Source organism: Streptomyces sp. NPDC013187 (assembly GCF_042899705.1).
Classification (GTDB): Bacteria; Actinomycetota; Actinomycetes; order Streptomycetales; family Streptomycetaceae; genus Streptomyces; species Streptomyces hawaiiensis_A.
The window spans coordinates 188,584-245,696 of record NZ_JBIBAF010000001.1 but is presented as its reverse complement, the minus strand read 5'-3'; the positions used below and the strand labels follow the sequence as shown (position 1 = coordinate 245,696).

Genomic DNA, 57,113 nt, shown 5'->3' with positions numbered 1-57,113 from the left:
TCGACGTCGCCGATGCGTTCCTTGAGGAGGTAACCCGTTCCGACGCCGTCGCGGCGGTCGTCGATCAGCTCGTCGGCGAAGGTCTGCTCGACGTACTGGCTGAGCACGAGGACCGCCAGCCCGGGCTGCTCGGTCTGCAGCAGCCGGGCCGCCCGCAGGCCTTCGTCGGTCTGGCCGGGCGGCATGCGGACGTCGGTGATCACCAGGTCCGGCCGGTGCTCCCGGGCCGCGGCGAGCAGGGCGGGGCCGTCGCCGACGGAGGCGAGGACCCGGTGGCCGAAGCGCTCCAGCAGATGGACGAGGCCCTCGCGCAGGAGGACGGCGTCCTCCGCGATCACGGTGCGGAGGGATGGCCGCATCGGTTCTCCGTTCCCGGGCACGTGGTCCCGCCGCGCCGGATCTCCCCGTTCACGAGGCCGGACCTCCGCACGGGATCTCCGCTCTCAGCACCGTGGGTCCGCCGGGCGGGCTGGACAGCAGCATTCTGCCGTCGGCGGCGGCGATCCGGTCGGCCAGGCCGGTGAGCCCCGTCCCACGCTCGGGGTCGGCGTCGCCGGAGCCGTTGTCCTCGATGTCGAGGCGGAGCACTCCGTCACGGCAGCGGGCGGTGACACGGCAGCGGTCCGCCCCGCTGTGCCGGGCGATGTTGGTGAGCGCCTCGGCGGTCACGTAGTACGCGGTCTGCTCGACAGCGGCCGGGAGGCGGCCGGGCAGGTCGAGGTCCAGGTCCGTGGGGACGGGGCAGCGTCCGGCGATGTCCCGGGCGGCGGCGGGCAGTCCGCGTTCGGTCAGGATCTGCGGGTGGATGCCGCGGATCAGTTCGCGCAGCTCGGTGAGCGCCTCCTTGGCGAGGGCGTGGGCCTCGCACACCTCCTTGGCCGCCGCGCTGCCGGGCGGCAGGTCGAGGCCGGCGAGGCCCAGTTTCACCGTGAGGGCGACCAGCCGCTGCTGAGCCCCGTCGTGCAGGTCCCGTTCGATGCGGCGACGCTCCGTCTCGAAGGCGTCGACGAGGCGGGCCCGGGACCGTACGACCTCGCGCAGCTCGCGGTCCTTCGGGAAGAGCACCGCACGGGCCACGGCGCCCCGGACCCCCGCCCACGCGGCCACCGGGTACACGGCGACGGGCAGCAGCAGGGCGCCCGCGACGGGGCCGGCCACAGACTGCCAGGTGGTGGCGGTGGGCTGGAGGGGAGTGATCAGGAGGAAGCCCGGTATGCCGAGCGAGACGAGGACCACGGCGAGGTCCATCCAGCCGACCGCCAGCACGGACACGGCCCCGTAGCCGGCGGCCCGTGGGCCGTTGTGCTGCTCGGCCCGGTCGCCGGCACCGCTCCGGTCGACGAGGGCGAGGCGGCGGCGTTCCAGGGGACCGGTGAGGGCGGCGGCGAAGAGCACCACCGCCGCCGCGCAGAGCACCTTGGTGAACGTGCCGATGGGCGCGCTGAACAGCCCGCCCACAGCGAGGTACACCACGATCGCGAACAGCCCGCCCGACAGCAGGTACAGCAGCGCGCGCCACGGCCAGGCCGTGGCGAGGAAACCCAACGGGGCCCGGGCGACGGCCTCCAGGACGGTTCGGGGAGCGGTCACCCGCCCGACCGTAGCGGCGCCGGGCGGCCAGGACAGTAGTGCCAGGTGGAGTATCGGACCTAGCCCGGGCGGCAATGCGCCGGACGGTGCCGCCGTCGTTGTCTTGTGGGTATGACAGCAACCAACACCTCGCCCCGGCAGGGGACTTCGACCGCGTCACCCGTCCGGCTCCGTGACGTCACCAAGCACTACGGCACCGGCGAGCGCACCGTCACCGCCCTCCACCGGCTGAGCCTGGACTTCGCGGCCGGCACGATGACCGCCGTCATGGGCCCCTCCGGATCCGGCAAGTCCACCTTGCTGCACTGCGCGGCCGGCATCGACCGGACCAGCTCCGGCGAGGTACTGATCGACGGCACGGACCTGTCCGGCCTGGACGAGAACGCGCTGACCGTGCTGCGCCGGGAACGCGTCGGATTCGTCTTCCAGGCGTTCAACCTGGTCTCGGCCCTGACCGCCGCACAGAACGTCGAACTGCCCCTGAGGCTGGCCGGAACACGCCCCGCCGCTGACGACGTGCACGAGGCACTCGCCGCCGTCGGACTCGCGGACCGTCACGCGCACCGGCCCGGCGAACTGTCCGGAGGCCAGCAGCAGCGCGTCGCGATCGCACGCGCGATGATCGCCCGGCCCGCCGTGCTGTTCGCGGACGAGCCGACCGGGGCGCTGGACAGCACGGCTTCCCGGGTCGTGCTGCGGCTGCTGCGGGACCTGGTCGACAGCCGCGGCCAGACCGTCGTGATGGTGACGCACGACCCGGCCGCCGCGGCCTTCGCGGACCGCGTGGTGCTGCTGGCCGACGGCCGCCTCGCGGACGAACTCCCGGGCGGCGAGGGCGCCGAGGCGATCGCGGCGCGCACGGCCGCCCTGGAGGTGGGGCCGTGATCAGCCTGGCGACGGCGAGGGAGCGCTGGACCTCCTTCCTGGGGTCGTTCGTGGCCGTGGTGCTGGGCGTCGCAGTCCTCACCATGAGCGCGCTGCTGCTGCTGTCGGACGGCCCTCAGGTGCCGCGGCGGCTGGCGGGGGCGCCGGTGCTGGTGCAGAGCCCGGCGGGGGAGCCGACCGGCGGGGTGTTCACGCAGAACCCGCCGTGGGCGCCGGAGCGCGCGGAGCGGCTGCGGCGCGAACTCGGCCGGCTGCCCGGAGTGGAAGCGGCGGTGGCCGACCGGTCCTTCTACGCGCAGGCGGCGGGCACCGACCAGCGCGTGGGGGAGCGGCAGGGGCACCCCTGGTCCACGGCGGTGCTCGCCGCGTACGGACTGGACGCGGGCCGGGCGCCGGCCACCGCCGGTGAGATCGTCCTGGACGAATCCTTCGGCCACGGGCCGGGTGAGCGCGTCACCGTGCTGACGGCTCGCGGGCCGCAGCGCTTCACGGTGTCCGGCACGACCGACGGCCCCGGCTACTACGTCACCGACCGGCGGGCCGCCGAACTCGTGGGCGGCATACGGGCCATCGGGCTCGTTCTCGGCCCGGATGCCGACCCCGAGCGGGTCGCCGACGCCGCGCGGCGCGTCGTGGGCGGCGACGGCACGGTCCTCACCGGGGACGCCCGTGACGCGCTCGCCCCGAAGCAGGACGAGATGACCCGCTGGATCGGCGGCCAGGTGCTCACCGCCATGGCGCTGCTCTCCGCCTTCGTCACCGTCTTCAACGTGTCCTCGACGTTCGCCTTCGCCGTCGCCCAGAGGCGCCGCGAGTTCGGTCTGCTGCGCACGATCGGCGCCACACCGCGACAGGTGAAGCGGCTCGTGTACGGAGAGGCCCTGCTGGTCGGAGTCGTCGGCGCCGCGGCGGGGGCGGTCGCGGGAGTGACCCTCGCGCCCGCGATGACCGGGCTGCTGATCGACTCGGGCTTCCAGCCGACGGGCTTCGAGGTGAGCATCCGGTGGTGGGTGCCGGCCGCCGCCTGGGCCCTGGGCGTGGCGACGGCACTCGCCGGGGCGGGGGCCGCCTCGCGGCGGGCGTCCCGGGTGAAGCCGCTGGAGGCGATGCGGGAGGCCGCGGTCGACACCCGGCCGATGACCCGCCGCAGGTGGGGCGCGGGTCTGGTGACGACGGGCCTGGGCGCGCTCTGCTCGGTGGGCACCGCCTTCGCGGGCGCCGACGCCATGGTGCTGCTGGCCCTGGGCGCCGCGATGAGCCTGACGGCCGGGCTCACCCTCCTGCTGCCCGCGTTGACCGGGCCCGTCATCGGGACGCTGACCCGGCCGCTCGCCCGGCGGTCCGGGGCGACGGGCGTCCTCGTGCGCGAGAACATGATCACCGCGGTGCGCCGTACGTCCGCCACGATCGCCCCCGTCCTTGCGACCGTCGCCTTCGCCGTGCTGATCACCAGCGCCGTCCAGACCACCCAGAGCGCCGACACCACCCGGCAGGCCGCCGCCGTGCGGGCCGAGGCCGCGGTCGTCCCCCACGGCACGCCCGGCCTGTCGGACACCGCGGTCGCCGAGGTGGAGGGCACGGCCCTGCTGTCGACGACCGTCTACGGCGGTGAGGGCGCGGTCGCGCTGTCGGCGGCCGGAGTGGCGCCCGGTTTCGAGCAGGTGTACGGGACGCGGGCGCCGCGCGGTAACACGGTCGTGGTCACCCGGTCCGTCGCGGCCGCGCACGGTTGGGGGAAGGGCCGTACCGTCCCCCTCACCTTCGAGGACGGCCGCAGCGGGCGCCTGCGGGTGACCGCCGTGGTGGACGACACGATGCCGTACCAGGTCCTCCTGCCTCGTGAAGCGGTGCGTGCCCACGACCCGTCGGCCCTCGCGGACGTCGCCTACCGCACCGGCGCGGGCACCGCCCCGCTGCCCGCCCGGCTCGGCGCGCGGGAGGTCTCGGTGGCGGCGCACGCGGCCTCGGCCGATGCCGAGGACGACCGGCTGGTGCGGTTGTTCACCCTGATCCTCGTCGCCGTCACGGCGGGTTACACGATGATCGCCGTCGCGTCCCTCGTGCTGACGGCCACCGCGGGCCGGGTGCGGGACCTGCGCGTCCTGCGCCTGTCCGGGGCGACACAGCGTCAGGTGCTGCTGACGCTCGTGACCGAGACGTGCTGCGTCGTCGCCCTGGGCGCCGCTCTGGGACTGGCGGTGGCCGCCCCCGCCCTGTTCGGCATCGCCCACGGGCTGCGCCGGGAACTGGGCCTGCCGGTCGAGCTGTCGGTGGCCTGGCCCTGGGTCGCGGGGGTGGTGGCCGGCTGTCTGCTGCTCGCCACGACCGCCACCGCGCTCCCGGCCCGGGCCGTCCTCAACCGCATGGGACGGACCTGACCTGTCATGCGGGCTTCCCGGTCCAACCGCTCGGCGGGAACCGGCCGTTGGGGAACACACCGCGTCGAATCCGCTGGCGTGACATCGACCGTCGGGGTTTTCAGGAGGTTAATATTCCGCGAATGAGTATTCGAACCGACTTTGTTTCTCCTTCCCTTCCGTCCCTGGCGGAACATCCGTTCCAGTCAGGGGCGGAAGGGCCTGTCGAATTCCGCCCGGCGGTGCGATCGTTTATTTCAGGTCGTTGTTCTCCGGGGTATCCGGGAAATCGTTCCGGCATATCTACGATCGCTGGCTATGACCGACTTACCCCGGGACGACTCCGCCGCCCGTGCCCGCTGGCAGACCTGCCTCGAGCTCGCCCGCGAACTCCTCCTCGTCGGGCCGGACGGGGATGACCTCAAGCTTGACTACCTGCACACTCTGATCGACACCGGCCGCCTCGGCCACACCCGCCACCCGCACAAGAAGATCCTCGTCGTCGGTGCCGGAATCACCGGACTCGTCGCCGGGCGACTGCTCAAGGACGCCGGCCACGACGTCACGATTCTGGAGGCCAATGCCAGCCGCGTCGGCGGGCGCATCAAAACCTTTCGTGCCACCAAACACCATCAGCCTTTCGGCGATCCCGCCCAGTACGCCGAAGCCGGTGCCATGCGGCTTCCCGACTTCCACCCGCTCGTCCTCGCCCTGGTCGACAAACTCGGGCTCGGCCGCCGCCAGTTCTACAACGTGGACATCGATCCGGAGACCGGCAGCGGCCCCGACATCGCGCCGGCACACCTCCCTCAAGCACGCCTGGATCGAGGGCGCCCTGGAGAGCGCCGTGCGCGCCGCCCTGGCCGTCCATCAGGCCCCGCCGGTCACCACCCCGGGGCCGGGCCGGGAGGGGGAGCGCTCGTGATCGCGATCAGCCCGCCGTGCACGGTCGCCCGCTATCTCGCCCTGCGGCTGGCCGAGCTGGGCATCACCCACCTGTTCCGCGTGCCCGGCAACCACCTCGGCCCGTTCCTGACGACCCTGCGGGCCGAGGGCGACGTCGAGTGGGTCGGCACTCCCACGGAGGGCGGCGCGGGCCAGGCCGCCGACGCCTACGCCCGTCTCCACGGCGTGGGGGCGGCGGCCGTCACCTACAGCGTCGGGGCGTTCAACCTCCTCAACGCCTGCGGAGGCGCCTATGTCGAGCAGGTCCCACTGATCGCCGTCAACGCCTCACCGCCCTACGAGCAGTGGCAGAACTATCGCGCCCTCGGCCTGCTCACCTCGCACATGAGCCCCCGCGCCGAGAGCAACCTGGAGGCCTACCGGCAGGTCACCGTCGACGCGCAGGCCATCTCCAACCCCGGTCTCGCCCCCGGCCAGATCGACGCGGCGCTCACCGCGTGTCTCTCCGAGCGCAGGCCGGTCTACCTGGAGGTCATGGAGGACCTCTGGGACGAGCCCTGCCCCGAACCCGAGGCGCCGCTGGTGCGCCGCGACCGGCCGTTCGGCGCCCGCAACCAGCCCATGCTGGACAGCGCCGTCCAGGCGGTGCTCACCCTGATCGAGGAGCACCCCGGCCCGGACGGCAGGCCCCGCCCGATCGTCTGGGCCGGCGAGGAGATCGACCGCTACCGCCTCGCCGGTCAGCTCACCGACCTGGTCGAGGCCACGGGCGTGCCGTTCTGCACCACCGTCGGCGCCAAGGCCGTCGTCGACGAGGACGTGCAGCAGTTCCACGGCGTCTACAACGGCCACGCCAGCCACCCGGAGTCACGCACGCCGCGGACCTGGACGACCTCCTGGACCGCCTGAGCGACCCGGCCGACCCGCTCAACGCCGGACCCCTGCTGGTCCGCGTCCGTCTGCACCGGCACGACTACCCGAGGGCCATGGCCTACAAGGTTTCCCACGAGAAGGAGCAGTCGCATGGCTGATCTCAACGTCCTGATCGCGTTCGACGCGGCCACGATCGTCGAGCGGAACCCGGGCGCCTCCCGGAACCCCGACGCGCCGACCCAGGTCGAGCAGAGCCTGATCTACATGACGACCCGCCACGACCACATCGTCGGCACGTCCGGCGCCGAGTTGAACCTGCGGGCCGAGCCCGGCGACAGCATCCGGTGGCGCGAGACGACCCTCTCCCTCGGCAGCGACTACAAGGCCCTGCTCTACCGGTACGTCAGCAGCGACCCCCAGCACCAGCTCATCCGCACCCCGGAGATCGAGGTCGTCGACGGCGTCTACCCGCTGCCGAAGGAGGGCACGGAAGGCAGGCCGGAGTTCGAGACCCAGCGCTACGCCGACCACTACTGGCGCACGACCGTCAAGAAGCCCGGCAAGGTCGTGTACCACTTCTCCTTTCAGATCCTCGACCGGCACCGGCAGTTGAAGGGCTATTTCCAGTGGGACCCCTTCATCACGATCGAAGAGGTCTGACGTCGGCTGCCCGACGTCTCCGGCTGCGGCGAGGGGGCGGGGGCGCAGCGGCTAGGCTTGATCCCGTGGAGCTCCTGCACCTGCGCTATTTCCTCGCCGTCGCCCAAGAGCTGAACTTCTCCACCGCCGCCCGCAAACTGCACATGGCGGCCTCCCCGTTGAGCCGGCGGATCAAGGACCTCGAGAACGAGGTCGGGCACCGGCTGTTCGACCGGGACACCCACCACGTACGGCTCACCGCGGCCGGAAACGCGCTGCTGCCGATCGCCCGCGGAGTGCTGGAGCAGGTCGACTCCATCAGATGGCGGCTGGACGAGACGGCCCGGCCGCGGCGCACCACCCTGCTGCTCGGCGTGCCCACCGGCGTCCATCCCGACCTGCGGGAACGGATGGACGCCCTGGCCGAGCGGGTCAGCGACCGGTTCGAGATCAAACGCTGGCCCGGCGGCACCGACCGGCTCGTCGACGCCGTGTGCGACGGCAGGCTGGCGCTGACCCTGGCCCGGCTCCCGGCCGGTGGCGACCCGGCGCTGGAGCAGATGCCGGTGATGTCGGAGCGGCTCGGCGCGGTCGTGCCCCGGGACCGGTTCGCGGGGCGCGAATCCGTCGCCCTCGCGGAACTGGCGGAACTCGCCTACGCGGGCTCCCCGACGGCGGTGACGAACGCCTATTTCCGCGGCCTCGACCAGCAGCTGGCCGAACTCGGCATCAAGAAGCGCATCGAACTGGGCAGCGCCACATTCGAGGGAATCTCCGAAATAGTCTCCAGCGGTCTGGCATTCTCCATTTCCATGCTGGACTCCAGAAGTCCGGTCCAGAATTACCGGCTCGACAATGTCACCGTCCTTCCCTTCTCCGACTTCCACCCTCGTCTGGAGACCGGGCTGATCTGGCGCAAGGACCGGGCCGACGGCGGTGACCTGCGGGAAGTTGTGGCAGCAGCCCGGGAGATCTTCGCCGAGCCGCTCCACTCGTAACCACGCCCATAAGCACACTCATAACCACCTTTAACCTCCACAAAAAGCGGTATGACCACTGCGGTCATACCGCTTTTCGTTATTCGGTCACACCATTGGTTTCCATTCTCCGGCTCACCGCGCTAACTTAGTTTCCAGATACACACACATGGCGAGCGAAGGAGTGAAGAAACCGATGACGGACAGCACCGACACCGTCGCCGGCCCGCTGCAGGGCGTCCGCGTGATCGACCTCTCGACCGTGGTGATGGGCCCCTACGCCGCCCAGATCCTCGGCGACCTGGGCGCCGACGTGATCAAGATCGAGTCGCCGGCCGACACCGTCCGCGTGGGTCACTACAAGACCACCCCGGGCATGACCCCGCTGAACCTCAACGTCAACCGCAACAAGCGCAGCGTCGCCCTCAACCTCAAGGACGACACCGACCGCGAGCGCGCACTGCGGCTGATCGACACCGCGGACGTACTGATCACCAACATGCGCCCCGGCGCCCTGCACCGCCTCGGCCTGTCCTACGACGACATCGCCGCCCGCAACCCCGGCCTCGTCTACGCGCACGCCCAGGGCTTCCGCAGCGACTCGGACCGGGCCGGGAACGCCGCGTACGACGAGACCGTGCAGGCCGCCTCCGGCCTCGTCGACATCGCCGACCGGGCCCTCGGCGAGCCCGTCTACCTGCCGACCATCATCGGCGACAAGGTCTCGTCGCTGACCATCGCCTACAGCGTGCTGGCCGCCCTGCTGCACCGGAACAACACCGGCCAGGGCCAGCTCATCGAGATCCCGATGACCGACACGCTGATCGCGTTCAACCTGGTCGAGCACCTCGCGGGACACACCCACGTCCCCGAGACCGGCCCCACCGGCTTCGCGCTGTCGATGCTGAAGGGCCACAAGGCCGTGCGCACCAAGGACGGCCTGGCGTGTGTCATGCCGTACAACCCGCACAACTACCGGGACTTCTTCACCGCCGCCGGACGCCCCGACCTCGCCGAGGACCCGCGTGTGAACGGCGACGCCATCGACAGCGCCGACCACGAGGACCTGGCCGAGCTGCTGGCGGCCTGCGCCCCGGCGCTGACCACCGACGAGTGGGCCGAGGTGTGCGCGAAGCACAGCATCCCGATGGCCCCGGTGCTGGAACTCGACCGCGCCCACGACGACCCCTACGTCCGTGACGGCCACCTGCTCGACACCGCCGAGCACCCGACCGAGGGCACGGTCCGCACCATCGGTATCCCGCTGCGCTTCTCCGCCACCCCCGGCTCGATCCGCCGGCTCGCACCGGTCGCGGGCCAGGACACCGAGGACGTCTTCGCAGAACTCGACGCCACCACCCGCTGACTGCCACAGGAGGACCGTCATGAGCACCCCCACCCCTCCCGTCGTGCGCACCGAACGCATCGGCTCCACCCTGCTGATCACCCTGGACCGTCCCGAGGCCCGCAACGCCGTGAACGCGGCGACCGCCACCGCGCTGGCCGCCGCACTCGACGAGCTGGAGGCCGACCCCGCCCTGCGGGTCGGCGTCCTGACCGGCGAGGGCGGCACGTTCAGCGCCGGCATGGACCTCAAGGCCGCCCTGCGCGGCGAGTCGCCCGAGATCGAGGGCCGCGGCTTCGGCGGCCTGACCGAGTCCCGGCCGGACAAGCCCCTCATCGCCGCCGTGGAGGGCTTCGCCATGGGCGGCGGCTTCGAACTGGCCCTGGCCTGCGACCTGATCGTCGCCGCCGAGGACGCCCGGTTCGGCCTGCCCGAGGTCAAGCGCGGCCTGATCGCCGCGGGCGGCGGCGTGATCCGGCTGCCCGGGCGCATCCCGCACCACCTCGCGATGGAGTTCCTGCTGACCGGTGAGGCCGTCGACGGCCGCCGGGCCGGCGAACTGGGCCTGGCCAACCGGGTCACGAGCAAGGGGCAGGCCGTCGCCGAGGCGCTCCGGCTGGCCGAACGGGTCGCGGAGAACGCCCCGCTCGCCCTCGCGGCCGTCAAGCGCGTCGTGCGGGCCGCCGACGGAGCGTCCGACGAGGAGGCCTTCGCCTTCCAGCGCACCCAGATGAAGTCCCTGATGGCCTCGGACGACGTCCGCGAAGGCATGACCGCCTTCGCCGAGCGCCGCCCCGCGCGGTGGACCGGGCGGTGAGCCGGACATGAAGGCCGCAGACGTACGACAGCACGTCACCACCCCCCTCACCGGCCCGGCCTACGCGCCGATGGTGCCGCGGTTCACCGACCGCGAGTACCTCAACGTCGTCTACCGCACCGACCCCGACGCGCTGCGGGCCGTCGTCCCCGAACCCCTGCGGATCGACGAGCCGCTGGTCCGGTTCGAGGTCATGAAGATGGGCGACGTCAGCGGCTACGGCCCCTACACCGAGGCCGGCCAGGCGATCCCGGTCTCCTTCGAGGGCGAGCGGGGCGAGTACCTGCACACGATGCACCTGGACAACTTCCCGGCGACCGCCTCCGGCCGCGAGGTCTCCGCCTACCCGAAGATCATCGGCTCCCCGGCGCTCTTCGTCGACTCCGGCGCGCTCGTCGGCACCCTCGACCACGGCAGCCTGCGGGTCGCCACCGCGACGATGGGCTACAAGCACCACGAACTGGACCGGGCCGAGGCCGAGGCACAGATCACCGTGCCGACCTTCATGCTCAAGACGATCCCCGGCTACGACGGGCTGCCGCGCGTGCAGGAACTCGTCCGCACCCGCATCACCGACGTCACCGTCAAGGGCGCCTGGACCGGCCCCGCCCGGCTCCAGCTGTTCCAGCACGTGCTCGCCCCGCTGGCCGACCTGCCGGTGCTGGAGGTCGTCTCCGCCAGCCACATCCTCACCGACCTGACGCTGTCCGGTGTCGAGCCGGTCCACGACTACCTGAAGGGAGCCGCGTCATGACCCGCGCCTTCCGCACCGCCGCGGTGATCGGCGCCGGGACCATCGGACTGTCCTGGGCGACGCTGTTCGCCGCGCACGGCCTGACCGTCCGGGTGAGCGACCCGCGCCCCGACCTCGCCGAGGCCGTGGACGAGGCCCTGGCGACGCACGCCCCGCATCTGGCCGCCCGCGGCCTGGACGTCACCGGCCTCGCCGACCGCGTGCACATCGCCGCCGACGTCACCGAGGCCGTCCGGGACGCCGACGTCGTCCAGGAGAACGGCCCCGAGCGGGTGGAGTTCAAGAAGGACCTGTTCGCCACCCTCGCCCGCGAGGCCCCGGCCCACGCCCTGCTGCTCAGCTCCTCGTCCGCGATTCCGTCGACCGCGTTCACAGGGGAGCTGTCCGACGAGGACGCCGCCCGGGTGCTGATCGGCCACCCCTTCAACCCGCCGCACCTGGTCCCGCTCGTCGAGGTCGTCCCCGGGATACGCACCGGCGAGGACGCCGTACTGGACGCGGTGGACTTCTACACCTCGGTCGGCCGCACCCCGGTCGTCGAGCGCAAGGAGATCCCCGGCTTCGTCGGCAACCGCCTGCAGAACGCCCTCAGCCGCGAGGCGGCGTACCTCGTCCAGGAGGGTGTGGTGACCCCCGAGGACCTCGACCGGGTCGTGATCAACTCGCTGGGCCTGCGCTGGGCCACCGTCGGGCCGTTCCTCGGCGCGCACCTGGGCGGCGGCCCCGGCGGCTACCGGCACCTGGTCGAGCACATCGGCAAGTCGATGCAGCGGACGGGCGCGGGACTCGGCACCCCGTCGCAGAACAAGGAAGAAGAGCAAGCACAGGAACGGCTCATCGAAGCCGTGGAAAAGGCCTACGGCTCCTCCACGTACTCGGAACTCACCGGGACGCGCGACCGCAGGCAACTCGCTGTCCTGGCAGCCCTGGACAGCGCGGACAAGGAGGAGAACTGAGATGACCACCACCATGGAACCGCTTCAGGACCAGCTGACCGCCGACTTCTACAACTACGAGTCCCTGCTGCCGGACGACGAGCGCAAGCTCCTCCTCAAGGCCCGCGCCCTCATGCGCGACCAGGTCAAGCCGCTGGTCAACGAGAACTGGGGCAAGGGCGAGTTCCCGACGGAGCTCATCGGCCTGTTCCGCGACAGCGGCCTCGCCGGCCTGCCCTACGAGGGCTACGGAGAGCACCGTGCCGCCGTCAGCAACCTGCTCAGCGGCACGATGGCCATGGAGATGGCCCGCACCGACGCCTCGGTGTCCACGTTCTTCGGCGTCCACAACGGCCTGGCGATGTACTCCATCGAGTCCGGCGGCGACCAGGAGCAGCGCGACCGCTGGCTCCCGGCCATGGCCGCCATGGACAAGATCGGCGCGTTCGCCATGACCGAGCCGCTCGGCGGCTCCGACGTCGCGGGCGGCATGCGCACCACCGCCGAGCGCGAGGGTGACACCTGGGTGCTGAACGGCGCCAAGAAGTGGATCGGCAACGCCACCTTCGCCGACTACGTCGTGGTGTGGGCGCGGGACGTCGACGACAACCACGTCAAGGGCTTCGTCGTCGAGAAGGGCACGCCCGGCTTCGACCCCGTGAAGATCGAGAACAAGATCGCCTTCCGGATCGTGGAGAACGCCGAGATCACCCTGACCGACGTCCGGGTGCCGGAGGCCAACCGCCTGCAGAACATCAACTCCTTCCGCGACGTCGCCGAGATCCTGCGCGCGACCCGTGCGGGTGTGGCCTGGCAGGCGCTCGGTGTCATGATCGGCGCCTACGAACTGGCCCTGGACTACGCCCGGGAGCGCCGCCAGTTCGGCCGCCCGATCGGCGGCTTCCAGCTGGTGCAGGACCTGCTGGTCAAGAGCCTCGGCAACATCACCGCCTCCTGGGCCATGATGGTGCAGCTCGCCCGGCTGCAGGACGCCGGGATCTTCCGCGACGAACACTCCTCCCTGGCCAAGGCGTTCGTCACCTCCCGGATGCGGGAGGTCGTGGCCTGGAGCCGTGAGATCTTCGGCGGCAACGGCATCCTGCTGGACCACGACATCGCCCGCTTCTTCGCCGACGCCGAGGCGATCTACTCCTTCGAGGGCACCCGCGAGATGAACACCCTGATCGTCGGCAAGTCGATCACGGGCCAGAGCGCCTTCGTCTGATCACCGGCATACGGCGGAACGAACCCACCCCGGGTCCCCACCCGGGGTTTCGTTCTGTCCGCGGGCATATCGCGTGGCCGCCCCCGGGGCCCCGTACGGTCGGGGCGGTGAGCAGGAGACGCTACGTGGTCGGCGATCGGCGAGGGCCTGCGCATCGGCGAGGGCCTCGACACATGGCTGCGCGACCCGAAGGCCACCGCCGAAGCCCGTTCCGGCGGCCGGCCGCACTGACGTCACAGACGTCACTGACGCACGAGCTTCTCGAAGAAGAACTCGTGCTTGAGGAACGACGTCGCGTGCTCCGCCCCCGGATACGGCGGCACGAGCTGCGCCGCCTGGAAGAGCCGCCAGCCGTCCTCCAGGGCGCCGACCCCCGTCTCGTACGGGGGTTCGTCGCTGTCGCCGGTCGTCGGCCGGGTCGAGCCCGTGCCGTCGTAGCGGGCCCAGCCGACGACCCGGGAGTCGAGGGCGGAGTTGTCGAGGTAGAGGACGAGGACCTGCTGCCGGGTGGCGGTCATGCGGTGCTCCTCTGTGCGGCGGGTGCGGCGGGTGCGGCGGGCCGGTTGGAGATGCGGGTGGCCCAGTGCTCGATATCGAAGCCCGGGTCGGCGGTCAGGGAGCGCCACAGGAGGATCCGGTTGTGGATCTCCAGCCGGGCGGTGGCCTGCTCGTACCAGGGGAAGGTGCGTCGCAACTCCTCGCGGACGGCGGGGGAGTTCACGTCCCGCGTGTCCCACAGCCGCACCTGCGGCACCGTCGGGTTGAAGCGGATCTTGTACATGTGGCGGACGGTGTCGCTGTCGTTGCGCCGGCCGCCGTGCCAGATGCCGTGGTGCAGCAGGAGCACGGTCCCGGCCGGGCAGGTCAGCCGGGTCTGGCCGCGCAGGTTCTGGTAGCGGCCGGTGTCGGACTCGTTGATGCGGCGCAGATGGCTGCCCGGGACGACGAGCGTGCCGCCCATGCCGGCGGTCACCTCCTGCGGGTAGTACATGAGTTGCACGTCGAACGCGTCGGGCCGCACGTCGATGAGGGCGTCGGCGTGCAACGGCTGCGCACTGCCCTCCCGGGGCATGCGGGTGTGGACGAAGTGGTGGTCGATGTCCGGATCCGGCCCCACCAGGCTCTCCAAGGCGCCCGCCACCACCGGCAGTCGGAGGAGCCGGCGGGTGAAGGAACCCTCGGGAAACGCCGTCGGCACCGCAGTGCCGTAGGGCACGGCGGGCAGCGTCCCGGCGGCGAAGAGTGTGAGCGCCTCCTCGTTCATCTCCCGGGGCACGACGCCGTCGAGGCGCAGGAAACCGTGGGCCGTGAACCGCGCCACCTCGACGGAGCTCAGCAGCTGTTCAGTGGTTGACATGACGCAACCGTAGAAGCGTGAAACCCGGCCGTCGTGGGGTGTAATCGACAGCCACTGGTAATTTTCCACCATGCCGACCTTCGTGGAACTGCCCCTCGACCTGCCGCCCGACCTGGTCCACGCGGGCGTGGGTGTGCACGGCTCGGCCGGCCCGCACGAGGTCTTCCGCCTCCCGCACCTGTGGCAGCTCCACCTCTACGGCTACTCCGGCACCCTGGAGTTCGACGACGCCCGGCACCCGATCCGCCCCGGCCACCTCAGCCTCGTACCACCCGGCACGGAGGTGCACTTCCACTACGACGCCCCGCGCTGCGAGCACCTGTACGCCCACTTCCGGCTGCCGGGCGACGGGGAGCGGCGCCGGCTCCCGGCGATGCAGGACGCCGGCGCGGAAGCGGGGGTGCTGAGCGCCCTGCTGCGCCACACGATCGCGGCGAGCGCCCAGTCCCCGGCCCGGGCCTCCGCCGAACTGTGGACGGTGCTGTGGCGCACGACCGGCCTGGCCGAGGCCGCCGCCTCGCCCTCCGCGACCCGGCACCCGGCGCTGCGGGCGGCCATGGCCCATATCGAGGAGCACCTGGCCGACCCGCTGAGCGTTCCCGGGATCGCCCGGGCGGCGGGGGTGTCGCACACGCACCTGACCCGCCTGTTCCGCAAGGACACCGGGCACACGGTCGTCGGCTACGTCCGGCGCCGCCGCATGGAGCGCGCCCGCCACCTGCTCGTCGCGTCGACGCTGGCGATCCCGGCCGTCGCGGCGACGGTCGGCATCCCCGACCTCCAGGCCTTCAACAAGACCTGCCGCAAGGAACTCGGAGCGTCACCGCGGGCCGTGCGACGGACCGCGGGGGCGTGAGGACGCGGCGCCCTGCCGGTGGTGCCCGTCCGCGTCCACAACGCCGCCCGCGACGGCGTCCCTGATACCGGCCGCACCGCATAGCGGTTTCCCTTCGCGTGGCCCGCGCTCGCCCTGGCCACCGTCACCACCCTGACGAACATCGCCACCGGCTGGTGGGCCGCCCGCCCTTGAGCCGGGAGCGGCTGTCCGGATTGGCTGTTCTCCGGAGGAAGGCTTGCTGGCACTCTGACGAGCACCCCGGGAGCCGGCAGCGGCAGGGGAGAATTCCGTCCAGGAGGACCGGAAGGAAGCACCAGCATGATCGAGTGGAAGCCCCTGGGCACCGGAGCCAGACCCGTACCCCAGCCCGTGGCCACACCGCTGGTCTGGGCCGGGGCCGGGGGCGGCGCACTGATGCTGGTGGCGCTCCTCAACACCGTGGTGGGGCCGGACCGGCCCGAACTGGCCCTGTCGGCCCTGTCCGTGCTGGCCGCCCTGCTGGGCCTGTGCGCACGCTTCACAGCCGCTCCAGGCACGGCCGTGCTGTGCTGGCTGTTCCTCAACGGCTTCGCCATACCACCCGCGGGCGTCCTCACCTGGGCAGGCCAGCGCGACACCACCTGGCTGGCCTGCCTGTTCACCGCCGCCCTCGTCGGCACGGGCCTGGCCCGTCTCGTCCACGCCCGCGCCGCCTACCGCCGCCTGGTTCCCGGACGCGCCCGCTGCGACGGCGCGGCGGGCGACGGACCGTACGACTCCTGACGCCGGGCCGGCAACCGACGGGGGATCGGACCGGCAGCTGGAGCGGGGCCGGTCGCTGACCGACGCGCGCTGAGACGGGGGGGGGATCAGACGGCGACGGCCGAGACGGTGAGCGGGATGTTGCCGCGCGTGGCCCCGGAGTACGGGCAGATCCGATGGGCCGCTTGACCCAGTTCCGCGGCGGTCTCCCGGTCGACGCCGCCGAGTTCGAGGGGCAGCGCGGCGGCCAGGCCGAACTCGCCGTCCTCACCGTGGTGGAGGGTGATCTCGGCGCTGACGGCGGTGCTCGCCAACCTGACCTCGCGCTCGGCGGCGGCGCGGCGTACGGCCCCCAGGAAGCAGGCCGCCCAGCCCGCCGCGATCAAACACGACGGCGGTGTAGCCGACTGCCATGACTGCTCTCCTGTTCGTCACCGGTTCAAGCGGTGACGAGATGTTTGCAGCTCGCCGCAACTGCCGTCAATAGGCAGCGAGATGCTTGCCGGTTCAATCGAGTGTCACCGCTTTGACAGGTGATGGACTGCATGCCACAGTCAGTCGACGCATCAGCCCGTGCACGTCGTCACACCACGGAGGTCCATGTGATCGGCAGGCGTAGTTTCGGCAAGGCTCTGGGAGTGGGCGCGGGCGCGGCGGCCGCGGGACTGGCCGGGCCGTGGAGCGTCCCCGCGGCGGCTGCCCACGCCACCGCTCCCGCCCCCGGCGCACACCGCGCGTTTGCGCGGACCAAGCAGATCAGGGCCGGTGTGCTGGACGTCGGCTACGCCGAACTGGGCCCGGCCCACGGCCCTGTGGTCATCTGCCTGCACGGCTGGCCGTACGACATCCACAGCTACGTCGACGTCGCCCCGCTGCTGGCCGGGCAGGGGTACCGGGTGATCGTCCCGTACCTGCGCGGCCACGGCACGACGCGCTTCCTGTCCGCCCGGACCTTCCGCAACGCCCAGCAGTCGGCGATCGCCATGGACGTCATCGCGCTGATGGACGCCCTGAAGACCGAGCGGGCGGTGCTGGCCGGATTCGACTGGGGCTCACGCACCGCCGACATCGTCGCCGCGCTCCGGCCCGAACGCTGCAAGGCCCTGGTGTCGGTGAGCGGCTACCTCGTCACCAACCTGGAGGCCAACCTCAAGCCGCTGGCGCCCAAGGCCGAACTCGCCTGGTGGTACCAGTACTACTTCTCCACCGAGCGGGGCCGGCTCGCCCTGGAGGACAAGACGCTGCGCCACGACCTGACCCGGCTCGTCTGGGACACGGTCTCCCCGACGTGGGACTTCGACGACGCCACCTTCGAGCGCACCGCCGCGGCCTTCGACAACCCCGACTACGCGGCCATCGTGGTCCACAACTACCGCTGGCGGCTGAGCCTCGCCGACGGGGAGCGCCGCTACGACGGACCGGAGAAGCGGCTCGCCGCCCGCCCCACGATCTCGGTCCCCACCGTCACCCTCGACGCCGAGCGGGATCCCTTCACCGCTCCGGGCGGCGGCGCCTCGTACCGCGACAGGTTCACCGGCCCCTACGAGCACCGCACGCTGCCCGGCATCGGCCACAACGTGCCCCAGGAGGCGCCCGCGGCCTTCGCGCGGGCCGTCATGGACGCCGACCACCTCTGAGGCTTGCCGCGCGATGGGTCACCGGTCAGAATGGTGACGTGAACCTCGACCATGTCTTCGTCTGCGGGAACCCGGCGCTCGACTTCGCCGCCACGCTCCGAGCACGCCGTTCGGCGCGCTTCGAGATGTTCGTGACGCCGGACCGCCTGACCGCGTGGTACGTGGAGTCCGGCCTGGTCGACGCGGTCTCGCCCGGCCAGGAGGCCGACGTCGAGCGGGCGAGGGCCGTGCGGGAAGCGGTCTACCGGTTGGTCACCGCCCGCCGGCTCGGGGAGGAGTACGACGGGGCGGCGCTGACCGTGGTGAACAACGCCGCCCGTACACCGCCCGCCGTGCCCCAGCTCACCCCGTCGGGGCGCTGGACGCAGGCGACTCCGGACGAGGCCCTCTCCATGGTGGCGCGGCACGCCGTCGAGCTCCTGAGCGGCCCGGACGTGCCCCTGCTCAAGGAGTGCGGAAACCCGGAGTGCACGCGGACCTACATCGACCGCTCGCGGGGCATGCGACGGCAGTGGTGCGGGATGGACTCCTGCGGCAACAAGATCAAGGCAGCCGCGTACCGCGCCCGCAAGAAGACCACTGCGGCCCACTGACCCGGCGGCCCGGCGCCGACCGGTCCGCCGCACGCCCCACGTCGGTCCGGACGGCCGTCAGCCGCCCACGTACCAGCTGAAGCCGCCGTTGCTGCTGGCCACGGCCAGGAGGACGAGCCACAGGACCACGTCGACGATGCCGAGGATGATGCCGGCCTTCGCCATGCCGGCGCCGTTCTTGACCGATGCCTGGCGGCGGGCGACCGCACCGAAGACGATGGCCAGCGGGCCGAGGATGATGTTCAGGAAGAACAGGCCGATGATGCCGCAGCACAGGCTCGCGATCGCCAGGCCGTTGGTGCGCGAACCGGAGGACGCGGCAGAGGAACCGCCGTAACTCGCCATGGAAAACTCCCAGTTGTCGATGGCACGGACCGAACGGGCCGCGCTCTCCTCACTTTCGACTTGTTTTGTTCGAATGCCCCTCTGTGGCGTTCCCATGACAACCAATTCGGGAGTCGCTCCCGTCAGTTCTCGTGCACCAGCCCGGCGACGTGCGCGGTGACCGTGTCGAGGATGCCGGCCCAGGCCGAGTCGTCGCCCAGTACGAGGTAGTTGAGCGTCAGGCCGTCGGTCATGGCGGCCAGGTAGCGGGCCAGGACCGGCACGGGCACCCGAAGGCGCAGCCCCATGGCCTGCCGCAGCTGATCGATGAGTTCGGTGTACGCCTCGGCGTACAACTCGTACTGACGGCGCGCCAGGTGTTCGAAACCGGGCCGGCGCAGGGCGTACTGCGTGAGCTCGTAGCTGAGCATGTGCTCGTCGGGGTGGGCACGGACGTGCTCCCAGTACGCCTGGAAACCGGCCCGGACGGTCTCCTCCAGGGTGGCTCTGGGCCGTATGGCCTCCTTCACCACCGTCACGTAGTGCCCGGTGATGGTGGTGATGACGGACTCGATCAGCTGCTGCTTGGAGTCGAAGCAGTAGTGGAAGACGCTCAGCGAGACGCCCGCCTCGGCGGCGATGGACCGGGTCGTCGTCCTGGGGACGCCGTCCCGGGCCATCGCCCTGATCGCCGCTTCGGTGAGCTGTCGCCGCCGCTCGGCGGACGGCAACCGTGCCATGGAGCCCCTCTCGTGGCCGTCAGCCGCTGTGGACGCCGACCTCGCGGAGGGAGTAGCCCCAGCCGGTGCCGCGCTCCAGGCCGTGGACGCGGACGTACCGGGCCGGTGCGCCGTCGAACCGCGCGGTGTCCAGACCCCCGTCACCGGCGGTCGTGGACCATGCGGCCCGCCAGGTCGTGCCGTCGCCGGAGAGCTCGATCCGGTAGGACTTCGCGTACGCGCGCTCCCAGTCGAGGGTGACCCGCCCCACGGTCCGGGCGGAGCCGAGGTCGACCTGCAGCCACTGGTCGTCGCTCCAGTCGCTGGCCCAGCGGGTGCCGCGGTCGCCGTCGACCGCCCGGTGCGGCTGGTAGCCCGTGAACATGCTCCACTCCGAGGAACTGGCCGACGCGGCGGCACCGGCCGCGAGGTTGACTGCGGGCTCGTGCTTCTCGGAGGCCGCCCAGGTGTCGAGGTAGGACTCGGCGCCCCGGAACAGGTCGTCGACCGTGTCCTGGCCGCCGACCCGGCGGATGTCCTCGATCCAGTCCGGGACGAGGCCGTAGTGGGCGGCGCCGTCGGTGTTCAGGTCCCAGGTGCGCTCACCGGTGGTCTGCCGGTCGATGACCGAGCCGCCGTCGACGCTCTTGAACGGGTAGGTGACCTTGTTCGGCCCGTCCGCCCCGCGCGGTCCCGGCCAGCCGCCGACGCCGTTCATGTCGGTGCCGTAGCCGTAGCCCACGCCGTACTTGTCGCGCAGGGCCTCGGTCCGCTTCGCCTCCGCGACGAAGCCCTCGGAGCCGTGCATGTACTGGGCGATGAAGCCGCCGAGGCCGTAGACCCGCTCGGTCCAGTCCATGTCCATCCAGCTGTGCGAGGAGAGCACGCCCGGGTAGGACTCGGCCTCGAAGATGTCGAGCACCCGGCCGGTGGCCTTGACGCTCATGTGGTCGATCTCCAGCATCATGCCGCGCTTCATCATGCCGCGGACGGCGTACTCGCCGAGGTCGGTGAGCCCCCGCACGTTGCACTGCGCGTCGGCGCTGTAGGACGGGACCTCCTCACCCGCCGGGAGCTTCTTCTCGGCCGCCGGCGCCGCCGCGTTGCCGATGGGGTTGTCGTGCTGCGGGCCTTTGCACGTCTCGGTCTTCCAGTACGTGCCGGTCGACAGGAACTGCCCGACGTTGATGGCCGTCCCGAGCGTGCCCGAGTCGAACCGCACCCCGCACAGGGCGTTGTCGAACTTGTGGCACAGGAACATGCTGCGCACACCCAGTGCGTGCAGCTCGTCGAGCCCCTTGTCGATGTCCGCCTTGCTGCACTGCGCGATGTCGAGGACCTGCTTGCAGCCGAACGGCTCGGAGGTCTCGACCCCCATGACGACGGCCAGCTTGCCCTGCTCGATGACCTCGCGGGCCTGCGCGCTGTCGGTGACGACCCGGAACCAGCCCTTGCCGGGCCCGCCGTACATCTTGTCGACGTAGGCCTGCATGTCGTACGTCAGCTTGGCCTGCAGCCGGATGGACGTCATCTCGTCGCAGGAGCGGTCCTTGAAGAAGTACACCGAGCAGATCACGCCGTTGGTGACGAGGTCGTTGACCAGCACCCGCTGGCCGCCGCGCCAGGCCCGCTCGACCCAGGCGTAGTAGTTCTGCTGGTGGGTCAGCGAGTCGTGCCGCGGCCAGTCCTTGAAGGTGGGCCAGCCGTTCGGGTCGTGCTTGCCGTCGCCGCCGTTGGTGATGAAGTCGAAGATCGCGAGCGAGCCGTCGGGGTAGTGCTCGGGGCAGTCCTTGAGCGCGTCGGCCACGCCCTGCTCGGAGAACGCCTTTCCGCAGATCAGACGGCCGCCGAAGGCCTCGTTGGAGAAGATGTGGTCGTGCGCGTCGACGAACCCGCGCACCTCGCCCTCGGCGTTCGTGCCGGTGAAGGGCTCACCCGTGACGTCGATCCGGGAGTCCGGCGCGGGTCGTGCGGTGGGCTCCCACCAGTCGTTGCCGGCCGCCGCACTCGGGGTGGGGCCGAGCGCGATCGACAGCACGAGCAGGAGGAGCGACACCACGGTGACGTTCTTGCGTCTGCGGTACGGGCGTCCGGAACCGGTCACAGCCCACGTCCCTCGGTCGGCGGATCAGCGAGGCCCTCTTGTCATGACCTCGCAAAGCGTGCGACGAGAATCGCCACTCCCGCTTGACGAGTCAAGAGTCCGGGACGGTTGACCTGATGAGGGCACGGGTTCACACCCGGGCGGGGCCCCGGGCCGGACGGGCTCCGCGTCGGGCGGCGTCACAACAAACCCCAGGTCGTCGACCTGGGGTGCAGGGAGCGGGTGAGGGCCCCCTCGGGGCGTGGGGTGATCAGCTCGGACCGGCGTCGGAACCGCCGGACGCCTTCTGCGCCGCACGGCGGTACTCGGCGTTGATGCGCTGGGCCTCTTCGAGCTGGTCCTCGAGGATGACGATGCGGCAGGCGGCCTCGATCGGCGTACCCCGGTCGACGAGCTCACGGGCGCGCGCGGCGATCCGCAGCTGATAGCGGGAGTACCGCCGGTGCCCGCCCTCCGAGCGCAGCGGAGTGATGAGACGTGCCTCACCGATGGCCCGGAGGAAACCCGGTGTGGTGCCGAGCATCTCGGCGGCCCTGCCCATGGTGTAGGCGGGGTAGTCGTCGTCGTCCAGCCGGTCGCTGAGCGGGGTATCTGCTGCCATGTCACCTCGTAGTACAACGCGTCGAGGGGCCCTGGTGCCGTACGGCACCAGGGCCCCGAAGGAAATTCAACACCATCTGTCGGCCCTCATGCGGTGCCGACCTTCTGTTTCCGCTACCCGGCCCGGCTGCGGGAGGGGTGCGGGGATCGCGGCTGCGTGACCGGGGACCACCATCCAATCCGGGGTCTTGCGGTACCCGGACCGAGAGCTTCCCGGCCGGGCGATCCTGATGGCGTCTGCTCCTCCGTCCTTCCTCGGTTCTGTCTGACCATGTCTACGAGAAGAAGGTTAACCACGGCGAGGAGCAATGTCTACTCTGACAAAGACAGATTTTGGAGGCCGGTCGGTGCAGGCATGCTGTGGCGCCCGATGGCGTCGCGACATGACAGTGAGGGCCCTGCCGACGCGCGTCGGCAGGGCCCTCACTGGGTCTGCGGTGGCGGTGACCCGCCTGTGTCTCAGCTCGCCGGGAGATCCCGGAGCCGGACCCGGTCCGTATAGGTGGGGGCGTCCCGGAGGACGGTGAGCCGGGCCAGCGTGACCAGGCCCGTGCTCTGGTCGTCCCCGTCGCAGAGGACGAGGTGATCGACCTGTGCACCGGCCATGAGGGACAGCGCCACCTCGACCGTCATGTCGTCACGGATCCGGGGTGCGTGGGCCAGAGAGTGGTGCTGCGCCAGAACCGGCGTCATGGGTGTCTCCTGCCGAGAGGGGGTGGCGGGTGGGAGCAGGGCTCTACGCGGCCGAGCCGAAGCCGGTCCGCCGCTGCCCCCTGGAGCGCGCCGCTTCACCGGCGGGGCGGCTCTGCCCGGCGGGACGGCGTCCCCGGCGGCCCCGGGACCCGGCGGACGCGCCGCGCGGGCGTTCCGCGCGCGGCGCGGGGATGACGACCGGGATGCCGGACGGGGCCTGGGCGCCCGTGATGCGGGTCAGCTCCGCCTCGCCGGAACGCACCTGGGCGACCTGCGGGGTGATGCCCGCCGACGACATCAGCCGGGTCATGCCCCGACGCTGGCCCGGGGTCACCAGGGTGACCACGCTGCCGGACTCGCCGGCGCGTGCCGTACGGCCGCCGCGGTGCAGGTAGTCCTTGTGGTCACTGGGCGGGTCCACGTTGACGACCAGGTCGAGGTTGTCGACGTGGATGCCACGGGCCGCCACGTTCGTCGCCACCAGGACCGTCACGTCCCCGCTCTTGAACTGGGCGAGGGTCCGGGTCCGCTGCGGCTGGGACTTGCCGCCGTGCAGGGCCGCTGCGCGGACACCGCTGCTCAGCAGGTGCTGGGTGAGCCGGTCCACCGCGTGCTTGGTGTCCAGGAACATGATCACTCGGCCGTCGCGCGCCGCGATCTCGGTGGTCGTCCGGTGCTTGTCGGTGTCGTGCACATGGAGGACGTGGTGCTCCATGGTGGTGACGGCACCCGCGGAAGGATCGACGGAGTGCACCACCGGGTCGTGCAGGTAGGTGCGGACCAGCCGGTCGACGTTGCGGTCCAGGGTGGCCGAGAAGAGCATCCGCTGCCCGCCGGGGCGCGCCTGGTCGAGCAGGGCCGTCACCTGCGGCATGAAGCCCATGTCGGCCATCTGGTCGGCCTCGTCGAGGACGGTGATGTCGACCTGGTCCAGGCGGCAGTCGCCCCGGTCGATGAGGTCCTTGAGCCGGCCCGGCGTGGCGACGACCACCTCGGCCCCGCCGCGCAGGGCACTGGCCTGCCGGCCGATCGGCATGCCGCCGACCACCGTGGCGAGCCGCAGGCTCACGGCGCGGGCGTACGGGGTGAGGGCGTCGGTGACCTGCTGGGCCAGCTCGCGGGTGGGCACCAGGACGAGGGCGAGCGGCTGCCGCGGCTCGGCGCGCCGCCCGGCCGTCCGGGCCAGTACGGCGAGGCCGAACGCGAGCGTCTTGCCGGAGCCGGTGCGGCCGCGGCCCAGGACGTCCCGGCCGGCCACGGAGTTCGGCAGGGTCGCCGCCTGGATCGGGAAGGGCGCGGTCACGCCCTCGTGGCCGAGGGTGGCCAACAGCCGTGCGGGCAGGTCGAGATCGGCGAACGACTCGACGGCCGGCAGCGGGGGAGTGATCGTCTCCGGCAGGGCGAACTCGCCCTGGGGAGCCCTGCGGGGGCCCTGGTTCCTGGGGCGGCGCGGGCCGCCGGAGCGGCGGTCGGCGCCGTCGCTCCTCTGGAATCGGTCACGGGTACGGGATGTGTGGGCGCGCTTCATGCGGGACCTTCCTTGACGGGCGCGTAGCAAGGAAATCCGCAGCAGAGGAGCGGCGCAGAAAATCTCGAGACGAGCCGGAGTGGGTGCGGCCGGGTCGGACCGGCGGGGAAAAAACAGCGAGCTGGGGCCCGCACCCCTTCAGGTGCGGGCCCCAGCTGCGAAATATGCGCGAGCGCCGATGTCAGGCGGGCACGATGTTCTCGGCCGTCGGGCCCTTCTGGCCCTGCGCGATGTCGAACGACACCTTCTGGCCTTCGAGCAGCTCGCGGAAGCCCTGGGCGGCGATGTTCGAGTAGTGGGCGAAGACGTCGGCGCCGCCGCCGTCCTGCTCGATGAAGCCGAAGCCCTTTTCAGAGTTGAACCACTTCACGGTACCGGTAGCCATTTTGTTCTCCTTCGGAGGCGGTTTCGGGAATTCACCCTGTGTGAAATCCGTGTCGCCGTGATGATTACCCCGTAGGAAATGAACCTTCTGGCAACCACACCTGCAACTGAGATCGACAGTAGCACGGTGGGTTCGGACCCGTGTCGACCGAAAATTGCGATCGGGCGGGTGATCGAGGAATATTCGGTGGGCCCTGCTTCTATTTCTCATTTTGCGGGCACAGATATTGCCTTCCGCGCGCACGGGCCTTCCTGGCGCGCCCTCGCGTGCCGGCCCTGTGACCTCCGCCGACGGGTGATGAGCCGCTGCGGCCGCGATCGGCGGGCGGCATGGCGGCGGACGCGCCGCCGCGCCACTCCGGCGACGAAGGTCACATTCCCCGAACGGCCGTACCCGGCGACAACTACGTGGACATGTCACCGATCGGTGACGGCGTGGTGCGGGAACGGAGACGACGGGATCCGCGCGGCTCCCAGCCCCCTCATAGTGATCAAGAAGCACCGCGAGGCCGAACCGACCACGGCCTCAACCGATCGATGCATCAGGGGATTTCATGTACGGCAACCGTCGCAAGGCCTTCCTCGTCTCCGCGGTCCTCGTGGGCGGCGCCCTGCTGATGACCGCGTGCCAGGACACGGACGAGGCCGCGGGCACCGGAGCGTCGCAGGGTTCCTCGTCCGCGTCAGGCGACGCGGCCACCCCGTCCGGCTCCTCGGCCGCGGGCAGCGGCAAGGACTCCGGCGCGGCCGGCAAGGACTCCGGCGCGGCCGGCAAGGCCTCCGGGGCGACGGGCGGAACCGAGGACGGGGCCGGCTCCGGCGCGGACACCGGCAACGGCAAGCGGGAGCCGGTCGGGCAGAGCTGCGGCGCCAACGACATCTCCTGGAACACCAGGTCCGAGACCCAGGCCGGCGGCTACATCCTGATCTCCGCGAAGGCGAAGCCGGGGATCACCTGCATGCTGCCCGCCGCGTTGCCGACCGTGGCGTTCGGATCCGACGGCACCGAGGCGGGCCCCGCGGAGCAGGCCGCCGGGAAGCAGATCACGCTGAGCGGGAACACCACCGCCTACGCCGGCGTCAACCCCAAGAGCACCGACAGCGACGGCGGCAAGGAACTGGACAGCATCATCGTCGCCGTCGGCAGCGACGACCCCGACCCGGTCTCCCTGAAGGTCGGCACCATCACGGTCGACAAGCCGGTCGTCACCAACTGGCACACCTCCGCGACCGACGCCGTCCCCTTCAGCTGAACGGCCCCGCGCCCCTCGCGTGGACTCCGCTAGCATGTTCGAACTCGCGGTGGTCCCCCCATCGCTCTCCATCTACCCAGCCATTCGGATGAATCGGCCAAAAGATTGATAGCCAGGGCATCGCGGGTGTTTTCGCGAATCAGCGGCATGACGTCGTGGGCTGTGTGGCGCCATCGGCGCGCGGTGCTGTGGGGTGCGGCAGCCGTCGTGGCTCTCGCGTTCCTCGTCGTGCTGGAGATCGCCACCCGCCGCTACGGTGAGCCCGGCCCGATCACCACCCAGGTCGAGGCCCTGGTCTTCGCCCCCAAGCCGGGCCCGCTGTACGGCGGTCTGGCGCTGATGATGGTGGTGCTCACCCGGCGGCAACGGTTCATCGCGGCCGGCGCCGCGCTCGGTATCGACGCCGTGCTGCTGCTGGTGCGCCGGGCGGCCGGTGCCGAGACGATCGAGGGCCACTCCCTGGGCACCGGTGCGCTGTGGGTGATGCTGGGCTTCGCGGTCGTCGCCGTCACGCGCCGCACCGGCGGTGAACGCGTCCTGCTGCTGAAGGGCGTCGGGCTGGGCCTGTTGCTGGTGGCCGCCCGCAAGACCGGCGACGCCTGGCTGTTCATCACGGCGAAGACCCGCCCGACGGTGCTCGACCAGTACGTGGCGACGGCCGATCACGCGCTCGGCAACCCGTCCTGGGCGGCGGGCCGTCTCGTCGAGGCCACCGCCCCGTTCAGCACCCACCTCCTCCAGCTGGTCTACGGCCAGCTCGCGGTGGCCGCCGTCGTCGTCGCCCTCTACCAACTGCGCAACGTGACGGCCGAGCGCCGCTTCCCGCGCCATCACCTGGTGCGCACCTTCCTGGTGATCGGCCTCCTCGGGCCGGGCATCTACATGCTCTTCCCGGTGGTCGGACCGGTCTTCGCCTACGGCCCGGGCGCCTCCGGCACCGGCGGTGTGGAGTGGGCGACGGCCAACCTGTGGCCGCACACGCCGCTGCCGATCAGCACCCCGGTCCCGATGACGTACGACGGCATCACGCCCCGCAACTGCATGCCCAGCCTGCACACGGCATGGGCCGTCGCGATCTTCGTCCACACCCGCCGGGCCCCGCGGCTGCTGCGGTTCGCGGGCACGTTCTGGCTGGTCGTCACACTCGCCGCGACGCTGGGATTCGGCTACCACTACGGCGTGGATCTGGTCGCAGGCGTGGTGTTCGCCCTGACCATCGAGGCGGCCCTGCGCGCACAGGAGCGAGGCTGGGACCGGCCGGGTATCCGGCTGGTCGCCTACGGCACGGCGGTCTTCGCAGCCCTCCTGGTGTCGTACCGCTGCCTGCCGGTGGAGATGGCCGCCCTTCCCGAAGTGGCCGGGCCCCTCCTCGTCCTGGCGATGACCTCGGTGATCTACGGCTACGTACGGGTCACCAGGCTGTGGGCGACCCGTACGGTCGCATCCGTCCCGACCCCCACCGCGGTGCCGGCCGCCCGCGAGACCCCGGAAGCGGACACCGCGCGCAGGGACGCCGTCGCGGGGTGACCCCACCGGCGTCCCGCCGTCGGCTCGCCGGGGTGGTCAGGAGGTGGGCTGGAAGGTCCACAGCAGGTTGGTGCTGTTCACCCAGGTCCACTGCTTGGTCACGGAGCCGGAGGGAACCTGTCCGCCGCCGTCGAGGACCAGTCCGGTGGTGCGGTTGGCGATCGAGTACTGGCCGTTGCCGCGGTCGGTGATCTGCCACTGCTGGTCGGTACTGCCGTTCCAGGCCGCTTGGCGGGCCGGATCTCCGTCGCCGGTTGAGCCCCAGCCGTCGGCGACCATGCCGTTGGTGCGGTTGACCAGCCTGTAGTAGCCGGTGCCGAGATCGACGGCCTGCCACTGGAGGTTGGTGCTGTCGACCGGCGTCCACTGCTTGAGGTTCGAGCCACTGGCGACGTTGCCGCCGCTGTCCAGGGCCAGCCCGTCCGTGACGTTGATCAGCCGGAAGTACGAGGCCGGATCGAACGTGACCTTCAACGAGACGATGGCGTCGTTGTTGCCGGTCACCCGCAGGTCGGGGGTGTCCGCGGTGAACGTCCAGGCCGTGCCGGTGAAGTTGTCGCCGGAGTAGCCCGTCACCCGGTACCCCCGGGGCACCCTCAGCGAGGAGATGGTCGCGCGCCGCACCCCGGCGGCCGACAGCTGGGAGGAGGTGTAGCCGCCCAGCTTCAGGACGGCGCTCGCCGAGGAGTACCCCACGTCCTGGAACACCGTCACCCGGCCTCCGCCGGCGGACTCGGGGACGCCGCTGACCTCGACGCAGACCACGGAGTCACCGGCGTCCGGGGCGGTGGCCGGCACGGTGACGCTGATCTGGCCGCCGCTGACGGTGTAAGCGAGCGAGGCGGAGGGGTTGTTCATCAGGTAGACGCGGTTGATCGTGTTGGTGAGCGCCGGGATCTGCAGCACACCGCCCGTGGGCCAGGTGAAGACGTGGGCGAACAGCTTGCCGTCCTTCTTGGTGGCCCTTCCCCAGGAGGGGTCGGTGGCGAAGGGGCTCGCCGTGGCTCCGTGCACGCTGTCGCCGTACGTCGCCATCCACGAGGCCAGGCCGCGCAGGATGGTCACGGATCCGGCGGTGACCGAGCCGTCGCCCTTGGGTCCGATGTTCAGCAGGAAGTTGCCGTCCCGCGAGACGCAGGTGACGAGTTCCTGGACGAAGTCCTTGACGGGCAGGTAGGAGTTCTCCCGGCCCGCGTTGTAACCCCAGGCGCCGTTCATCGTGTCGCAGCGTTCCCACTGGCGGTCCAGCGGGGCGCCGGGGACACCGAACTCCGCGACGGTGTAGTCGCCCAGACCGAGGTCCCGCTTGACCCGTTCGTTGACGACGAGCCCGGGCTTGCGTGCGATCAGCCAGTTGTAGAGGTCGACACCGTCCGACTTGAGCCACCAGTCCTGGAGGGTGGGGCCGGCGGGTTCGCCGAACCAGTCGCCGTCGAACCACAGCAGCGCCGGGTCGTAGCGGTCCAGCAGCTCCTGCAGCTGGGCCTTCATGTCCGCGATGTAACCCGTGCGGGCGGCCGTCGAGGCCATGGTGGTGAGACCGCCGCCGCGGATGGTCTGGGAGGGGTGGCTCCAGTCCAGGATCGAGTAGTAGAGCCCGAACTTGACGCCCCGCGCCTCGCACTCGGTCTTGAGCGCCGCCAGCAGATCGCCCTGGACACCCGCGTAGTCGTGCAGGTTGTACGGCTTGGTGCCGGTGGTGTCGGTGAATCCGGGGACGCCCGAGTCCCACATGGCGAAGCCCTCGTGGTGCTTGGCGGTGATCACCAGGTACTTCATGCCGGCGTCCGCCGCCAGTTTGGCGATGGCCGCCGCGTCGAACGCGGTGGGGTTGAAGTGCGCGGACACCTGGGTCTGGTAGTCGGCCTTGGTCCAGCTCTCGTTGGAGAACGCCCATTCACCGTGGCCGAGGTGGGAGTACGACCCGAAGTGGATGAACATCCCGAACCGGGCCTGGTACCACCAGTCCATCTTGGCGGGGACGGAATAGGCCTCGGCGGTGGCAGGCAGCAGGGCCTGCGGCAGCCCGAAGGCCACGACGCCTCCGGCGAGCGCCGCCTTGATCAGGGAACGTCTGCTCAGGGGTGCAGAGGACATGGTGCGGCTCCTGGATCGCCGGTCGGCTACATCGGATGAATTTATAGATGCTGCGCAACTGTGACGTCCAGGGGTGAGACGGTAATTCGTCAACTTGGCTGTTCAATAAGGCCTATGGTCAAGCTCGATCCGGTGGTCAGACGGTAATCCCGACTTGATCTTCCTGGATTGGTCGGATCTATCGACCCCTCGGGGTGCCGTAACTGGAGGGAGGAACCGGCCGGTGCCGTGTGCCGGACACGGGACCGTGTATCCCGACGCCCGCGAGGACGACGGCCAGGCCCAGCACCACCGGGATGCTCAGGTCACTTCTCTGCGCCGGTCTCGCCGGTCTCCTCACCGTGGTTCACGCATGCCGGACCGCCTCGGTCAGTGCCCGGATGGTGGGTGTGCGGAACAGGTCGCGCAGCGGTACGGCGGGCATCCCGCGGCCGCGCAGTGCGGCGCTGATCCGCACGGCGAGCAGGGAGTTGCCCCCGAGTTCGAAGAAGTCGTCGTCGACTCCCACCGGGATGCCGAGGACGTCGGACCAGATCTCCTGCAGGACCGCCGCCGCACCGTCCGTCCCCTCGGGCGCCGGAGACGGTGCGACGGGGGCGGTCCGGACCGGTTCCGGCAGCCGCTGCGCGTCGAGCTTGCCGTTCGTGGTCAGCGGCAGGGCGTCGAGCGCCGTGACGGTGGCCGGGAGCATGTACGCGGGCAGTACGGTCGCGGCCCGCTTGCGGACCCCGGCCGTGTCCAGGTCCGCCGGAACGACGTACGCGTCGAGACGGGCGGTGGCGGGGTCGGCCGGGTCGTCCCGGCGGACCACCACGGCCGCCGCGTGCACCTCGGGGTCCTCCAGGAGCACCGAACGGATTTCGTCGAGTTCGATCCGGAAGCCGCGGATCTTGACCTGGCTGTCGATGCGCCCCAGGTGTTCGAGGGTGCCGTCCGGCCGCAGCCTTCCCAGGTCGCCGCTGTGGTACTGGCGGCCCTCGGCGTACGGGTCGGGGCTGAAACGGGCGGCCGTGAGGTCGGGCTGTCCGAGGTAGCCGAGGGCGACGCCCGCGCCGCCGACGCGGATCTCACCGGTGACGCCGGGCGGGACGAGCCGGCCTCGCGCGTCCGTGACGTACAGGTGCCAGCCGGGCAGCGCGGGACCGACGGACTTGGAGCCGGCCAGGGCCAGTTCCCGGGTCAGTGTCTGGGCGGTGACGTGCACGGTCGTCTCGGTGATGCCGAACATGTTGACCATGCGGCACTCGTCCTCCGGATGCCGGTCGAACCAGCGGAGCAGCATGCGGGCGTCGAGCGGCTCGCCACCGAAGACGACCAGCCGCACCGCGAGCGGCGCATGGTCGGTCTCCAGGAGCTGGGAGAAGGCGGAGGGCGTCTGGCTCAGGACGGTGACGTGCTCGCGGAGCAGCAGATCCCGGAACTCCCCGGGTTCGCGGGAGACGAGGTAGGGCACGACCACGAGCCGTCCGCCGGTGAGCAGGCAGCCCCATGTCTCCCAGACGGAGAAGTCGAACGCGCCGGAGTGGAAGAGGCTCCAGACGTCGTCCGGGCCGAGGCGGTAGTCCTCGCGGGTGGCGTCGATGAGCGCGACGACGTTGCGGTGCGGTACGACGACGCCCTTCGGACGGCCGGTGGAGCCCGACGTGTAGATGACGTAGGCCGCATCGTCCGGGGAGCCGCCCGTGGGGAGTTCACCGGACGGGCCCGCCGCCGCGGTCAGCTCGTCGGGGGTGACGGGGGTGCCGGCGTCGGCCGGGTACTCCGCCAGCCGGGTGACCACCAGGTCCAGTCCGGCGTCCCGCGCGGTGTGGGCGAGCCGGTCGGCGGGATAGGCGGGGTCGGTGGGCACGTAGGCCGCACCCGCCTTGAGGACCGCGAGCATGGTCACCACGAGCTCGGTGGTCCGCTCCAGGCAGATCCCGACCCGGTCGCCGGGCACGATCCCCCGTGCGACCAGACCGCGTGCCACCTGTTCGGCCCGCTCGTCGAGCTCGCGGTAGGTGAGGACGCAGGTGCCGTCGCCGACCGCCGGGGCGTTCGGTGTCGCGGCGGTGATCCGCGCGAGAGCGTCGGTGATCCGCTCCGGTGTGCCGGGCGGTGTTCCGGCCGGCCGCCCGAGCAGCGCGACCCGCTCGCGCTCGGCCGCGTCGAGGAGTTCGATGTCGTCGACGGGCGTGTCCGGTGCCGCGTCCGTGAACTGTCCGAGGACGTGCGCCAGGTGCCGCAGGAAGGTCTCGACGGTCCCGGCCGAGAAGTGGCTGTGCCGGTACGCGGCCCACAGCCGGGTCCCCCCGGCGGGCCGCGGCAGCAGGGCCAGCGTCAGGGGGAAGGGCGGCGCGAGACACGGCAGATACTCCGTCGGGGCGCCGGCGCGGAACGACGAGTCGCCGGCGGCCGGTTCGACGAACCCGGCGAGCACCGGGTTGTCGGCCGGCGCCGGGCTGCCGGCCGGCACGGGGCTGCCGGCCGGCATCGGCTGTGCCGGCCGGAGGGCCGGGAGCGGGGCATCGGCGGGAACCTCGATCCGCAGGGCACCGCGCCGGTCGGTGGCCACACAGACGTCACCGCTCGCCCCGTGGCCCGCGTAGCGGTGGAGGGTGAGGGCGAGCGCGGCGAGGAGACCGGAGACGTCGGGAACGTCGGGCAGGTCGATCGCCCGGGTGCCCCACGAGGTGTCGCCCCGGCGGCCGCCACCCCAGTCGGGGGCGGGAGCCGCGGGGGGCGGTGCGACGGGCGTGGCGGACGGCACCGGCAGCGGTCCCGCCGCCCCGGAGACCAGCACCTCGGTCAGCCGGTCGAGCCCCTCCCGGTCGAGCACCGCGCGGTGCGCGACGACCACCAGGTCGGCGACGTCGTCCCGGTGGCGCAACAGCACACAACGGACCGAGTCCGTGGGCCGGTTCAGTTCCGCGTCTCCCAGCCGCCGGGCCACCGGTTCGCCGGAGCCGGCCGCTGTCTCTTCCACCCACAGCCGCCAGGGCCCCACCGCGGCAAGCCGGGCGGTCAGCTCCGCCGCGGCCACCGGGCCGCTCAGCCGGACCCGTACGGCATGACAGTGGTCCCCCACCATGTGTTCCCCCACCATGGGGCGTCCTTCCTCTCTCACAACTCTCACCACGGGTCAGCGTCTTCGGCCCGCCCGTCAGCGCGCGGTGAACCCGCCGTCCACGGTCAGTACGGAGCCGGTCACCTGCCGGGAGTCGTCCGAGACCAGATAGACCACCGCGGCGGCGACGTCCTCCGGCTCGATCAGCGCGTTCATCGGCTGCGCCTCGGTGAACGTCTGCTCGTGCTCGCCCACCTGCACGTCCAGGGCGCGGGCGATCTCGGCGAGCATCCGGCCCTCGGCGGTCGCGTCGTCCCGCACCGAGCCGGGACAGACGGCGTTGACCCGCACCTTGGTGGGTGCGTAGTCGAGGGCGGCGGCCTTGGTCAGACCGATCAGGCCGTGCTTGGCGGCGACGTACCCGGCGAAGTGCCGGTAGCCGACGAGACCGGCCGTCGAGGAGACGTTGACGATGGAACCGGAGCGGCGGGCGCTCATTGCGCGGGCGACCGTACGCATCACCCGCCACGCCCCCGTCAGGTCGACGTCGAGCATCAGCGCCCACTCGTCCTCGGCGATGTCGTGCACCGGCTTGCCCGAGGGCGCCGCGATGCCCGCGTTGTTGACGACGGCGTCGATGCTGCCGAAGCGGTCCTCGGCGAGGGCCACGGCCGACTCCACGGAGGCCAGGTCGCGTACGTCGCAGGCCGCGGTGAGCACCGCGGCGCCGGCCTTGCGGCACAGCGTCGCGGTGTGTTCCAACTGCCCCTTGGTGCCCAGTGGATAGGGCACCCCGGCCAGGTCGCCGCACACGTCCAGCAGCGCGAGGGCGGCCCCCTCGGCGGCGCAGGCGAGCGCGGTGGCCCGGCCCAGGCCCCGGGCGGCGCCCGTGACCAGAACGGTCTTCCCGGTCAGACGCACTGTTCCTCCGCTGCCCGGTTCAGCTCCTCGGCGACGGTCCGGAGCAGCTCCGGTGCCGACCCGGTCAGGTACATGTGCCCACCGGACAGCTCCACGGCGCGGAAACCCGCGACCGTGGTGCGCGCCCACGCCTCGGCCTCCGCGCGGCTGACGAGAGTGTCGTCGGCACCGCGCACACTGGTGACGGGCACCGGCAGTGCCCGGTCGTCCGCCGGCCGGTACGACTCGTGCATCTCCACGTCCGCGCGGAGCGTGGGCAGGATCAGCTCACGCATCTCGGGGTCCTGGAGGGCCTCGTCGGTGTAGTCGGCGAACTCGTTGACGCGCTCCAGGAACGCGTCGTCGTCGAGTCCGGTGGCATGGCGGGCCCGTGGCTCGGCGGGGTGCGGCGAGCCGCTGGCGAACAGCCGCACGACCCGCACCTCGGGTGTTCCGACGAGGCGACGCGTCAGCTCGTAGGCGAGGACGGCGCCCAGGCTGTGGCCGAACAGTGCGACGCGGTGCGGGCGCGGGCCGCCGTCGAGCGTGGCGAGCAGATCGGTGACCAGCCCGTCGGCGGCGGTGCTCGCGTCCCGGTACGGCTCCTCGTCGATGAGCCGCTCCCGCCCCGGCAGCTGGAGCGGCAGGACGTCGAAGCCGTGCGGCTCGGCGAGACGCTGCCACGGACGGTAGAAGGAGGCGCCCGCGCCGGCGAAGGGCAGGCACACGAGCGAGATGCGGTCGGCCATGTCAGCGGTCCTGGGAGGTGTCGGCGGCCGGGCGGGTGCCGGCCGCGAGGCGGGCGTCGTAGGTGACGGGCAGCTTCACCAGGCCGCGGCTGGTCGAGTTGTCGAAGAGCCAGTCGATCTCGTCGGCCGGGACGGCGAGGCGCAGGCCCGGCAGCCGGCGCAGCAGGGTGGTGAAGGCGATGTTGCCCTCGACCCGGGAGAGCGGTGCGCCGACGCAGAAGTGCGGGCCCTGGCCGAACGCGAGGTGCCGGTTGGCGGTGCGCGTGATGTCGAGCTCGTCCGGCTTCTCGAAGGCGTCGGGGTCCCGGTTGGCGGAGCCCATCAGCAGGTGGACGAAGCTCTCCTTGGGAATGGGGCAGCCACCCAGCTCCATGTCCTCGGCGGCCACGCGGAGGGTTCCCCGGTAGACGGGGGACTCGAAGCGCAGGAACTCCTCGACGGCGGAATCGGCCAGCTCCGGCCGGGAGCGCAGGAGTTCGAGCTGGTCGGGGTGGGTGAGCAGCGCGTGGGTGCCGCTGCCTATGAGGTTGGCGGTGGTCTTGTGGCCCGCGATGATCAGCAGGACCAGGGTGGAGACCAGTTCGTCGTTGGTGAAGCGGTCCTCCTCGTCGGCGGCCCGCACCAGGATGCTGACCAGGTCGTCACCGAGGTTCGCGCGACGGTCGGCCAGGAGGTCGAGGAGGTAGCGCTCGATGTTCTCGCTGGCGTCCTTGAGCTTCTGGTTGGACTTTGCGTCGGGATACGGTGCGCCGCTGAGCCAGTTGCCCCAGGTGTGCAGCTGCGGCCGGTCCGCGACCGGGACGCCGAGGAACTCGCAGATGACCCGCATCGGCAGCGCGAAGGCGAACTCCATCAGGTTCACCTCGCCCTGCTCGGGAAAGGCGTCGATGAGCTCGTCGGTGATCTCCTGGACGCGCGGCCGCAGCAGCTCCATCCGGCGCGGGACGAAGGCGCGGCTGACGAGCTTGCGCAGCCGGGTGTGCTCCGGCGGATCGGCGGTCAGCATGTTGCGCACCAGGACCGGGCTGGAGTCCTTGACGAGGTCGCGGAACCACGCGGGGGCGTTGTCGACCTGCTTGGACAGCCGCGGGTCGCTGAACGCCTTGAGCACGGTCGTGTAGTCGGCGACGACGTAACCCTCGCCGCCCACCGGGTAGTTGATGGCGTGGACCGGGCAACCGCCGGCGCGCAGCGCGGCATTGGCGGTGTGCAGGTCGTTGCCCTCGGGGGCGGTGAAGAACTCGGGGGGAAGCTGTTCCTGGGTGCGGGGCAGCTCGGTGGTCATCGGGATTCTCCTTCCTTGTACGGGGCTGCGGGAGCCTCCTGGGAGTGGCCGCCCTCGGCGGGCGCGCCGGTGCCGGCGGTGTCCGTGTACGCCTCGGGGGGCGCGAGCCCGCGGATGCGCGGGCTGAGGGTGGGCAGGGCGGCGAGGCCGGAGATGACGGCCATGATGGTGAACACCCAGACCGGGCCGGCCTGGTCGAAGACGGTGCCGATGATGAACACACCGGCCGGGGCCGCGATCATCGACATGAACATCACCGCGCCGAGCACCCGGCCCTGCGCCTTGTCGGGGACCATCGCCGCGAGGTAGGCGAGGAACAGCGCGCTGGTGATCGGGCCGCGCAGGAACACGCAGGCGACGATGATGCCGAGCGGGACGAGCCCGGAGACGTTGGCCAGGAGGACGGCGGCGACGGGGCCGATCCAGGCGGCGGCCAGGAAGAGTTTCGCCGGCGCGACCTTCTTGATGACGGGCCCCGCGATCAGCGAGCCGGCCAGGCCGCCGAGGCCCGCGATGGACAGCAGGACGCCGGTGAACCCGGAGGAGGCGCCCCGGCTTTCGGCGGTGGCGATCAGGGCGAGGAACACACCGGAGTGGGTGAACGCCATGTTCGAACCCATGATCCAGACGATCAGCAGGCGCAGCACCGGCTGCCGGGCGAGGATGCGGAAGCCCTCGGCCGTGTTGCGCTTCTCGCCCGGGGTGAACTGCTCCACCTTCATCGGCTTGCGGATGAACAGCAGCAGCACGGTGGAGACGAGGAAGCCGATCGCCGAGCTCAGGAACGGAAACGCGCGGGCCACCCCGAACAGGAAGCCGCCGACGGGCGGGCCCCCCATGGTCGCGGCGAAGTACCGGATCTGGTTCTGGGCCGTGGCCTGGGTCAGCTGGGACGGCGGAACGAGCTGCTTGATGGCGGCGAGCCCCGTCGGGTTGGAGATGCCCAGGCAGGCGGCCGAGCCGACGGCGATGGCGAACACGAGGGCGGGCTGTGTCTGGTCGGCGAAGATCAGCACACTGAACAGGCCGAGCAGAGCGACCCGGACCAGGTTGCAGATGATCATCAGCAGCCGGCGGTCCATCCGGTCGGCGAGTGTGCCGCCGGGGATGGACAACAGGCTGGTGGTGATGAGCTGGGCCGAGCCGACGGCTCCCGCGTAGAAGGCCGAACCCGTCGTGGTGAGGATGAGCAGCGGATACGCGACCTCCGCCGTTTCCTTGGCGAGCGCGGCGAACGCCTCACTGGTCCACAGTGCCTGGAAGTCGCGATTGCGCAGCAGCGGCTTCTCGGCGTCCTGGGGTTTGTCGTTGCCCCCGGCGGCGTCGGCGTCCTGCGGTGCCGGGTCCTCGGACTCGGTGCCGGGAGGTGTCTGCGAGACGGTCAAGAGTCGTTCCTCTCCTTGTGCGGTGGCCCGGACCGGGTGTCCGGGCGGAGTGCCTCGCCGATGCGTGCGGCCAGGTCGTCGACGTACGGCGGTTTCAACATCGACCAGTGGTCGCCGCCCACCGCCGTCACCCGCAGTCCTGCCGGGTAGAGGCCCGCGAGGCGGCGGGCGAGCCGGCCGGCCGCCGCGGGGTCCGTCTCCGCCTTGAAGAGGACGGCCGGACAGTTGACCCGGCGCGGCCGGTGGGCCAGTACGGCGGCCTGGCCCGCGAGGAACCGCCGTCGCGCCTCGGGACTGCGGCGGTGCACTCCGGCCAGGGGCCCGACGCCGAGCAGCGTGTCGAGGCCGGCCTTCAGCCCGCCGAGCATGAAGCGGGGGGCCGCGGCGACCGGCAGCGGGTGGGTGTCGGGCACGTATCCGTCCAGCGAGACCAGCAGGTCGACCTCGTGTCCGCGCAGGGCGAGCAGCCGGGCGGTCTCGTGCGCGACCACCGCGCCGAAGGACCATCCGCCGAGGGTGAACGGGCCGGTGGGCTGGGCCCGCAGCAGGTTCCGCAGGTGCGTGGCGGCGAGGGACCCGACCGAGCGGTGCCCCTCCCGGTCGTCGTGGGCCGACTGCTCCAGGGCCAGGACCGGCCGGTCGCCTTCGAGTGCCAGCCGCGCGGCCAGGGCCCGGTAGGGCAGGGCGTTGCCGAGGGCGTCCGCGACGAGGAAGAAGGGCCGCCCGGAGCCCTCCCGCAGGGTGGCCACGCCCGGCAGGGGGGAGGCCGCGCCGGCCCGGTCGCCGAGCCCGCGCTCCACCAGCTCGACGAGTCCGCCGAAGGTCGCCTTCAGCATGAAGTCGGTGACGGACACCTCCACTCCCACCCGCTCGCGGACGGCGGTGGTGAGCGCGAGGGCGAGCAGCGACTCACCCCCGAGGCCGAAGAAGTCGTCCGGGTCGGCGGCGATGGTGACGCCGAGGGTCCGGCACCAGGCCTCTTCCAGGAGTGCCCGCACGGATCGCTCCGTCCGGGGGGCCGGGGGCGCGGCTGTGTCATGGGGGGCCGGGGGGACGGCCGCGGCGGCCGGTGCCCGTTCCCCTCGGGGTGCCGCCGGTTCCGGGTCCGGGTCCTCGCCCAGGAACGGGTGCGCGGGCAGCGAGCAGCGCGGCGGCCGGTCACCTGGATCGCCGTGCCGGCTGTCCAGGACGGTGTCGAGGGCGCGGTCCACGCCCAGTTCCCAGAGGGCGCCGATCGCGTCGAGGAGTCCGGCCTCCTGGCCGTCCGGCCGGCCGGGGGCGAGCCGGACGGTCCGGTGGGCGGGGTCCCAGCCGGGTGCGGCCCGCAGCGAGCCGGTCATCGACCCGCCGGGACCCAGCTCCAGGTAGGTGGTGCAGCCGGAGCCGAGCAGCGTGGCCGTACAGGCGTCCAGGCGGACCGGCTCGCGCAGATGCGCCGCCCACTGCTCCGGGCTGACCGCGGCCTGCGGGTCGGCCCACCGGCCGGTGGTGTTGCTGATGTACGGCAGCCGGGGCGGGCGGGCGGGCATCGACGACAGATGGTCCCGCACCGCCTCGGCTGCCGGGTTCATGGCCGGCGTGTGGAAGGCCCGCCGGGTGTGGACCGCGGTGACGCGCAGCCCGCAGAGGGCGTCCCCCGCGACGAGGAGGTCCATTTCCGCCTCGCCGCCGGCGAGAACGGCGGACCCGTTGCCGCGTACCGCGACGGTGACGCCGCAGTCCTCCGGCAGCAGGGCTTCGACGTCCTCGGGCGAGGCGTGGACGACGATCATGCGGCCGGGGGCGGCGTCGCGCATCGCGCGGGCCCGGGCGTGGACGAGGCCGACCGCCTCGGGCAGGGACCACACGCCGGCGAGGGCCGCGGCGGTGTACTCGCCGATGCTGTTCCCGAGCATGGCGTGCGGGGTGACCCCCCAGGCCGCGAGCTGACGGCCGAAGGAGTAGCCGAGGGCGAACAGGCCGAGCTGCTGGTGGACCGTGTCGGAGAACCAGTCGGCCGTGTCCTCGCCCGCCTCGCCCGGGGTGACCACGGGCCCCAGGTCCACGCCGCAGTCGTCGGCCGCGGTCTTGCGGATCTCCTCGAACGCGGCCCGGAACTCCGGCAGCAGACGGTGCGCGGCCTCGCCTGCCGCCTCCTTGAGCACACCCTGGCCGGGGAAGAGGAAGGCGACCTTACCCAGCCGCCCGGGGGAGCCGAGCCGTTCGGCCGCGCCGTGCGCCGCGCGCAGCGCCTCGACGGCGTGCTCGGAGTCCCGGACGACCACGGCCTGCCGGTGCCGGTGGAGGCGGCGCCCGGCCAGGGTCCGGGCGGCCCCGGCCGGATCGGGGCCGTCCGCGCCGTCGCGGAAACGCTCCTCCAGTGCCGAGCCGAGCCGGGCGAGCGCCGCCGGGGTGTGCCCCGTCAGCGGCAGCACCTGCGGGCGGGCCGTACGCGCGGGGCGCGGGACGGCGGGTGCCTCGGTGAGGACGACGTGCGCGTTGGTGCCGCCGACGCCGAACGAGCTGACCGCGCCGGCCCGCTCCGCCCGGCCCTCGCGCGGCGCCCACGGCTCGAGCCCGGTCGCCACCCGGAACGGTGAGCCGTCCAGTTCGAGCAGCGGGTTGGGAGTCGTGTAGTGCGCCGTCGGGACGATCTCGCGGTGCTCCAGCAGGAGAGCCGTCTTGATCAGACCCGTGACGCCCGCGGCCGCACCGGTGTGACCGATGTTGCCCTTCACGGCGCCGAGCACACAACGGCCGGTCTCCCCGCGGGCCGGCCCGAACACCTCCGTCAGCGCCTGCACTTCGATGGGGTCGCCGAGCCGGGTGGCGGTCCCGTGCGCTTCCACGTGGCCCACTGCCGCGGCGGGAATCCCCGCGTCCTGAAGGGCGTCCCGGATCACCTCGCTCTGCCCGGCCGCGGAGGGCGCGGTGTACGCCATCTTGTCCGCGCCGTCGTTGTTGACGGCCGTTCCGGCGATGACGGCGGCGATCCTGTCGCCGTCGCGCACGGCGTCGGCGAGCCGCTTGAGCACGACGACACCGACGCCCTCGCTGGGCACGGTGCCCGCGGACCGCGCGTCGAACGGGCGGCAGTACCCGTCCGGCGCGAGGATCCCGCCCGGTTCGAAGAGGTAGCCCCACTCGCCGTGCGGCATCACCGTGACCCCGCCGGCCAGAGCGGCGTCGCACTCGCCTCCGCGCAGTGCCCGCACCGCCAGGTGCACGGCCGTCAGGGAGGTCGAACAGGCCGTCTGCACGGTGATCGCGGGACCGCGCAGCCCCAGTTTGTACGCCACCCGGGTGGCGACGAAGTCCTTCTCCCGCCCGATGTACCGGGCCAGTTCACCCAGCGCGGCATCGTCCCGGCCGGGCCCCGAGCGGTCGGCACCGGCGTACACGCCGATCCGTCCCCGGAACCGGGCGGGGTCGAGGCCCGCGTCGTCGACCGCCGTGGCCGCGCACTCCAGGAAGACCCGCTGCTGGGGGTCCATCGCCGCCGCCTCCGCCCGGCTGTACCGGAAGAAGGACCAGTCGAAGCGGCGGGAGTCCTCGATGACGCCCATGGCCGGTACGAAGTTCTCCCGGCCCACGTAGGCGGGATCCACCCCGCGCCGGTGCAGCTCCTCACGGGTGGGGCGGCTGATGCCGTCCCGGCCCGCCCGGATCAGCGACCGGAACGCCCGGACATCGGGCGCGCCGGGCAGCCGGCAGGCCATGCCGACGACGGCGACGGCGTGCTCACCGGAGGGGGAGGAGGACACGGCAGGGAGGGACATGTCAGGCTTCTCCGCCCAGGTCGACGTAGAGGTGGTCAAGACCGACGTAGCTGAGGTTGGGGCCCCACACGGCGGCCTCGTCGGACAGCCGGGCCTTCGGGAACCGCCGCGCGAGGCTGCGTAGCAGGACCGCCGCTTCCATACGGGCCAGCGGGGCGCCGACGCAGTAGTGCGGCCCGTAGCCGAAGACGAGATTCCGGTCGGTGACCTCGTCGGTGGCCGTCTCCGCAGGGGCGGACGCGCCCGTGACCGGGCACACCGCGTCGGGCGCGGCCTCGTCGAGCGGCCCCTGCCCGGTGAGGCTCACCAGGACCAGGTCGCCCGTGCGCAGCCGGGCTCCGGCGATCTCCTGGTCGTGGGCGACGACGCGCCCCAGGTGCCGCAGCGGGGGCCGGCGCACCAGCACGGACTCCACCAGGTTCTCGACCACGCCGGGCCGGTCCGCCCGTACCGCCTCCCACAGCTCCCGGTCGCCGAGCGCCGTGAGCACGGTGGAGCCGAGCAGCGAGGCGGTGGTCTCCAGGCCGCCGAAGAGGCACATCGCCCAGGTCGCGTTGGTGCGCGCCCTGTCCTCGGGCGTGCCGGTGGGGAAGTCCGCCAGGGCTCGCGCCCCGGCGAGCGCCTCGGTCATCTCCACCATGACCCGCTGCGCCGCCCGGGCGTGGTCGCGCCGGTACATGGCACCGATGAATAGCGACAGGGTCCGCGACCATTCGTGCAGCACCGGCGGTGGTACGTCGACGCCGACGACGTGCGCCATCACCTCGCCGGAGATGCCCTCGGCCACGGCCGGCATCACGTCACAGGGACGTGTGGCCGCGAGCCGGGTCAGGCACTCCTCCGTGATCTCCTGCACGCGGGGCGTGAGAGACCGTACGTACGAGGCGGACAGCATCCGCTGGACGGGGCGCCGCAGCGCCGTGTGCTCGGGGGCGTCGGCCTGGACGAACCAGAGCCGCAGGAACTCCGTGAGCTCGCGGTACTCGGCGCGGGTCGCGTCCGCCATGTACAGCTGGAAGGAGCGCTCGAAGGTCCCTGAGGCGAATCCGGGGTGGTTGAGGACCTGCCGGGCCAGGCGCGGGTCGGCCACGACCCAGCACTCCAGCCCCTCGTCCCACTCCGGTGCCCGCACGCCGTCCGCCAGGGACAGCGGCGGGACCGGCGCCGCGGTACGGGCCATCAGACCGCGGCCTTCTCGACGAGCGCGCGCAGCCCGGCGGGCGTGGGGGACAGCAGGAAGTCCCGCAGCCGGACGGACACCCCCAGCTCCTGCTTGACCTGGCGCATGAGGCGGACCGCGCCGAGGGAGTTGCCACCGATCACGAAGAAGTCGGTGTCCTCGGTGATGCCCGTGACCGGTTCCGGCGCCTCGATGACGGCGGCGAACAGCGCGGCGATGCCTTCGAGGCTGACAACGGCAGGCGCCTCGGCCACGGTCCCGGGAGCGGTCCCGGCAGCGGTCCCGGCCACGGCCTTCGGCTCTGCCCCGGTGACGGTCACGGCCGAGGTCTGCTTCGCCGGCCCCGCGAGCGCGGCCAGTGCGCGCCGGTCCACCTTGCCGTTGGCGGTGACGGGCAGCCGGTCCACCACGGCCCACAGCGCCGGGACCATGTAGGACGGCAGCCGCTCGGTCAGCAGGTCGCGCAGCCCGGCCGTGCCGACGGCCGCACCGGGGGCCGGGACGACGGCGGCGACGAGCCGCTTCTCGGCGCTGTCGCCCTCGCTGACGACGACCACGGCGTCCTGCACCCCGGGATGCCCGGCGAGTACGTCGCTGATCGCACTCAGCTCGATCCGGTACCCGCGCAGTTTGACCTGGTCGTCGGCGCGGCCGAGGAAGCGCACCCGGCCCCGGCTGTCGATACGCACCAGGTCGCCCGTGCGGTACAGCCGCTCGGGTACGTCCGGTGACAGGTGCCCGAACACGCGGGCCGTCTCCGGCTCGTCGCCCAGGTAGCCGTCGGCGAGGCCCTCACCGCCGGTGTACAGCTCACCCACGGCACCGGGCGGAAGCAGCCGGCGGCGCCCGTCCAGGACGTACACGCGCGTGCCGGGGACGGGGCGGCCGATGGGCAGCGGCCCGTCCACGTCCTCCGGGCGTGCCACCGAGTGGGTGGTGGTGAAGGTGGTGTTCTCGGTGGGGCCGTAGCCGTTGGTGACGACCAGTCCGGGGTGCCGGGCCAGGACCCGCGCGGTGTGCTCGTGGGGTACCACGTCTCCGCCGGTGAGGAGCTGGCGCAGGCTGCCGAGCGAGTCCGAGGCGAACTCCTCGACGAGCCGGAAGAGCCCGGCGGTCAGCCATGCCACGGTGACCCCCCGCTCCCGCAGGAAGGCGCCCAGCTCGGTCGGCGACGCCAGTCCGGCCGGATGCACCTCCAGGGTCGCGCCGGTCAGCAGCGCGCCCCACAGTTCGAGGGTGGAGGCGTCGAAGGACAGCGGGGACAGCCGCAGCATCCGCTCGCCCTCGCCTAGCCTCACGTAACCCGCCTCGTGGACCAGGCGGATCACCGCGCGGTGCGGGACGCCGACGCCCTTGGGACGGCCGGTCGAGCCGGAGGTGAAGGCGACGTACGCGAGGCGGGCCGGGTCCTCGGGCGGTGCGGGCACCGTCCGCGGGTCGGCGGGCCGCCAGTCGGGTTCCCAGATCGGCACGGCCGGGGCGCCGAGCTCCGCGAACCGGCGCGCGGCCGGTGAGCCGACGGGCCCCGTCAGCGCGGCGCTGGGCCGGGCCCGCTCCACGATCCGCGCGAGGTGGCTGTCCGGCTGCGCCGGGTCGATCCCCACATACGCGGCCGACGCCCACTGCACACCGAGCACGGCGACGGTCTCGGCCACCGACCGCTCCACGCCCACGAGCACCCGGTCGCCCGGTTCGACTCCGGCGGCGATCAGCAGGCGGGCCTGCTCGGCGGCGGCAGCGGCGAGTTCGCTGTAGGTGAGGGCCTGATGCGCGTCGCGGACCGCGATGGTGTCGGGGTGACGCGCAGCGGTCTCGCGGAACAGCGCGTCGAGGGACGTCCGCGGGAAGTCCCGGCCGGTTTCGTTGATCTCGTCGAGCAGCTGGTGTCCCTCGGCGGAGATGCAGCGGATGTCCTCGAGGCGGGCCTCGGGCGCGGCGCTGATCCGCTCGACGGTCGCGAGGAAATCGGAGACGAAGGACTGGGCCTCGGCCTCGTGCCACACGCCGGTCGCGTATTCGAGGTGGCCGGCGAACGAGGGGTTCGCCCGGCCGATCAGCATGGTCAGATCGAACTGCGAGCCGCCACCGTGCCCTTCCTCGACCTGGATCCGCACCGGTCCGGCGCTGAGCTCGCTCGGCACCAGCTGGTCGTGCATGCCGAAGCAGACCTGGACGAGCGGGTGGCAGCCGAGGCTCCGCTCGATGCCGAGACGGGCGACGATCTCCTCGAACGGCAGGTCTCCGGCGTCGATGGCGGCACCGAGATTGCGGTGCACCCCCCGGAGGAACGCGGCGACGTCGAGGTCGTCGTCCACGTCGATCAGAAGGGGTACGAGATTGCCCGTGACGGCGACGAGCCGACGCAGCTCGGAGCTGCCGCGGCCGAGCAGCGGGACGCCGACCAGGAGGCGGCGGTTGCCGGTGCGCCGGGCCAGGCAGAGGCCGAAAGCGCCGAGGAGCAGGGAGTACGGGGTGATGCCGAGAGCCTGCGCCCGGCGGCTCACCTGGTCGGTGGTGTCCGGGCCGAGGTCGAGGCCGAGGCGGTCGCCGGCACCGTCCTGGAGGGGGGGACGCTGCCGGTCGGCGGGGAGTTCGAGGACGCTGGGGACGCCGGCGAGGTGCTGCTTCCAGAACTCGGTCTGCTCGTCCCAGACGCCTCGGGCGCGGGCCTCCTCCTGGTGCCGGCGGAGGGCGGAGAGCGGGCTGCCGAGGCTCTGGGCGGCTCGTTCGCACTCGGCCTTCGACTCGGCGTAACCGTCGAATATCTCGCGCAGCAGGTAGCCCACGGCGAACCCGTCCAGGACCATGTGGTGCGCGGTCAGCACCAGGGCGGAGCGGTCGTCGGCAGGGTCGGCCGGGGTGAAGTGGGCGAACCGGTAGGCGGGAGCGGCGGCCAGGTCGAAGGGCTCGCGGCCCAGTTCGGTGCCGCGGCGCCGAACGTGACCCTCGAAGGTCTCGGTCGGGTCGTCGTGGACGTACTCGACGACGTCCGGTGCGTGGACGGGGAGGACCTCCTGCACCACGTCGTCGCCGGACTCGCGGAAGACGACCCGCAGTCCCTCGTGGCGTGCGGCGGTGGCCGCGAGGGCCTTGGCCAGGATGCCGGGGTCGAGCCGGCCGCCGCGGCTGAAGCACCGGAACACCAGGTTGTACGGGGAGCCCCCGGCCACCTTCTCGATCAGCCACATACCGCGCTGGGCGGGAGTGAGCGCCTGTTCGGTGTCGGGGCCGGACGGGGACGCCGGTGCCGCCTCGGTCGCCGTGGCCACGGGGGTGGCGGCGGCGAGGACCTCGGTGAGCGGGGCGTCACCGAGCAGCTCCATGATCGGGACGCGCAGTCCCAGGCGCTCCTGGAGCACGCCGGCCAGGCGCATGGCACGCAGCGAGTCGCCGCCGAGCGCGATGAAACTCGCGTCGCCGAACGCGTCCGGGCCGTCCGGTATCTCCATGACCTCGGCGGCCAGTGCTCCGGCCGTCATCGGTCACCACCCGCGGACCCGGCGGCCGATGCGGCGGCGCCCGCGATGAGTTCGGCCTGGCCGCTGACGGTCGGCGAGCGGAACAGGTCCATGGTCCGGACCTCTCGGCCCGATACCTGGCCGAGCCGCTCCACGAGGAGCACGAGAAGCAGGGAATCGCCGCCGGCCTCGAAGAAGCTGACGTCGTCGGCGAACTCGTCGGTGCCCAGGACCTCGCTCCACACGGAGCGGACGAGTTCGAGGCGGGCCGCCGGGTCGTCCAGGTCGGCGGGGGCGGCGGTGGGGCGTACGGACTCTTCGAGCACGGGATTCTCCGGAGATGTGGCCAGGCCCGCGGCGCTGCGCCGCAGATCGTGAAGGAAGCGCGAGACGTCGGTGTGGCCGAAGACGTTGACGGGGTAGTCGAGCGAGAGGGCGAGTCGCCGTCCCCCCGCCGTGTCCTCCAGCCGGACGAACATCGCCAGGTCGTACTTGACGAACATCGGGTCGAGCGGGCGGAGCCGGCCCGTGACGTCCGGGGTGAGCTCCAGGGACCGCGGCGCCTCGTCGAGGTTGACGAGGACCGGCGACAGCGGCGGCCACAGCGCGTTGCGGTCGGGGTTGAGGGCGGCGGAGACGGCATCGAGGGGGACGTCGCTGTCGACGAACGCCTCCATGCCGCTCACGCGCACCCCGCTGAGCAGGTCGCGCCAGGTGTCATCCGGGCCGACGGTGACGCGCAGCACGACCGTGGTCATGAACATCCCGATCACGTCCGCGGTGGCGGGATCGTCCCGTCCGGGCCAGGCGAAGGCGATGAGGAAGTCACGCTGTGACCCGGTACGGGCGAGGGTGCCGGCGAGCAGGGCGACCCCGACCATGAAGGGGGTGCACCCCTCCTGCGCGGCAACCGCCATCGCCTTCTCGGTGGTCTCCTCGTCGAGAGCCGTCGCCAGGGTGGCGCCGAGCAGGGACTCCTCGCCCTCGCAGGGTGTGCGGGTGAACGGCAGCCGGACCTCGGGGGGTGCGCCGCGGAGCCGGCCGACGACGTCGGCGACCTGCTCCTCGATTTCTTCGGGGGTACGCTCCGCCGTCACCGTCGCCGGGTGCGGCGGGTCGCTCGGTTCCGGCTCCACGCCGTCGAGTCCGGCGCGGTAGAGGGAGCGGATCTCGTCGAGGAGCATGCCGCGCGAGACCCCGTCGAAGACGATGTGATGCACGTTGAGGACGAGGAGCGTGCGCTCCGGGCCGAGGCGGATGATCTCGGCGCGAGCGGGCGCGTCCCGGCCCAGGTCGAAGGGCGCGCCGCTCAGGGTCCGTACGCGGTGGTCGACGTCGTCCTCGCTCCACCCCTCGGCGGTGGCGTCGCGCAGTCCGGGCTCGGCGGGCGGCCCGTCGGTGTGGTACTCGACCCGGCGGCGCTTGATGTCGAGCCGGAAGCGGGCCCGTAGCGAGGGGTGCCGCGCGAGTGCCTTCCGAACGGACGAGACCAGCACCTCGTGGTCGACCGGACCGGTGAACTCCACAACGGTGGGTACCAGTTGGGTGGGCCGCAGCAGCGCGTCGCGGTCCAGGACCCACATACCTTGCTGGACCCGGGTGGCCGGATACCAGGTGTGGCCGTCGGGTGACGCACCGTTCGGCGTTTCGGGCAGCACGAAGCGACCTCCGAAATCTGTGGGAAGTGGGGTGACATGCGGCGTACCGGAGCCGCCGCGTGGATCGCCGCTCCGGGGATCAGGGCGGGGCGGGCCGGCCGGTGTGCGCCGGGATCAGTGCCGGACTGCCGGGAAGGGCAGCCCCGGGACGGAGAAGGACGGGCCCGGGATCAGCCCCACTGCGAGTCGTCCTCGCCGGCGCCGGCGCCGGGGGCGGGGGTGCTGCCCCACTGGGAGTCGGCCAGCACGGCCTGGCCGGCGGGGGCCTGGGCGGCCGGGGTCTGGGCGGCGCTGACGCCGATGAAGGCCGCGCCCACGAGGGCAAGCGTGCCGAGTATGTGTCTGAGAACGTTCCTGTTCATCTGTCCCCCATTGTTTTGCTTCTGCGAGAGATCCGGACATCTGCGGAACAGAACCCGGCTCGGGCTCCTCCGGTGTCCGGGGCTGTGGCGGTTGTGCGGCAGAGCTGTGGTGGTTCCCCGTCGGAAGCATGCACCTATCGGCGTGCAAGGTCATCGAGGATCGAGCAGGATGATCCCGCATTGCTGAAACCAGCAGGGGGAAATATGTGCACAACTGTGGACAACGAGGCGGAGGATCGCGATGGCGTCCTCTGTGACGAGGGGCTCCAGTACTACGCGGACGCCCTTCGCGGCCGGCCCCCCGCCACCGAGTGCCCTTCATGTCTGCTGGACCTGGGGCTCGTCCAGCGGTTGCCCGACGGCAGCCTGGCCGCCATCCCGCCACGCCTGGCGGCCGGTGCCCGGCTGGACCATCTCGAACACGTCATCGAGGAGAAGCGGACCGCCCTCGCGACCCTGCGTTCCTCCGTCAACCGGGCCCAGGACGTCTACCTGGAGAGCTACGGCAAGGGCGAGTCGCACCTGATCCGCGCGGTGCGGGGGCAGGAGGCCATCAGCGCCACCCTGTCGGCGGCCGTGCACGCCTGCCAGCAGGAGCTGCTGACCGCTCAGCCCGGCGGCGGCCGCCCCCAGGAACTGCTCGACAAGGCGCTCGAGAGCGATCTGGAGGCGATCGGACGAGGGGTGCGGCAGCGCACGATCTACCAGCACACGATCCGCACCCACCAGCCAACGCTCACCTACGCCGAGCGCATCTCGCAGGCGGGCGGCGAAGTGCGCACCCTGGACGAGGTGTTCGACCGGCTGATCGTCTGCGACCGGAAGGTCGCGTTCATCCCCGACCCCGGCGCGGAACGCCGTGACACGGCACTCGCGGTCGAACATCCCGGGGTGGTGCGCTACCTGGTGGGACTCTTCGACCACGCCTGGCAGCGGGCCCAGCCCCTGCGGAAGTTCCCCAGCAGCCGGCTCCCTCCGCTCCTCACCGACGAGGTGCGGCGCACGATCCTGCGGCACATGGTCAACGGCCACACGGACGAGGCGATAGCGAGCCGTCTCGGCATGAGTCCGCGCAGCGTCTCCAACCACATGCGCTGGGCCGCCGAACTGTTCGGCAGCCGCAGCCGGGCCCAACTGGCCTATCTCATAGGCAAGAGCGGCTTCCTGGACACCGTGCCGGACTGACGGCGCCATGGGATCCGGTTCGGGCTTCACCTTCCCGTCGGCGTCATGTACGTTGTGGCGGAAGCATCTTCAGGCCCGGCCGTCCATCGGCCGTCGCACCGCGCAGACCGGCTGGTTCCCCGTCGCGCTGTGAGGGACGAGCTCCGGCAGTATTCCCGGAGCCGTATCCCGCTCTGACCGTGTAGCCCACTCACCACATCCTCTCGGGTTCCCGCTCCTGGCTGCCCGCCCGCCGCCGTACGCCGTGCCGTTGCTCGGCGCACGACGGCCCGGAGCTGCGAAGAGGGGGGAAGCGTGGCTCACGGCACGGCGCCTTCCTGCCCATCACGGTGAAAGGAAGACGGGCCTTGACCGTCCATGCCACACCCGCCCCTGCCGGACCCCCACTCGCTCCGCCGCCGGGCTGCCCGATGCACGCGGCCACGACCGGACCCGCCGACGGCGTGAACCTCGTGGACCCGGCTCTCTACAGCGACGGCGACCCGCACCCCGTCTGGCGACGGATGCGCATGATGGACACGCTCACCCGTCACCAGGTCGACGACGAGCGCTGGTTCTGGAACGTCGTGCGCTTCGAGGACGCCGACCGGGTCCTGCGGGACACCGCCACCTTCACCTCCGAACGTGGCACCATGCTCGACCTGCTGGGCACAGACGACCCGGCGGGCGGCAAGCAGCTCGCGGCCACCGACCCGCCCCGCCACACCGAGATGCAGGGACGCCTCAAGAAGGCCCTGGCGATCAAGTCGGTCGACCGGCAGCGCGAGATGATCCGCGACCTGGTGGTCCCCCTCATCGAACCGCTCGGCGACGGCGGCACGTTCGACTTCGCGCAGACCATGCTCGCCATGCCGATGTCGGTCACCGGCACCATGATGGGCCTGCCGACCTCGGACTGGGCCTGGCTCAGCCGGCTGACCACGGTGTGCATCGCCGCCGACGACCCCGAGTACCAGGACCCGGGCGGCCGGGACGTCACCCTGAAGGCCGCCCACCGCGACCTGTTCGCGTACTTCCAGGACCTGGTCCGGTTCCGTCGCGACAACCTCGGGGACGATCTGCTGAGCGTGCTCATCTCCACGGAGTTCGAAGGCCGGCACATGGCGTCCGAGGAGATCGTCGCCAACTGCTACAGCCTCCTGCTCGGTGCGAACGTCACCACCCCCCACCCGCCGAACTTCGTCATGGCCGAGTTCATCGACACCGGAGTGCTCCAGGACTGGGCGGCACACCCGGAGGCCGACGACACCGCCCTGAACGAAGCCCTGCGCTGGGCCTCGCCCGTCAACCACTTCCTGCGGTACGCCACCCGTGACGTGGAGATCCGCAACACCCGGATCAGCGCCGGTGACGCGGTCGTCATCTGGCTCGGCTCCGCCAACCGTGACGAGACCGTCTTCACGCGCGGCCAGGAGTTCGACATCCGCCGCAGGCCCAACAAGCACCTGGCCTTCGGTATCGGGCCCCATTACTGCATCGGGCACAGCGTCGCCCGCGTCAGCCTGAAGACCCTGTTCCACGAGCTGTTCACCCGCTTCGAGGACTTCCGGCCGGCCGGACCTGCCGAGCGGCTCCGCTCCAACTTCGTCTCCGGCTACAAGCACATCCCCATCACGGCCCGGCGGGCCCGCGGCGGCAACGGGCGTGCCAGGAGCTCCGGATGACACGGCCGCACCCGAACGCCGTCCCACCCACCCACAGCCCGTGGCTCCGCCGCTTCCACGCCGCGCCGGCCGGCTCACCGCTCCTGGTGTGCTTCCCGCACGCCGGAGGCAGCGCCTCGTACTTCTTCCCGTTCTCCGCCCGGCTGGCCGCGCACGCCGATGTGCTGGTGGTGCAGTACCCCGGCCGGCAGGAGCGGTTCGCCGACCGGTGCGTGGAGTCCCTGCACGAGATGGCCGAGCTGATCACCGAGGAGCTGCTGGCCCACCTGGAGCCGACCCGGCCGTTCAGCCTCTTCGGCCACAGCATGGGCGCCTCCCTCGCCTTCGAGGTGGCCTGCCGGCTCAGGGACGCGGGCTTCCCGCCCGCCGCTCTCACGGTCTCCGGCCGCCGCGCCCCTTCGATACCCGCACCCGGTTCGGTGCACCTCGCGGACGACGACCAGCTGATCGCCGACATCAAGCTGCTCGGCGGCACCGATCAGGGGATGCTCGACAATCCGGAGCTGCTCGCCGCGATCCTGCCCTCCGTCCGCAGCGACTACGTGGCCACCGAGACGTACCGGTTCCGCGGAGCGGAGCCGCTGCAGTGCCCGGTCACCGCCCTGATCGGCGACGTCGACCCGCGGGTCGACGAGCCGCAGGCGCTGGCCTGGCGGAGTCACAGCACAGGCCCGTTCCGCCTGCGCGTGTACGCCGGCGGCCACTTCTACCTCGTACCCCACCTCGACGCCGTCGTGGCGGAGTTGCTCGCGGACCTGCCGGTCCGTGGCGCGGCCGCCGCCGGCACCGAGTCGGCCACCTCCCACCACTGAAAGGTCCACCATGAAGTACCGCGTCATCGGCAGCTCGCCCGACACCCGTCGCGAGGTCAGCGTCCTTAGCCTCGGCGCCATGACCTTCGGCACCACCGTCGACGAGGCGACCTCCTTCGCGATCCTCGACCGGTTCGTCGAGGCGGGCGGCACGTTCATCGACACCTCGAACAACTACGCGTTCTGGGTGAACGGCACACAGGGCGGCGAGAGCGAGCAGCTCGTCGGCCGCTGGCTGCGCAGCCGCGGGATCGGCGACGAGATCACCATCGCCACGAAGCTCGGCGCCCGCCCCAACCAGCCCACCCAGACCTTCAGCCTCGACGTGGAGGGCCTGTCCGCCAAGGTCATCCGCGAGTCGGCGGAGCGCAGCAGGGAACACCTCGGGATCGAGAAGATCCACCTGCTGTACGCGCACATCATGGACGAGCGGACCCCCCTCGAGGAGACCGTCCAGGGCTTCGCGGACGTGGTCGCCGACGGTGTGGCCGGGCTGCTCGGCGCGAGCAACCACTGGTCCTGGCGGATCGAGCGCGCCCGCGCCCTGGCCGCCGCCGCCGGTGTGCCCGGCTACGAGGTGCTCCAGCACCACCACAGCTACCTGCGCCAGCGCACCGACATCCCGAGCATGCGTTCCCCCGACGGCAACCAGGGCCTGGTCAGCGGCGACCTCCTCAGCTACCTCCGCGCCAACCCGTCGCTCACCCAGGTCGCGTACTCCCCCCTGATCTCCGGCGCGTACGTCCGCGACGACAAGCCGCTCGGCCCCGGTTTCGACCACGCGGGCACCCAGCCCAGGCTGAAGGCGATCCGCGAGGTGGCCGCCGAGACCGGCGCGACCGTCAACCAGGTGGTGCTGTCCTGGCTCATGGGCGGGGACATCCCGGTCCTCCCGCTGGTCGGTGCCTCGTCCGTCGCGCAGCTGGAGGAAAGCCTGGGCGCGGTGGATCTCGACCTGACCCCGGAGCAGCGGGCCAAGCTGGACAGCGTCCACTGAACCGACCGCACGCCCCGCGCCGCGGGGCCCGATGTCGGTGACCAGGTCCCCGGCCCGGGGCGACGGTCGCCGTGCCCCCGCCCCGGCGACCGCCCGGGGCGAAGGGTCTGCCGCCTGCCTCGGGCGGAGGGTCTCGCTCTCCGCCCGGCATGGCCGGACTGCTAGGGCGTTTCCTTCGGCCCATCTGATCGTGGGTTGATGTGTGTCGTTGACTGACGCCCAGTGGGCGAGGATCGAGCCGTTGCTGCCGGATCGGGCTCCGAAGCGAGGTGGGCGGTGGCGTGATCACCGACAGGTGATCGACGCGATCACGTTCAAGTACCGCACCGGGACGCCGCGGATGGACCTGCCCGGGCATTTCGGGTCGTGGAAGGGCGCCCATAACCGGCTGCGGAAGTGGGCAGCCGACGGCTCCTGGGAGAAGGTGTTCACCGCCCTGCTGGCCCAGGCCGATACCGAAGGCGACCTGGAGTGGGTCGTCTCGGTCGACTCCACGATCATCCGCGCTCACCGGCACGCCGCCGGGGCCCGTCAAAAGGGGCCCCGGACGGCGATCCTGCCGATCATGCCCTTGGACGGTCCCGCGGCGGACTGACCACGAATATTCACTTGGCCGCCGACAGCCACTGCCGGCCGCTGGTCTTCGTCATCACACCCGGCCAGGCAGGTGACGCGCCAGCGTTCGCCCAGGTCATGGCCCGCTTACGGGTGCCCAGACCGGTCGGCAGGCCGAGGACGAAGCCGGACGTGGTCCTCGCCGACAAGGCGTACTCGTCCCGCGCGATCCGCTCCCACCTACGTCGACGCGGGGTGCGAGCAGTGATCCCACAGCCCGTAGGCCAGGTCACCACCTACCAGGACGGCAGCGCCTCGCGCAGCACTTCTCGCCGCGCCTGCTCGCACGCTTGCGGCCATTCGCATCACCCGCCGCACGCGCATCCAGCGGCCGCCGGGGTGTCCACGGTCGCCTGGCCGGTGCAGCAGGCGTCCCCGGCGGTGTCGGGAGCGGCGCTCTTGCCGAGGTTGTCGGCGTCGGCCTTCACGACGTAGACCTCCCAGGGCTCCTTGCCGGGACCGTGGACCCACACCTTGTCCTGCAGGGCGTAGCAGCAGGAGGTGTCGTTCTCCTCGAAGGTGGCCAGGCCGGCGTCCTTGAGGCGAGAGGTGGCGGCGTCGACCTGGTCGGTGGACTCGACCTCGACGCCGAGGTGGTCCAGGCGCGTCGCCTCGCCGGGCTGCCCCTCGATCAGGACGAGCTTGAGCGGGGGCTCCGTGATGGCGAAGTTGGCGTAGCCCTCACGCCGCTTGGCCGGTTCGGTGCCGAACAGCTTCGAGTAGAAGGTGATCGACGCTTCGAGGTCGCTGACGCGAAGGGCGAGCTGGGCGCGAGACATGACACGACTCCCAACGGGTTGTATTGATGTCTGTCGATTCAAGATTGCGCCCTGAATCGAAAGATGTCAACATAGAGGAATGTCGAATCAAGAGTTGGTCGTGCTGGGTCAGGGTGATGCGGCCGGCGAATGCTGCCCGGCGCTGCTCACGACCCCCTTGGGCGAGGACCAGGCCGTGGAGCTGGCCAAGGTGTTCAAGGCGCTGGGCGATCCGGTGCGGCTGCGGCTGCTGTCGATGATCGCCTCCCGGGCGGGTGGCGAGGTCTGCGTGTGCGACCTGACCCCGGCCTTCGACCTGTCCCAGCCGACGATCTCCCATCACCTGAAGCTGCTTCGGCAGGCCGGTTTGATCGACTGCGAGCGGCGAGGCACCTGGGTCTACTACTGGCTGGTCCCCGAGATGACCGACCGGCTTGCCGCGATCCTGACCCGCCCGTCAGGAGACCCGCTGCCCGACCCCACGGCGCCTGCCGGGGCCGCCTCGTGAGCACTGCGGCCGCTGAGGGGAACGTCGCGGGACGCTTGTCCTTCCTCGATCGCTACCTGGCTGTCTGGATCCTCGCGGCCATGGCCTCGGGGCTCGGCCTGGGCCGCCTGGTCCCCGGCCTGGGTGACGTGCTGGCCGAGGTGACGGTCGCGGGCGTGTCCCTGCCGATCGCCCTGGGCCTGCTCGTGATGATGTACCCGGTCCTGGCCAAGGTGCGCTATGACCGCCTCGACACCGTCACCCGGGACCGCCGTCTGCTGCTGCCGTCCCTGTTGCTGAACTGGGTCGTCGGCCCGGCGCTGATGTTCGCGCTGGCCTGGCTGTTCCTGCCGGACCTGCCCGCCTACCGCACAGGCCTCATCATCGTCGGCCTGGCCCGCTGCATCGCCATGGTCGTCATCTGGAACGACCTGGCCTGCGGACACCGTGAAGCCGCTGCCGTCCTGGTCGCCCTGAACTCCGTCTTCCAGGTGATCGCCTTCTCGGCACTGGGCTGGTTCTACCTCTCCGCCCTGCCGGGCTGGCTGGGCCTGGAGCGCACCGACCTGGACGTGTCGGTGTGGGAGATCGCCCGCAGCGTGCTCATCTTCCTCGGCATCCCGCTCGCGGCCGGTTACCTCACCCGCCGCATCGGCGAGAGGACCAAGGGCCGCACCTGGTACGAAGCCGAACTCATCCCGCGCATCGGCCCCTTCGCCCTCTACGGCCTGCTCTTCACGATCGTCGTCCTCTTCGCCCTGCAAGGAGAAGCGATCACCTCACAGCCGCTGGACGTCGCCCGCATCGCTCTGCCGCTGCTGGTCTACTTCGCCGTCATGTGGGCCGGGTCCATGGCCGTGGGCCGTGCGGTCGGTCTGGACCACTCGCGCGCCACGACGCTGGCCTTCACCGCTGCGGGCAACAACTTCGAGTTGGCCATCGCCGTCGCCATCGCCACCTTCGGGGCCACCTCCGGCCAGGCGCTTGCCGGCGTCGTGGGCCCCCTCATCGAGGTGCCCGCACTGATCGGCCTGGTGTACGTCGCCCTGTACGCGCGCCGCCACTTCCCCACCCCAGCCGCCGTCCCCGCACCCCAGGAAGACGCAGCCCATGCCTGACACCGCCACCCCGTCCGTCCTGTTCGTCTGCGTCCACAACGCCGGACGCTCACAGATGGCCGCCGCCTTCCTCACCCATCTCGCGGGCGACCGCGTCCAGGTCCGCTCCGCGGGCTCCGCCCCCGCCGACACCGTCAACCCGGCCGTCGTCGAGGCCATGGCGGAGGCGGGTATCGACATCGCCGCCGAGGTGCCCAAGGTGCTCACGGCGGAAGCGGTCCGGGCGTCCGACGTCGTCATCACGATGGGCTGCGGGGACACCTGCCCCGTCTTCCCCGGGAAGCGCTACCTCGACTGGGAGCTCCCCGACCCGGCCGGGCGGGGTGTCGCAGCGGTTCGCCCGATCCGCGACGAGATCGAGAGGCGCATCCGCGGCCTGATCGACGAGATCACTCCGGCCGGCCAAGCATGAGTGCCCGGTGCGCAGTTCGCGCCGTGGCCATGGTTCCCGAGCGCGCCGGCGCGCACCCAAGGCTGCCGAAGTCGCGCGTGACCGGCGACGACAACCGCCGATCGAAACTACTGACCGGAACCACTGACCGGAACCACTGACCGGGACCGCTGACCGGAACCACTGACCGGGACCGCTGACCGAAACCACTGACCGAAACCACTGACCGGGACCGCTGACCGAAACCTCGCCGATCACGGCCGCAGCCGGCACGCCAGCCCCTCGAAGTAGCTGCGGTGCACGGCGGTCAGATCCACCTGCTCGGGGTCCAGCAGCCACAACAGGTGGGCCCCCTCGAGGAACGCGGCCGTCTCGGCGGCCAGGACTGCCGGGTCCAGGTCGGTACGGGCCGACCCGTCGGCCGCGGCGCGCCGGAACAGGGAGACCAGATGGGCGCGCAGTGCCCGGCCACGGTCCCGGAACCAGATGTGGAGCGCGGAACCGGGCTCCAGGTTCTCCGCGGTGAGGGTGGTGTGCAGGGCGGCCAGCTCGCGCTCGGTGGCGGCGGTGTGTTCGGCGTCCCGTATGAACCAGTCGAACGCCTGGTCAAGGCCGGGTTCGGCGTCCGGCGTGATGGAAAGCCGTGCCAGGGCGCGCCGGTCGGCCTCCTCCAGGACGGCTTGTACGAGTGCGTCCTTGCTGCCGAAGTGGTGGATGAGAGCGGAGGGGGTGGCCCCGGCGCGCTCGGCGATCGCGGCCACTCCGGTGCCACGCACCCCCTGGCGTGCGAACAGCTCGATCGCGGCGTCCACCATGGCGCGGCGACGCTCCACGCCCCGCTTCTGCACCTGCCCCTTGACTCCGGCCATGGGGATCAGGGTGCCCGGCGGGGTGACGCGGCGTCCACTTCACACCTGCGGGAAAACCCGTGCGGAACCTGCGCCCAACCATTATCTTGAATGGCCATGCAGGAAAATACACTCAGGAACGAGTACCTGACCGGCCGCGAGCTGATCGTCCACGCGGACGGCCTCGAACTGTGGGCAGAGGACTTCGGCGACCCGGGCCACCCCGCGGTGCTCTTGGTGATGGGCGCGCAGGCGCAGGCCGTCCAGTGGAACGACGGCATCGTCCGCCGTCTGGTCGAGGGGGGCCACCGGGTCATCCGCTACGACCACCGCGACACCGGACGCTCCTCCACCGTCGACTTCACCGCCCGCCCCTACACCGTCGCCGACATGGCCTCCGACGCACTCGCCGTGCTGGACGCGTTCGGGGCCGGACAGGCTCACCTGGTGGGTGCGTCCCTGGGCGGCCTCATCGCCCAGCGGCTGGCCGTCACCCACGCGCACCGGGTGCTGACCCTGACGAGCCTGTCGTCCCAGCCTCTCGGCACCGACACGGTGGCGGCGGTGCGGCGCGCTCTGGAAGGCGGGTCTCCGCCTCCCGGCGAACTGCCCCCTCCCACACCCGAGTTGCTGGCCGTGCTCGCCTCGACCTTCCCCGAGCCGGACGCGGACATGGAGGAATACCTCGCTGCCCGGCTGCCGCTGTGGCGCGTCCTGCACGGACCGGCGCTGCCGTTCCACGAGGCCGAGTACCGCGCG

The 57,113-nt window shown here is 71.7% G+C and carries 47 protein-coding genes and 4 pseudogenes (2 of these 51 only partly in view); 26 read left to right on the top strand and 25 right to left on the bottom strand.

Annotation, left to right across the window (positions count from 1 at the left end):
• Window positions 1-359: the 5' portion of a response regulator gene (locus ACFY5B_RS01170; RefSeq protein WP_389962745.1), read on the bottom strand. 301 nt of this gene lie to the left of the window's left edge; only the first 359 of its 660 coding nucleotides appear in the window; the start codon lies at window positions 357-359; the stop codon falls past the left edge of the window.
• Between the two features lie 49 nt (window positions 360-408).
• Window positions 409-1,590, bottom strand: a complete 1,182-nt coding sequence (locus tag ACFY5B_RS01165; protein WP_389962742.1) for a sensor histidine kinase — start codon at window positions 1,588-1,590, stop codon at window positions 409-411.
• A 111-nt stretch (window positions 1,591-1,701) separates the two neighbouring features.
• Between ACFY5B_RS01165 and ACFY5B_RS01160 the strand changes: the two genes are divergently transcribed.
• The 11 genes and pseudogenes from ACFY5B_RS01160 to ACFY5B_RS01110 all read left to right on the top strand — a co-directional run bounded on the left by ACFY5B_RS01160 (window position 1,702) and on the right by ACFY5B_RS01110 (window position 13,303).
• Entirely contained in the window at window positions 1,702-2,475 is a 774-nt protein-coding gene (locus ACFY5B_RS01160; protein WP_389962739.1) for an ABC transporter ATP-binding protein, read from the top strand.
• Window positions 2,472-4,853: an FtsX-like permease family protein gene (locus tag ACFY5B_RS01155; protein WP_389962736.1), complete on the top strand. Its 2,382-nt coding sequence runs from the start codon at window positions 2,472-2,474 to the stop codon at window positions 4,851-4,853. Before ACFY5B_RS01160 ends, ACFY5B_RS01155 begins: the two co-directional genes overlap by 4 nt.
• A 297-nt stretch (window positions 4,854-5,150) precedes the next feature.
• Window positions 5,151-5,576, top strand: a pseudogene (locus tag ACFY5B_RS01150) (FAD-dependent oxidoreductase); the annotation flags it as partial.
• Between the two features lie 177 nt (window positions 5,577-5,753).
• Window positions 5,754-6,632 (top strand): annotated as a pseudogene (locus ACFY5B_RS01145) (thiamine pyrophosphate-binding protein); the annotation flags it as partial.
• Between the two features lie 129 nt (window positions 6,633-6,761).
• The gene (locus ACFY5B_RS01140; protein ID WP_389962733.1) at window positions 6,762-7,271 is read left to right on the top strand and encodes an inclusion body family protein; all 510 of its coding nucleotides are present in this window, start codon (window positions 6,762-6,764) and stop codon (window positions 7,269-7,271) included.
• A gap of 65 nt (window positions 7,272-7,336) precedes the next feature.
• Complete coding sequence (locus ACFY5B_RS01135; RefSeq protein WP_389962730.1) at window positions 7,337-8,248, top strand: LysR family transcriptional regulator; 912 nt, start codon at window positions 7,337-7,339, stop codon at window positions 8,246-8,248.
• A 175-nt stretch (window positions 8,249-8,423) separates the two neighbouring features.
• The gene (locus ACFY5B_RS01130) at window positions 8,424-9,593 is read left to right on the top strand and encodes a CaiB/BaiF CoA transferase family protein (protein WP_389962727.1); all 1,170 of its coding nucleotides are present in this window, start codon (window positions 8,424-8,426) and stop codon (window positions 9,591-9,593) included.
• Between the two features lie 19 nt (window positions 9,594-9,612).
• Window positions 9,613-10,389: a crotonase/enoyl-CoA hydratase family protein gene (locus ACFY5B_RS01125; RefSeq protein ID WP_389962724.1), complete on the top strand. Its 777-nt coding sequence runs from the start codon at window positions 9,613-9,615 to the stop codon at window positions 10,387-10,389.
• Window positions 10,390-10,396: 7 nt separating this feature from the next.
• Complete coding sequence (locus ACFY5B_RS01120; protein WP_389962722.1) at window positions 10,397-11,143, top strand: acetoacetate decarboxylase; 747 nt, start codon at window positions 10,397-10,399, stop codon at window positions 11,141-11,143.
• Entirely contained in the window at window positions 11,140-12,099 is a 960-nt protein-coding gene (locus ACFY5B_RS01115; protein ID WP_389962720.1) for a 3-hydroxyacyl-CoA dehydrogenase NAD-binding domain-containing protein, read from the top strand. Before ACFY5B_RS01120 ends, ACFY5B_RS01115 begins: the two co-directional genes overlap by 4 nt.
• A 1-nt stretch (window position 12,100) precedes the next feature.
• Window positions 12,101-13,303 carry an acyl-CoA dehydrogenase family protein gene (locus ACFY5B_RS01110; RefSeq protein ID WP_389962718.1) on the top strand — a complete coding sequence of 401 codons (1,203 nt, stop codon included), beginning with the start codon at window positions 12,101-12,103 and terminating at the stop codon, window positions 13,301-13,303.
• A gap of 242 nt (window positions 13,304-13,545) precedes the next feature.
• Here ACFY5B_RS01110 and ACFY5B_RS01105 read toward each other — a convergent pair whose 3' ends face one another.
• Both ACFY5B_RS01105 and ACFY5B_RS01100 read right to left on the bottom strand, forming a co-directional pair.
• Window positions 13,546-13,821 (bottom strand): hypothetical protein, encoded by a 276-nt coding sequence (locus ACFY5B_RS01105; RefSeq protein ID WP_389962715.1) that lies wholly within the window; start codon window positions 13,819-13,821, stop codon window positions 13,546-13,548.
• A complete protein-coding gene (locus ACFY5B_RS01100) occupies window positions 13,818-14,660 on the bottom strand; it encodes a phytanoyl-CoA dioxygenase family protein (RefSeq protein WP_389962713.1) in 843 nt (280 codons plus the stop codon). Before ACFY5B_RS01100 ends, ACFY5B_RS01105 begins: the two co-directional genes overlap by 4 nt.
• A gap of 70 nt (window positions 14,661-14,730) precedes the next feature.
• Here ACFY5B_RS01100 and ACFY5B_RS01095 point away from each other — a divergent pair, with 70 nt between their 5' ends.
• Window positions 14,731-15,516 carry a helix-turn-helix domain-containing protein gene (locus ACFY5B_RS01095; protein ID WP_389962710.1) on the top strand — a complete coding sequence of 262 codons (786 nt, stop codon included), beginning with the start codon at window positions 14,731-14,733 and terminating at the stop codon, window positions 15,514-15,516.
• A 300-nt stretch (window positions 15,517-15,816) separates the two neighbouring features.
• Entirely contained in the window at window positions 15,817-16,260 is a 444-nt protein-coding gene (locus ACFY5B_RS01090; RefSeq protein ID WP_389962708.1) for a hypothetical protein, read from the top strand.
• An 86-nt stretch (window positions 16,261-16,346) separates the two neighbouring features.
• Here the strand turns inward: ACFY5B_RS01090 and ACFY5B_RS01085 are convergent.
• Window positions 16,347-16,637 (bottom strand): annotated as a pseudogene (locus ACFY5B_RS01085) (Ohr family peroxiredoxin); the annotation flags it as partial.
• Window positions 16,638-16,841: 204 nt separating this feature from the next.
• Between ACFY5B_RS01085 and ACFY5B_RS01080 the strand changes: the two are divergent.
• Together ACFY5B_RS01080 and ACFY5B_RS01075 are read left to right on the top strand one after the other, a co-directional pair.
• On the top strand, window positions 16,842-17,876 hold the full coding sequence (locus ACFY5B_RS01080) for an alpha/beta fold hydrolase (protein WP_389962705.1): 1,035 nt from the start codon (window positions 16,842-16,844) through the stop codon (window positions 17,874-17,876).
• A gap of 38 nt (window positions 17,877-17,914) precedes the next feature.
• The gene (locus ACFY5B_RS01075; protein WP_389962703.1) at window positions 17,915-18,469 is read left to right on the top strand and encodes a CGNR zinc finger domain-containing protein; all 555 of its coding nucleotides are present in this window, start codon (window positions 17,915-17,917) and stop codon (window positions 18,467-18,469) included.
• Between the two features lie 57 nt (window positions 18,470-18,526).
• On the opposite strand, the gene ACFY5B_RS01070 is transcribed toward ACFY5B_RS01075, so the two are convergent.
• The 7 genes from ACFY5B_RS01070 to ACFY5B_RS01040 form a co-directional block, all read right to left on the bottom strand.
• Window positions 18,527-18,814, bottom strand: coding sequence for a DUF4190 domain-containing protein (locus ACFY5B_RS01070; RefSeq protein ID WP_030846526.1), 288 nt, complete (start codon window positions 18,812-18,814; stop codon window positions 18,527-18,529).
• Window positions 18,815-18,936: 122 nt separating this feature from the next.
• Entirely contained in the window at window positions 18,937-19,533 is a 597-nt protein-coding gene (locus tag ACFY5B_RS01065) for a TetR/AcrR family transcriptional regulator (protein ID WP_389962700.1), read from the bottom strand.
• A gap of 19 nt (window positions 19,534-19,552) precedes the next feature.
• On the bottom strand, window positions 19,553-21,616 hold the full coding sequence (locus tag ACFY5B_RS01060; RefSeq protein ID WP_389962697.1) for a discoidin domain-containing protein: 2,064 nt from the start codon (window positions 21,614-21,616) through the stop codon (window positions 19,553-19,555).
• Between the two features lie 250 nt (window positions 21,617-21,866).
• A complete protein-coding gene (locus ACFY5B_RS01055) occupies window positions 21,867-22,217 on the bottom strand; it encodes a MerR family transcriptional regulator (protein WP_344461544.1) in 351 nt (116 codons plus the stop codon).
• Between the two features lie 458 nt (window positions 22,218-22,675).
• Window positions 22,676-22,909, bottom strand: coding sequence for a CBS domain-containing protein (locus ACFY5B_RS01050; RefSeq protein WP_266459789.1), 234 nt, complete (start codon window positions 22,907-22,909; stop codon window positions 22,676-22,678).
• A 43-nt stretch (window positions 22,910-22,952) separates the two neighbouring features.
• Complete coding sequence (locus ACFY5B_RS01045; protein ID WP_389962694.1) at window positions 22,953-24,437, bottom strand: DEAD/DEAH box helicase; 1,485 nt, start codon at window positions 24,435-24,437, stop codon at window positions 22,953-22,955.
• A gap of 181 nt (window positions 24,438-24,618) precedes the next feature.
• Window positions 24,619-24,822, bottom strand: a complete 204-nt coding sequence (locus tag ACFY5B_RS01040; RefSeq protein WP_020119326.1) for a cold-shock protein — start codon at window positions 24,820-24,822, stop codon at window positions 24,619-24,621.
• Between the two features lie 553 nt (window positions 24,823-25,375).
• On the opposite strand from ACFY5B_RS01040, the gene ACFY5B_RS01035 reads away from it, so the two are divergent.
• Window positions 25,376-26,074 carry a DUF4232 domain-containing protein gene (locus tag ACFY5B_RS01035; RefSeq protein WP_389962691.1) on the top strand — a complete coding sequence of 233 codons (699 nt, stop codon included), beginning with the start codon at window positions 25,376-25,378 and terminating at the stop codon, window positions 26,072-26,074.
• 147 nt (window positions 26,075-26,221) lie between these two features.
• On the top strand, window positions 26,222-27,601 hold the full coding sequence (locus tag ACFY5B_RS01030; RefSeq protein ID WP_389962688.1) for a DUF5933 domain-containing protein: 1,380 nt from the start codon (window positions 26,222-26,224) through the stop codon (window positions 27,599-27,601).
• Between the two features lie 36 nt (window positions 27,602-27,637).
• Here ACFY5B_RS01030 and ACFY5B_RS01025 read toward each other — a convergent pair whose 3' ends face one another.
• The 11 genes from ACFY5B_RS01025 to ACFY5B_RS00975 all read right to left on the bottom strand — a co-directional run bounded on the left by ACFY5B_RS01025 (window position 27,638) and on the right by ACFY5B_RS00975 (window position 47,479).
• Window positions 27,638-29,698: an alpha-L-fucosidase gene (locus tag ACFY5B_RS01025; protein ID WP_389962685.1), complete on the bottom strand. Its 2,061-nt coding sequence runs from the start codon at window positions 29,696-29,698 to the stop codon at window positions 27,638-27,640.
• Window positions 29,699-30,044: 346 nt separating this feature from the next.
• Window positions 30,045-32,783 carry an amino acid adenylation domain-containing protein gene (locus tag ACFY5B_RS01020; RefSeq protein ID WP_389962682.1) on the bottom strand — a complete coding sequence of 913 codons (2,739 nt, stop codon included), beginning with the start codon at window positions 32,781-32,783 and terminating at the stop codon, window positions 30,045-30,047.
• 57 nt (window positions 32,784-32,840) lie between these two features.
• On the bottom strand, window positions 32,841-33,665 hold the full coding sequence (locus ACFY5B_RS01015; RefSeq protein ID WP_389962679.1) for an SDR family oxidoreductase: 825 nt from the start codon (window positions 33,663-33,665) through the stop codon (window positions 32,841-32,843).
• Window positions 33,656-34,393 (bottom strand): thioesterase II family protein, encoded by a 738-nt coding sequence (locus ACFY5B_RS01010; protein WP_389962677.1) that lies wholly within the window; start codon window positions 34,391-34,393, stop codon window positions 33,656-33,658. Before ACFY5B_RS01010 ends, ACFY5B_RS01015 begins: the two co-directional genes overlap by 10 nt.
• A gap of 1 nt (window position 34,394) precedes the next feature.
• Complete coding sequence (locus ACFY5B_RS01005) at window positions 34,395-35,678, bottom strand: cytochrome P450 (RefSeq protein WP_389962674.1); 1,284 nt, start codon at window positions 35,676-35,678, stop codon at window positions 34,395-34,397.
• A complete protein-coding gene (locus tag ACFY5B_RS01000; protein ID WP_389962671.1) occupies window positions 35,675-37,063 on the bottom strand; it encodes an MFS transporter in 1,389 nt (462 codons plus the stop codon). Before ACFY5B_RS01000 ends, ACFY5B_RS01005 begins: the two co-directional genes overlap by 4 nt.
• A complete protein-coding gene (locus ACFY5B_RS00995) occupies window positions 37,060-40,821 on the bottom strand; it encodes a type I polyketide synthase (protein ID WP_389962668.1) in 3,762 nt (1,253 codons plus the stop codon). The genes ACFY5B_RS01000 and ACFY5B_RS00995 overlap by 4 nt, the downstream gene beginning before the upstream one ends.
• A gap of 1 nt (window position 40,822) precedes the next feature.
• The gene (locus ACFY5B_RS00990) at window positions 40,823-42,001 is read right to left on the bottom strand and encodes a cytochrome P450 (RefSeq protein ID WP_389962666.1); all 1,179 of its coding nucleotides are present in this window, start codon (window positions 41,999-42,001) and stop codon (window positions 40,823-40,825) included.
• The gene (locus tag ACFY5B_RS00985) at window positions 42,001-45,480 is read right to left on the bottom strand and encodes an amino acid adenylation domain-containing protein (protein ID WP_389962663.1); all 3,480 of its coding nucleotides are present in this window, start codon (window positions 45,478-45,480) and stop codon (window positions 42,001-42,003) included. Before ACFY5B_RS00985 ends, ACFY5B_RS00990 begins: the two co-directional genes overlap by 1 nt.
• Window positions 45,477-47,117, bottom strand: a complete 1,641-nt coding sequence (locus ACFY5B_RS00980) for a condensation domain-containing protein (protein ID WP_389962660.1) — start codon at window positions 47,115-47,117, stop codon at window positions 45,477-45,479. The genes ACFY5B_RS00985 and ACFY5B_RS00980 overlap by 4 nt, the downstream gene beginning before the upstream one ends.
• A gap of 170 nt (window positions 47,118-47,287) precedes the next feature.
• The gene (locus tag ACFY5B_RS00975) at window positions 47,288-47,479 is read right to left on the bottom strand and encodes a hypothetical protein (protein WP_389962657.1); all 192 of its coding nucleotides are present in this window, start codon (window positions 47,477-47,479) and stop codon (window positions 47,288-47,290) included.
• A gap of 204 nt (window positions 47,480-47,683) precedes the next feature.
• On the opposite strand from ACFY5B_RS00975, the gene ACFY5B_RS00970 reads away from it, so the two are divergent.
• The 5 genes and pseudogenes from ACFY5B_RS00970 to ACFY5B_RS00950 form a co-directional block, all read left to right on the top strand.
• Window positions 47,684-48,664: a LuxR C-terminal-related transcriptional regulator gene (locus ACFY5B_RS00970; RefSeq protein ID WP_389962654.1), complete on the top strand. Its 981-nt coding sequence runs from the start codon at window positions 47,684-47,686 to the stop codon at window positions 48,662-48,664.
• Between the two features lie 347 nt (window positions 48,665-49,011).
• Complete coding sequence (locus ACFY5B_RS00965) at window positions 49,012-50,328, top strand: cytochrome P450 (protein WP_389962651.1); 1,317 nt, start codon at window positions 49,012-49,014, stop codon at window positions 50,326-50,328.
• Window positions 50,325-51,140 carry a thioesterase II family protein gene (locus ACFY5B_RS00960; RefSeq protein ID WP_389962648.1) on the top strand — a complete coding sequence of 272 codons (816 nt, stop codon included), beginning with the start codon at window positions 50,325-50,327 and terminating at the stop codon, window positions 51,138-51,140. Before ACFY5B_RS00965 ends, ACFY5B_RS00960 begins: the two co-directional genes overlap by 4 nt.
• A 10-nt stretch (window positions 51,141-51,150) precedes the next feature.
• Entirely contained in the window at window positions 51,151-52,137 is a 987-nt protein-coding gene (locus ACFY5B_RS00955; protein ID WP_389962645.1) for an aldo/keto reductase, read from the top strand.
• Between the two features lie 202 nt (window positions 52,138-52,339).
• A pseudogene (locus ACFY5B_RS00950) lies at window positions 52,340-52,983 on the top strand (IS5 family transposase); the annotation flags it as partial.
• 74 nt (window positions 52,984-53,057) lie between these two features.
• On the opposite strand, the gene ACFY5B_RS00945 reads toward ACFY5B_RS00950, so the two are convergent.
• On the bottom strand, window positions 53,058-53,531 hold the full coding sequence (locus ACFY5B_RS00945) for an ArsI/CadI family heavy metal resistance metalloenzyme (protein WP_389962642.1): 474 nt from the start codon (window positions 53,529-53,531) through the stop codon (window positions 53,058-53,060).
• 79 nt (window positions 53,532-53,610) lie between these two features.
• Between ACFY5B_RS00945 and ACFY5B_RS00940 the strand changes: the two genes are divergently transcribed.
• Genes ACFY5B_RS00940 through ACFY5B_RS00930 form a run of 3 tightly spaced genes read left to right on the top strand, consistent with a single transcriptional unit; the run spans window position 53,611 to window position 55,527 of the window.
• Window positions 53,611-54,018, top strand: coding sequence for an ArsR/SmtB family transcription factor (locus ACFY5B_RS00940; RefSeq protein WP_389962639.1), 408 nt, complete (start codon window positions 53,611-53,613; stop codon window positions 54,016-54,018).
• On the top strand, window positions 54,015-55,115 hold the full coding sequence (arsB, locus tag ACFY5B_RS00935) for an ACR3 family arsenite efflux transporter (RefSeq protein ID WP_389962636.1): 1,101 nt from the start codon (window positions 54,015-54,017) through the stop codon (window positions 55,113-55,115). Before ACFY5B_RS00940 ends, arsB begins: the two co-directional genes overlap by 4 nt.
• Entirely contained in the window at window positions 55,108-55,527 is a 420-nt protein-coding gene (locus tag ACFY5B_RS00930) for an arsenate reductase ArsC (protein WP_389962633.1), read from the top strand. The genes arsB and ACFY5B_RS00930 overlap by 8 nt, the downstream gene beginning before the upstream one ends.
• A 233-nt stretch (window positions 55,528-55,760) precedes the next feature.
• On the opposite strand, the gene ACFY5B_RS00925 is transcribed toward ACFY5B_RS00930, so the two are convergent.
• A complete protein-coding gene (locus tag ACFY5B_RS00925) occupies window positions 55,761-56,375 on the bottom strand; it encodes a TetR/AcrR family transcriptional regulator (RefSeq protein ID WP_389962631.1) in 615 nt (204 codons plus the stop codon).
• Between the two features lie 96 nt (window positions 56,376-56,471).
• Between ACFY5B_RS00925 and ACFY5B_RS00920 the strand changes: the two genes are divergently transcribed.
• Window positions 56,472-57,113: the 5' portion of an alpha/beta fold hydrolase gene (locus ACFY5B_RS00920; protein ID WP_389962628.1), read on the top strand. It continues 291 nt past the right edge of the window; only the first 642 of its 933 coding nucleotides appear in the window; its start codon is at window positions 56,472-56,474; the stop codon falls past the right edge of the window.

Coding starts and splice junctions, on each gene's coding strand:
- ACFY5B_RS01160 (WP_389962739.1), top strand. CDS start 1,702: ATGACAGCAACCAACACCTCGCCCCGGCAGGGGACTTCGACCGCGTCA.
- ACFY5B_RS01140 (WP_389962733.1), top strand. CDS start 6,762: ATGGCTGATCTCAACGTCCTGATCGCGTTCGACGCGGCCACGATCGTC.
- ACFY5B_RS01130 (WP_389962727.1), top strand. CDS start 8,424: ATGACGGACAGCACCGACACCGTCGCCGGCCCGCTGCAGGGCGTCCGC.
- ACFY5B_RS01125 (WP_389962724.1), top strand. CDS start 9,613: ATGAGCACCCCCACCCCTCCCGTCGTGCGCACCGAACGCATCGGCTCC.
- ACFY5B_RS01120 (WP_389962722.1), top strand. CDS start 10,397: ATGAAGGCCGCAGACGTACGACAGCACGTCACCACCCCCCTCACCGGC.
- ACFY5B_RS01115 (WP_389962720.1), top strand. CDS start 11,140: ATGACCCGCGCCTTCCGCACCGCCGCGGTGATCGGCGCCGGGACCATC.
- ACFY5B_RS01110 (WP_389962718.1), top strand. CDS start 12,101: ATGACCACCACCATGGAACCGCTTCAGGACCAGCTGACCGCCGACTTC.
- ACFY5B_RS01105 (WP_389962715.1), bottom strand. CDS start 13,821: ATGACCGCCACCCGGCAGCAGGTCCTCGTCCTCTACCTCGACAACTCC.
- ACFY5B_RS01100 (WP_389962713.1), bottom strand. CDS start 14,660: ATGTCAACCACTGAACAGCTGCTGAGCTCCGTCGAGGTGGCGCGGTTC.
- ACFY5B_RS01095 (WP_389962710.1), top strand. CDS start 14,731: ATGCCGACCTTCGTGGAACTGCCCCTCGACCTGCCGCCCGACCTGGTC.
- ACFY5B_RS01090 (WP_389962708.1), top strand. CDS start 15,817: ATGATCGAGTGGAAGCCCCTGGGCACCGGAGCCAGACCCGTACCCCAG.
- ACFY5B_RS01070 (WP_030846526.1), bottom strand. CDS start 18,814: ATGGCGAGTTACGGCGGTTCCTCTGCCGCGTCCTCCGGTTCGCGCACC.
- ACFY5B_RS01065 (WP_389962700.1), bottom strand. CDS start 19,533: ATGGCACGGTTGCCGTCCGCCGAGCGGCGGCGACAGCTCACCGAAGCG.
- ACFY5B_RS01055 (WP_344461544.1), bottom strand. CDS start 22,217: ATGGCAGCAGATACCCCGCTCAGCGACCGGCTGGACGACGACGACTAC.
- ACFY5B_RS01050 (WP_266459789.1), bottom strand. CDS start 22,909: ATGACGCCGGTTCTGGCGCAGCACCACTCTCTGGCCCACGCACCCCGG.
- ACFY5B_RS01045 (WP_389962694.1), bottom strand. CDS start 24,437: ATGAAGCGCGCCCACACATCCCGTACCCGTGACCGATTCCAGAGGAGC.
- ACFY5B_RS01040 (WP_020119326.1), bottom strand. CDS start 24,822: ATGGCTACCGGTACCGTGAAGTGGTTCAACTCTGAAAAGGGCTTCGGC.
- ACFY5B_RS01035 (WP_389962691.1), top strand. CDS start 25,376: ATGTACGGCAACCGTCGCAAGGCCTTCCTCGTCTCCGCGGTCCTCGTG.
- ACFY5B_RS01030 (WP_389962688.1), top strand. CDS start 26,222: ATGACGTCGTGGGCTGTGTGGCGCCATCGGCGCGCGGTGCTGTGGGGT.
- ACFY5B_RS01025 (WP_389962685.1), bottom strand. CDS start 29,698: ATGTCCTCTGCACCCCTGAGCAGACGTTCCCTGATCAAGGCGGCGCTC.
- ACFY5B_RS01020 (WP_389962682.1), bottom strand. CDS start 32,783: ATGGTGGGGGAACACATGGTGGGGGACCACTGTCATGCCGTACGGGTC.
- ACFY5B_RS01010 (WP_389962677.1), bottom strand. CDS start 34,393: ATGGCCGACCGCATCTCGCTCGTGTGCCTGCCCTTCGCCGGCGCGGGC.
- ACFY5B_RS01005 (WP_389962674.1), bottom strand. CDS start 35,678: ATGACCACCGAGCTGCCCCGCACCCAGGAACAGCTTCCCCCCGAGTTC.
- ACFY5B_RS00995 (WP_389962668.1), bottom strand. CDS start 40,821: ATGTCCCTCCCTGCCGTGTCCTCCTCCCCCTCCGGTGAGCACGCCGTC.
- ACFY5B_RS00990 (WP_389962666.1), bottom strand. CDS start 42,001: ATGGCCCGTACCGCGGCGCCGGTCCCGCCGCTGTCCCTGGCGGACGGC.
- ACFY5B_RS00985 (WP_389962663.1), bottom strand. CDS start 45,480: ATGACGGCCGGAGCACTGGCCGCCGAGGTCATGGAGATACCGGACGGC.
- ACFY5B_RS00975 (WP_389962657.1), bottom strand. CDS start 47,479: ATGAACAGGAACGTTCTCAGACACATACTCGGCACGCTTGCCCTCGTG.
- ACFY5B_RS00970 (WP_389962654.1), top strand. CDS start 47,684: ATGTGCACAACTGTGGACAACGAGGCGGAGGATCGCGATGGCGTCCTC.
- ACFY5B_RS00960 (WP_389962648.1), top strand. CDS start 50,325: ATGACACGGCCGCACCCGAACGCCGTCCCACCCACCCACAGCCCGTGG.
- ACFY5B_RS00955 (WP_389962645.1), top strand. CDS start 51,151: ATGAAGTACCGCGTCATCGGCAGCTCGCCCGACACCCGTCGCGAGGTC.
- ACFY5B_RS00945 (WP_389962642.1), bottom strand. CDS start 53,531: ATGTCTCGCGCCCAGCTCGCCCTTCGCGTCAGCGACCTCGAAGCGTCG.
- ACFY5B_RS00940 (WP_389962639.1), top strand. CDS start 53,611: ATGTCGAATCAAGAGTTGGTCGTGCTGGGTCAGGGTGATGCGGCCGGC.
- ACFY5B_RS00930 (WP_389962633.1), top strand. CDS start 55,108: ATGCCTGACACCGCCACCCCGTCCGTCCTGTTCGTCTGCGTCCACAAC.
- ACFY5B_RS00925 (WP_389962631.1), bottom strand. CDS start 56,375: ATGGCCGGAGTCAAGGGGCAGGTGCAGAAGCGGGGCGTGGAGCGTCGC.